We start from the raw sequence: 57,671 nt of genomic DNA on the forward strand, positions 1-57,671 counted from the left end.
TGTTTGGTGATAAAGCAAACTCAAAGGATATTTAATAGCTCTGATTGGTTCAATCCATTTTTCCTCTAAATAAAGTTGAATAATAGCAATACACTGTAAAAGTTGCCAGGGGATTTGTTCTGGTAGAGAAGCTTCTGATAATGGCTGATCTTCAGCGCAGACAAAACGCATATCAGCAGCTTCACCTCTTCTACCACTGCGTCCCAAGCGCTGTAAAAAGCTAGCTACAGATAAGGGTGATTCTAACTGAATTACTCGCTCTAAATGACCGATATCTATGCCTAATTCTAGAGTCAGAGTGGCGGCGGTAACAGCTGGATTGTTAGGTTCACGCATCGCATTTTCAGCAGCTTGCCGCAAACTAGCAGATATACTCCCATGATGCACATGATATATATCTGGTAGTCCTTGTTCTGTGGCAATTTTTCGCAAAGATGCAATTACAGATTCGGTTCGTGTGCGATTATTAGCAAATATCAGGCATTTACGAGACTTACTGAGGTTGAAAATATATTTTTCATCGTCTGTCGTCTCTGATTTATCTACTTCATCAGTAATATAGAAATGTTCTACAGCTAGTTTTATTTGACGTTTTATACCATCAATTTTTGGTGTAATAACTGGCTTATCTGTTCCCGAACGCAACCATTCTTCAGCTATTGAGTAATCCCCAAGAGTTGCCGACAAACCAATACGACGTGGTTGCTTTTGTGTCAACTTTGCTAAACGTTGTAATTGGCAAATAATTTGACAACCGCGTTCTGAACCCATAAAGGCGTGAATTTCATCAATGATGACAAACCTTAAATCACCGAATAAACGGAGTAGGTCGTTATTTTTGTTAATTAGCAAACTTTCTAGAGATTCTGGGGTAATTTGGAGAATGCCTTGAGGGTTTTTTAAAAGTTTGTTTTTTCGAGTTTGTGAAACATCACCGTGCCAGTGCCAAACGGGAATATCTGCTTCTTTGAGTAAGTCGTTGAGACGCTCAAATTGATCGTTAATTAAAGCTTTGATTGGACTAATATATAATGCGCCAATTGTAGCAGAAGGGTTGGCATGTAATAGAGTCAAAACTGGTAGAAAAGCTGCTTCTGTTTTACCAGCAGCAGTTGCAGCAGTAACTAGCAAGTGAGCATTAGTGTCAAATATAACTTGACAAGCGGCAATTTGAACTGGACGTAATTCAGTCCACTGGTGATGATAAATATATTCTTGGATGAAGGGTGCAAGTCGGCTAAAGGCATCGCTCATATTTTTTATGAATAAAAGTGTTAGTAAAACTACTCCTTGGTATTTCAGAACCCTCGAATCATGGATCAACGAGTTCCATGCTTGGAATTACCGATCGCTACCCTTAAATTTCTGCCGTAGAGATTCAACGACAAGAGTATTGCTGGCAGAAGTTCCACCTACTATGTCATATATGGAGATTGTTGCTTAATTATTTTATGTCTATTCAAGTCTACGGAATTCCCAATTGCAGCACTTGCAAAAAAGCTTTGACGTGGCTCCAACACAACAACATTAACCATGAGTTTATCAACACCAAAGATACTCCGCCGACTCGTGAGATGATTCAAAGCTGGGTAAAGTCTTTGGGTTTTGCTCCTATGCGAAATACCTCCGGTCAATCCTACCGCGCTTTAGGAGATGAAAAGAAGATTTGGGCTGATGAACAGTGGGTTGATGCATTCACTCACGATGCAATGCTGCTCAAACGTCCACTTTTCGTCAAAGATGGAACAGCTGTGCTGGTTGGTTTTAAAGATGAGGGAATAGTTCGGGAAAAATTAGATTTAGCTTCAGGAGTGCTGAGTTCTGATTCCCTATAGTTTTACATCATAACCCCCTGCCGCGAAACAGCGGGCAGGGGGTTAGGGGTGCGGTTCAGTACTTACTTAACCGAGAATCGATATAGCGCGATCGCCTTTTTAGATTTGGTGCGATCGGAAGCCAATAGGACCTTCACCAGAATATGTTGTAGTTCCAGTTAGGGTCTTCCCACCATCACTAGATGTGACGTTGAGCGCTACTACATTCTGTCCCACACGAGCACCGATTATCCAAGTTCCACCAGGATTCCACGGCGCTGTATTACCACCCCACTGGTTTTCTACTGTGTAGTTGTTGCTGCCGACAATGTTACCTTTAAAGCCGATGGGGCCTTCACTAGCATAAGTGATAGTTCCAGTCAGGGTTTTACCGCCGTCGTTCGATGTAATATCGATCGCAACAACATTTTGATTTGACCGAGAGCCAAGTACCCAAGTCCCACCAGGATTCCACGGAGCAGATGAGCCTCCCCATTGGTTTTCCACATTATAGATACGGCCATCAACAGCAGCACTCTTAAAACCGATGGGGCCTTCACCAGCATAAGTGATAGTTCCAGTCAGGGTTTTACCGCCGTCGTTGGATGTAATATCGATCGCAACAACATTTTGATTTCCCCTAGAGCCGAGTACCCAAGTCCCGCCGGGATTCCACGGAGCAGATGAGCCTCCCCACTGGTTTTCTACGTTGTAGTTGTCACTCCCAGTTAAGGTAGCCTTAAAACCGATGGGGCCTTCACCAGAATATGTTGTGGTTCCAGTAAGTGTCTTGCCGTTGTCATTGGATGAAACTTTGAGTTCGACAATGCGCTGATCTGCTCTAGCTCCAATTACCCATACTCCACCAGGATTCCACGGAGCAGAGGCACCACCCCACTGATTTTGTACATTGTATAGATTATTAGCATTAGTGGTTGTTGTAGCTGTCATTGTTTTCCTCCAAAGTTTTGATTGTTTTAGTCAAAGTGAATCTATAGCAATCCAATTCGATCGCGGAAAAAATTACGCACAATTAACACTACCTTTGCCAATTTACAAGGCTTGACGTAGAACAAACCTAGATACCAAGCCTTTGGCAAAAGTATTTCAAGCAGCAAGTATTAATCTTTTATCCTGCCGTGATTATACTAGTACACCCATAGCTAAAATGACAAGAGTACTTAAGAAAATTTTCATAAAAATGTTGTTTTGTTTTACCAACCGAGGCGTGACGTACTTAGTAGGGACGCAAAGACTTGCGCTCCTACGACAGGTGTGGTTCAAATACATAAAAACTGCTGTAAGACGGGATAAATCGCGTCTCTAAATCTGGATTTTGGGCTGATCTAAACTGTATTGGTACAGTTCGGTACATTAGTTATACTTGTATTTGCAAAAGTAATTGCAAGTGTTTTGTAAATTCCAACAAGCCAACTCACGCTGCCCAACTTCATAGCAGCATCGGCACATTTGGACAACTAGTAACTTGGATTGCAAGAGATAAGCTTGTAACCCAGGTTACACACCCAGATACTAAATCTGAATTCTGATGAGTTATCAAAAAGCAGTACTTTGGAAAATTTTGCCGATTTTTACTCCTATTGACTCAATGCAGATTAACATCCGTCAGTCAAACTGAAGTAATAGGTGCAAGTATATGAATGAGGCAAAAACCATGAATAAGCATAAGGAAACATTACGTGTCATCCTTGCTATATCCATCATTGTGGTTGGAGTGACACACTTTGTTATCCCAGAACCGTATGTCAAAATTATGCCACCACAACTTCCTTACCCTTTAGGATTAGTTTATCTCAGTGGCTTTTACGAAATTTTAGGTGGTATTGGGTTATTAGTTCCGCCTGTAAGTCAAGCTGCTGCTTGGGGACTTATTGCTCTTTTTATTGCGGTTTTCCCTGCCAATATCAACATGGCAGTTAATCACATTCAGCTAGAACATATACCAAACTCACCTTGGGTACACGTAGTTAGACTTCCTTTTCAAGCCGTTTTAATTGCTTGGGCTTGGTGGTACACAAAATCTTCGTTTGGCGAAAAACAAGCTTCGATCGTTCCTAAGTCATGGATTCCCAAGGAACTAGAATGAGAATAAGTGCGTTTTTTATATCTGAATCATGCGCCTTACAACTTTATTTGGAATAACACTCTCATTAGCAATAGGTATTGGAGGAGTTAGGCTTCCAGTGACTCAAGCTGTGCAGCTTAGAGATGGCCTAGTCTATTTCGTCCAACCGCCAACACTTGTTAACGCAACAACTACTTACAAAGAGGTGAATGTCTGGGGCGCAACTTACTACTTCACTATCAATGTGCCGGAAAATGCTGGAGAATCCCTCCAGAAGGTAACGATCGCACAAAAAGAGGGGTCAGAAAACATCCGCTACAATCTTGATGATACCCGTGCATTTGTCGGAACACGCGATCGCAAAGAAACGCAACTGAAACTAGGCCCAGTCACAAACGACCGCGACACACGGACGGTTTTTGTAAACTTTGACCCACCTGTAACTCCAGGACAGACAATTACCATCGCCCTCCGCCCTGTGAGTAATCCAAGCTTTTCTGGTGTTTACTTATTGGGTGTTACTGCATTCCCTGTGGGTGAAAAATCTCACGGTCAATTTCTTGGCTTTGGACGGTTTCAGTTTTACAGCAATAGGGGAAGTTGGTGGTTCCGATAGAGGGAATAGGGGATAGGGGATAGGGAATGGGAAACTTGTACTGAGCGCAGTCGAAGTATGGGGAATATTTTCTACAAGTACGGCGTTGGGGATGGGTGTGGAAATATTTGTGAGATGTGTGGAGAAGTTTTTGAATTAATTGAGTAGGTGTAAATTAGCTGTTTTTTTACCGTGTTTAATTTACACCCAACTTTGCCAAGAAATTTCTCTTACTTGTCGCATTCGCTCAAAGTCGCTATCAGATGAAACAAGAGTCAATGAATGACGTAAAACTGTAGCAGCTATCCAGAGGTCATTTTCACTAATGCCTATGGTATTTAGTTTGGTTGTTTTACGTTTATTTTTTTCTTTTGGGCCGAATTGTTTGATAATTTCTGATTTAAAATCACCGTAGATTTCTGTTATTTCTTTGTCGATCCCGTATAGGTTAATTCGTTTGAGAAATGCATTAATTTTTATTAAATTAGCAGCTTTTTGATGTGAGTTTTGTGCCATAAAGTGCAACTCACCAGCAACAATAACACTGGTTGCTAATTGTACCTGACCAAGCGATCTCAAGTGATTTACAACGCTAGGCACACCTTCCATCAAGAAGGAACAGTGATTAGTATCTAAGAGATACATAATTAAAATTCTAGAGGTATGCGACTGTCATGAACTAGTTGCAGGCATTCTCTAATATCTGAACCTTCCCAACTACCGACAAATTCTAATAAATCTTCAGCAGTAGAACCTGTTAAGGTATGCTCTGTTGTAAGCGTTTGAGCAGGTTGAGTATCTGAAGATAAGCTGTGTGTTTGATGTTTGACTTGCAAAAATTGTACAAAGTCTAAAATTTCCTGTAATAAGGGTTCAGATAATTTTTCTAATTCTTGGTTAATTTGTTCTTTAATAGTCATTATTACCCCTGTGTTTACATGGTTGAAAAACTGGGTATTGAATTATATATTATCTAATGTCGATTGCGGTTTTTGTGTTTGGGAAGTATACGCCCTAGTGCATTGCCTATTTAAACAGTGCCAAGTAACGAAAATCTAGAACCCGCAAGGCTTTATGGAATATATCTTGTTCACAAAGTTTTATAAATCTCGAAAACCTTTATAGATGACAATTTACAAGTCTGGACGCGAGAGAAGAAGTATATGAGGTCATCGTTTTTCGGTTTCGTTTAGAAATTCGCCATCCGTAGAATAATAAAACTTTTTCTTTTTCATTTTCTGTTGCTAGGGGAGCCGGGAGATGCCCCTGGGTATAGTCTAGCGAATAGTTGTATTCATCCTTTGATAGCCACTCTCCGTTTTTGCGCCAGCCTAAGCGATCGCCCAAAAGACACTCCGTTTCATAATCTACTTTGCCACCGCATTCTAGCCAAATGCGTTTTTGTACGCTAAAGCCAAAATGACCTTTGCTGTATTTTACCCACAATTGGTCAATTGTGCGTAAGTCTGTGCAGGGAAAATTTTCAATGGATTTATAATCAAGCTTGCCTTGCTGTTCTCTTTTGGCTACTTTCAGCATGACTCTGGTGGTTTCTTGGTTTGCTGCTTTCCATTGACCCGCTTTGAGCAAATTTTCTAGATTTTGGTAATATACCCCCACGTCTGAAGCTAATATCACTTCTGTTAAATTAGCTTGCGAGGAGGAGAGTAAATTCAACCACTCTTCCATTGTCTGGGGTCGATCTTTTGCCTCTAATGCCATGCCTTGCAGAATCGCTTCATTTACAGCATCACTAAGACTAGGGACAAGTTGCTTTGGTGGTACTAATTCCTCTTGATCGTACTTACGGTCAAATGAATTGGTGGGGCGTTCTCCAGTGATGGCATAGTACAAAGATCCAGCTAAACAGTAGACATCAACTGTTGAGTGACGAATCCCTTTGCGTGTTAACTCATAGGGCGCAAATACCCTGTTACCAAAAGACCTAGACAGGGTACTCGGTGGGGACATATCGCCGGCAATACCAAAGTCTATCAACACTGCTTTGCCAGAGTTAGGAATCCCTGAATTAAAGTTGAGCATAATATTGGGAGGAGTGACATCAAGATGTAAAACTCCTTTTTTATGTACATCTACCAAAGCTAAACCCATTTGGCGGATGTATTTTACAGCTTCAGTTTCGGGTAATTTCCCTTGGCGTTGCACGTATTCCCATAAACTCTCACCTACTATATATTGCATTTCTAAGCAGTAGCGACCATCTTCTTCAACAAAAAAGTCGAATACTTGCACAATATGGGGATGTGAGTCTGTACAACACATTGCTAGCATCTGTGCTTCTTTTTTGAAGCGTTCAAGATATTTGGGATAGTCTGGATCTCGTTGGACGCTGATGTTGGGGGTTTTGATGACGACTCGGCGGTTTAGCTTGGTATGCATTGCTTGGTAGGTAAGTGCAAAACCACCACCACCCAAGTATTTTTCTATTTTATATTTGCCGTTGTATATTAGCTGTCCGTCTTGCCAGAACATACGCCCAGATTTATTGATGGCTAATGTTGATTGTGACACGCTTTTTGTGAGTTCTCGTGGTTGGCGTTGCTGAACAAGCTCACGCAGCACTTCGACTACGCTCAGTGACCGGCGCAGAGAAGAAGATTGAGGTGTTCTGGCTACTGCTGAACTAACTATCGGAGTTGTAAAAGCAACTAATGTAACTTGAAAACTAGCTTTTGGAGTCGCAAAAGCAACTAATGCGACTTGAAAACTAACTTTTGGAGTCGCAAAAGCAGCTAATGCGACTTGAAAACTAACTTTTGGAGTCGCAAAAGCAACTAATGCGACTTGAAAACTAACTTTTGGAGTCGCAAAAGCAACTAATGTGACTTGAAAACCAACTTTTGGAGTCGCAAAAGCAACTAATGCGACTTGAAAACTAACTTTTGCGTAAGTCTAGCCTATTACCTATTTTGTGGTTTAGCGGAAGATGATGGCGTTTGTTGTGTTGGTGGATTGATAGGTGCTGATTTGTCTGAGAACCAATCTTTGAATAAATCTGTGCCGTCTTTGACTCCTGATATCAAAGCTGCAAATAATGCTAATACACCCATAATCTCTAATATCCACGCCCACAAGGGTTGTGTCCAAGGAAGTTTGGGAAGAGAAAAACCTGCTGTTTTGAAACCCAATTCTTTTAACCAGTGCTTCCACTGTTTCGGGACGGTTGTCGGGTTGTAGTTCCATTGCGTGGAGAATGGCATCATTGACGCGATCGCTAATCCGATCGTTCAATTTGTTAGGTGGAATTAAACGCTTATTGTTATCTTGGCGCTCAATAGCACTTTCTGGCAGTTTTCCTGTTAATAAAAAATATAAAGTTGCCGCAAGAGAATAAATATCAGTCCAAGGTTTACGTCGCGCCTGTTGTCTAGGAGAGTTGGAATACAGTTCAATTGGTGTAAATTTGTCAACCAAGTTACCGCGACTTGACACTGGGTTATCAACAAATCTTCGTGCTAAGTCGAAGTTTATCAAAACAACCTGATGCGTACCTGACCGCAAAATGATATTTTCTGGTTTCACATTTCGATGTAAAAATCCTTGTTCATGCACTACGATGAGTGCTTTTCCAATTTGTTGAATATAATCTACGGCCTCTTTTTCAGGAAGAAATCCTCGCGGGTGGACAATCTTGGCTAAATTATCTCCTTGAATATACTCCATGACCATGCATTTTAAATCACCTTCCTCGAAGGTATCAATCACTTGGACAATATTCGGATGTTTGCATATAGCTAGTTTACGGGATTCATCAGCAAAACCTGATTTTAAGCGATCGCGGTCTTCGTTACTTAATTGATTGAGCAAATTGGAATCCAATGTTTTAATTACAACTTCCTTGGCATCCCGATCCTCAGCAAGATAAGTAATAGCAAAGTTACCCTGTCCTAACTGTTGTTTAATTTCATACCGATCGCGGTGTAACTTTTGTCCAGATGCCCAAGTCATTAGTTGATTATCTCAGAGAGTTGTATTAATTTTTGCATATAGCAATTCTCCTGTGGATGTAATACAGCTTCTCTCAACAAATGTTCTGTAGCTTGTACCCTGACATCTAATAGTGAAGCTGTTATGCTTCAAAAAATATAATATGACGCGATCGTAGAAGTTGTGTTATAAAAACGGGCAAAGTCTTACAAAATACGAAAATCTTTACTGTGAAGCTTTTTCGGTAAATGCGTAATTTTTACATCAATGGCATCAAATGCTACTGTAACCAATCGAGCCTTAGCGTTTAATCATCAGTAATCTTTAAAAAATTGAAAAAATAATGTTAAGTATACCTATTAACTTAAATTTACCTCGTACACCCAATTTAATAACTTCCTTACCTGGGCCTCGCGCTCAAGCAATTGTACAACGCGATCGCGCCGTAACTTCCCCTTCTTATACCCGCGATTACCCATTAGTTGTATCTCGCGGTCAGGGCTGTATGGTAGAAGATGTGGATGGCAATGTATTTCTGGATATGACCGCAGGTATTGCCGTTACCGCCACTGGACACGCTCACCCGGAAGTCGTCAAGGCAATTCAAGAACAGTCGGAACGGCTGCTGCACATGTCAGGGACAGATTTTTATTATGAGCCGATGGTGGAACTAGCGGAACAATTAGCAATTCGCGCTCCCTTTCCCCACCCACAAGGTAATGCTGCATTTCCTGCAAAAGTATTTTTCACCAATTCCGGGGCGGAATCGAACGAAGGAGCCATCAAACTAGCTCGATATTACACCAAGCGATCGCTAATTGTGGCATTCTTAGGTGCATTTCACGGACGCACTTATGGGGCAATGTCTCTCACTGGTTCCAAAGCAGTGCAACGAGCTAATTTTGGGCCTTTAGTTCCTGGGGTAACTCATATCCCTTATGGCACTCACGCTAGTTTAGATTATCTGGAACAACAGCTATTTACGACAATTTTACCACCGCAAGAAGTAGCAGCGATCGTCGTCGAAGCGATTCAAGGAGAGGGTGGTTATATCGTCCCCGAAGATGGTTTTTTGCAGCGAATTCGGGAGATATGCGATCGCCACGGTATTCTGATGGTAGTGGATGAAGTACAAGCGGGGATGGGGCGGACTGGTCGCTTATTTGCGATCGAGCATTGGGGTGTTATGCCTGATATTATTACCACTGCTAAAGGTATTGCCAGTGGTTTGCCATTAGGAGCGATACTTGCCAGACCAGAGTTAATGACTTGGCCTCCCGGTTCTCACGCTACTACATTTGGCGGTAATCCCGTAGCTTGTGCTGCTGGTATTGCCACACTGCGATTGCTGGAAAGTGGTTTGATGAGCAACGCTACCCAGATGGGCGAATTATTACAAGCTAGTCTTACCGAGTTGCATCAAAGATTTCCGAGAGTATCGCCGCCACGAGGTAAAGGTTTGATGGTAGCCGTGGATTTATTGGATGAACAGGGTAATCTCGATCATAAATTGCGCGATCGCATTATTCAAGAAGCTTTTTTACGCGGTTTATTATTGCTAGGTTGCGGTAAAGCAGCAATTCGTTTCTGTCCCCCTCTAGTTATCGACAGCGACCAAATTCACATAGCCCTTCAGATTATCAGCGAGATTTTAAGTTCTTAAAAGATGAAGGGAGTGGGGAATAGGGTGCAGAAGTAGATTTCTTAACTTTTGACCCTTTCTTGACAAATGACTAATGACAAATAACTAATCTATATGAAACCCGGAATAGCCCTCAATTTATGGAAATTACTTTGGCAAGAATACAGTGCCAGGGTCAATCATGCTTGTACCTACCAGCAAATGATTACTACTGCAGGTGGGACTGTTGCCAACGACCACATCGCTTTTCGATCTTTGCGTTTATTAGTAGATACTCCACAAGGTAAACTTAACTTAGGAATTGAATACCTGGGACAACTTGCAGAAGCTTTAGGTTATGTGGCGGCTGGAGAGTATACTTTTGCTCAAACTCATTTGTACGCCCGTCATTATCGTCATCCACAGCAAGAGGAATTTAACTTACCCAAGCTGTTTATCAGCGAGTTAATTGTCGATGAATTGCCTGCTAATATTGCCCAACTCATCTCTAAAACAGTATCTTCAATCCCAAAGGAACTGACCTTACCCCTTACTCTTCTACAAAAAGACGGGAACATTGAAACCATCACCAAACAACTCCAGCAAGTCTTCACCCGCCCCTGGCTACCTCCCCAACATTCGGTTGTTGAAGAGGTGAATCAGGTTACTCAGTATGGGGCTTGGGTGTTGCTGCACGGATATGCTGTCAACCACTTTACAGGCTACATCAACGGACAGAATACCCCAAAATATCCAGACATTGATACTACCGCCAGTGCTTTAGCTAACCTGGGTGTACCAATGAAAGCAGAGATAGAGGGAAATGTTGCTTGTGGTTTGCGGCAAACTGCAACTCAAGCAGTAACGGAAATGGTGACGGTGTTAGATGATAACAGTGGTGCAGAAATTCAGATTCCTTGGACTTATGCCTATTATGAAATTGCCCAGCGCTATCTAGTAGAAGTGGAATCTAAAAAGCAGTTACTTTTCGATGCTTTTTTAGGAAGTAATGCCCAGCAATTATTTGAAATGACTCGTCTATCTAAATAGCCCAGAGTTGTTATACCAATTGAAAAAAAGAATGCGACAAATAGGCCATTTGTAGAGACGCGATTCATCGCGTCTTTACCCAAGGATGTGTTGGAATCATTAATTGAATTGGTATTAGTAAAGGATTCAATATCAAAGTTCCGAGCTAGTAGTTTCGTGTTTCGGAAAAACTACACTTGCAAGACAAAATCTGATGCCGTAAGAGTTGGCGCACCAGTTAGAGTCGCAAATAGACCACCATTGCCAAAACCTGCTGTGCTGCCATTTTGGTTGTAGAACAACTGTCCACTCACAGGATCGTACACAATTTTCGCCGTGCTAGTGCCTGCTAAATTAGTGAGTTGAAAATCATTGGCGTTACTAAAACCATTTCCCGCAACAGAGGTAATGGCACTAAAGAAAGCTATATCCAGTACAATCTTGTCACCTTCAGAACTATTAAAGTCACTAATGGTATTTACTAGAAGAGTAGAAAGTCTGTAAGACTCGTTTTTGTACACAAATATATCAGCACCTGCACCGCCAACGAGAGTATCATAGTCTTCACCACCAATGAGGGTATCATTACCAATGAGAGTATCATTACCAGCGCCGCCTCGTAGCAAATCGTTGCCACTCTTGCCGTTAATGATATCATCACCTCCCTGACCATTAATCACATCATTGGAATTGTAAAAACCCGTGATGTTATTGTTAAGGTCATTGAGGAATGTCACCGTGTTCTTATTAAACAAGTTAGTTTGAGTGGAGTTGGCATCGAAGACATCAAAACTGTCAACGACACTGGTCTGATTATCAAACAGGATATTGCCGATCGCAGCTCTGCTACCTAATACTGGTAAATTATCCAATTGTTCTAGTTGAAAGTCTTGCAGGATGACTTTGGTATTGGCGACATCTTCAAAAGTGACTTCTAAATCGTTACCATTTTGAGTTAATTGCAGATTTCTAGCAGTCAATCCCAATCCTGTAAAGTTCAGCGTGTCAACTTGAGAAATCACCCCTGCTGAAGGATTTGTGCCTTTGCCAATGCCGCCAAAGTCGGTGATGGTGTCGATACCATCGCCAGGGTGAAAGATAAATTTATCTTGACCACCGTTGCCTGTGAGGATGTCGTCACTAGCTTTTCCATCGATAATGTTGTTGTTGACTGTGCCGATGAGGATATCTGCACTCTTAGTTCCCGTGATGAATTTCTGGACAAAACCCAAGGTGGTAGTTGCCACTGCACTGGTATTGCTAAAACTTTGCCCATCATTAACGACAAACTCAATTGTAGTGTTAGCAGTAGCGGCAGCAGTATTGTTGTAGGTAAGGCTGTTAAGAACTTGTTGGTAATTGGCAATGGTATCTGTGCCGCTCAGGGTAAGAGTACCCGTGGTGGGGTTATAGGTAGAAGTGATGTTGCCAATGGCAGTGGCATTGAGACTTTCGGCTGCGCCATCAAAAAGATTAGTAATGGTAATGGTGACACCAGCTAAGGTAGTATTGTTGTCACTTAGGGTGAAATTGCGATCGAGGATGGAGACGGGAGTACCGCTAAAGGTAGTACTAAAATCAATTCCCTCTGAATTGCCGTTGAGGTCGAGTACGGGAGCGCGGTTGCCAAACACTACGTAGCTGTTTTTGTATGAGACATAACCTCCGCTGAAGTCGCCATCTAGCGAGCTGAGAATTAGGTCGTCAATGCCGTCACTGTTGATATCTCCTGCACGGCTGCTGACAGAAGAGCTAAAGAAGCTACCTCTGGGGCCATTGATGGTAAAGCCATTAGTGCCGTTGAGGGTGGAGAGGTCGAGTTGGGGACGAAAACCTTCCTTGCTACCAAACACCACGTAGCTCTCCCCAGAACTCCCTCCTCCCCCGATAATCAGGTCATCCATGCCGTCGCCGTTGATATCTCCCGCGCTGCTGACAGACCTACCTGAGTAGTCAACTATATTAGTGCCGTTGATGACAAAGCCATTAGTACCGTTAAGAGTAGAGAGGTTGAATTGAGCATCAAAACCGCCCTTGCTGCCAAACACCACGTAGCTTTGCCCTGAGAAGTCGCCGTTGGGGCTGGCACTTGGTGCCCCGATAATCAAGTCGTCGATGCCGTCGCCGTTGATGTCTCCGGCACTACTGACAGACCAGCCTAAACGGTCTTCTGGATTGATGCCGTTGATAATAAAGCCATTAGTGCCGTTGAGGGTGGAGAGGTTGAATTGAGCATCAAAATCTTTCTTGCTGCCAAACACCACGTAGCTCTGCCCTGAATTGTATAAGCCGTTGGGGTCGGCAAAGAATGCCCCGATAATCAGGTCGTCGATGCCGTCACCGTTGATATCTTCTGCACTGCTGAGAGACCAGCCTGAGAAGTCACTTTCTTCGATGCCGTTGATGGCAAAGCCATTAGCACCGTTGAGGGTGGAGAGGTTGAATTGGGCATCAAAATCGTCCTTGCTGCCAAACACCACGTAGCTCTGCCCTGAATTAGAGCCGTTAGGGTCGGCAAAGCGTGCCCCGATAATTATGTCGTCGATGCCGTCACCGTTGATGTCTCCCCCACCGCTGACAGAGTAGCCTAAACCGTCACCTTCATTGATGCCGTTGATAGTAAAGCCATTAGTGCCGTTGAGGGTGGAGAGATTGAATTGGGCATCAAAATCGTTCTTGCTGCCAAATACCACATAGCTTTGCCCTGAATAGGAACCGTTGGGCGAGGCTCTAAATGCCCCAATAATCACATCGTCGATGCCGTCACCGTTGATGTCTCCTGCATTACTGACAGAGCCTAAGAAGTCACCTTCATTGATGCCGTTGATAGTAAAGCCATTAGTGCTATTGAGGGTGGAGAGATTGAATTGGGCATCAAAACCGCCTTTGCTGCCAAACACTACGTAGCTCTGCCCTGAATTGTATAAGCCGTTGGGGGAGGCAAGGAATGCCCCGATAATCACATCGTCGATGCCGTCGCTGTTGATGTCTCCCGCATTGCTGACAGAACTTCGTGTACTGTCACCTTTATTGATTTCGTTAATAGCAAAGCCCTGAGTGCTGTTGAGATTCGAAAGGTTAAAAGTTGAATTTGCCATGAGTTCGTCCCTTTATTTCTACAATTAAAAATTTCAACAATCAACAGGGGTTGCCACAGTGGTACAAATCTGAACTTGCCGTTTGCTGTTCTAAGTTGGGAACATCTATGTGTTGGGCAAACTATGCTTGCAAGACAAAATTAGATTCGGTGAGAGTTGGCGCATCAGTTAGAGTTGCAAATAAACCACCACTGCCAAAACCAGCCGCGCTGCCATTTTGGTTGTAGAACAACTGCCCACTCACAGCGTCATAGACAATTTTTGCCGTGCTAGTCCCGGCGGAAGTTGTGATTTGAAAATCACTCTTGTTGCTAAAACCTGTTCCGAGAGTCGAAGCGATCGCACCTGCTCTCTTCTAAAATTGATTTGCATATCTATTAATATTCCTCCGCTTATCCTCTTTGATGCTTCTGTGCTGCCACATCTGACCAATAGCGGTAATTAAATAATTTGCAAGCTTGTAATTCGTAATTAGAAAATTCAATCACGAATTATCATCTGACAATTACGAATTGTGTTGATAGCAGTCTTTTTATGTCAGCTAGCAACTTATTTGACTTTCTAAATAAAAATTATGTTAATAGCCGTTAAATCACTTAAATACTCTTATGAATATCTAAGCATTGTCAAGAGTCTGGGTGTAATTCTGATAAAGTTACAGTGAATTTTAGGAAGTGCTATATGAAGTTTTTGTGTCACCGATAGCCTACCTCTACGGAAAAGCAAGCTACGCGAAGCGTCTTATAGAGAAGCGTTAGTGAGTCTTGTCTGCAAGACGCTCTTGCCTTCGAGCGTCACAGTCCGTCGTAGATATTGCACTCTTTTTACAGATTATGTTGAGGAATGTAGATTGCTTCTTGTAGGGTAATTCAACATTTGCACATTTGTTGAATAAAGTTTGGGTTAAATACAACTTAAACTACAGCGATAGTAATGAAAATAATGATTTAAGTAACCAAAAGGGTGATTTTGTAACAAAAAATCTGGTGTTTGTAACGAAAATAATAAGTTTACTAACCAAAATGATTTTTTATAATCAAAATTTATAATATTTGTTACAAAAATAATGATTTGAGTAACTAAAATGATGCTTTTGTAACGAAAATAACGAGTTTACTAATCAAAATTGCGACTTGATTAACTCAAGTCGCAATGTTTATAACTAAAACCAGGGGTGATGTTCAGAGAATTTCGCGTTTTGCTAAATATTGGTACATCTGCCAACGGGCATCTACTTCAGCTTGGGCTTGTTCTAACAAATGTTTAGCAACGTCAGGTTTACTCTTAGTGAGCATTTTGAAGCGATTTTCTTGATACATCGAATGTTCTACAGATTGCGTAGGCGATCGCATATCTAATTGCAATGGATTTTTACCCTGGTTAAGCAACTCTGGATTATGCCGATACAGTAACCAACGACCTGATTCTACCAAAGTTTTTTGATGATTCATCCCTGTAGTCATATTAATGCCGTGGGCGATGCAATGGCTGTATGCAATAATTATGGATGGGCCATCATAAGCTTCTGCTTCTAAAAATGCTTTCAGAGTATGTTCATCTCTAGCACCAAGGGCCACACTCGCTACGTAGACATTTCCGTAGGTCATGGCAATCATCCCTAAGTCTTTCTTTGGTGCTGGCTTACCACTGGCGGCATATTTAGCAACTGCGGCTCTTGGCGTAGCTTTGGAAGATTGACCGCCTGTATTAGAATACACTTCTGTATCCATCACCAAGATATTGACATTGCGACCACTAGCAATTACATGATCGATACCACCAAAATCGATATCATAAGCCCAACCATCACCGCCAACAATCCAGACACTTTTTCTCACCAAGTAATCTGCAAGGGATTTGAGATTTTTGATTTTTGATTTTAACTTGGGATCGAAAGTTACAATTTCATCTAACTTCTGCTGCAACAGTTCTATTCTTTCGCGCTGTTCCCAAATGTCAGCTTCGGATTTTTGTTCAGCTTTCAGTATGGAACAAACAAGGTTTTCATCTATTTCACTCCCCAACTGTTGCAACAATTCTGCCGCAAACTCAGCTTGTTTATCAAGGGAGAGGCGGAAGCCAAAACCGAATTCGGCGTTATCTTCAAATAAATTATTTGACCACGCCGGGCCGCGTCCTTCGGCGTTGGTTGTCCAAGGAGTTGTGGGAAGATTGCCACCATATATTGAAGAACAACCTGTAGCATTGGCGATGACGGCGCGATCGCCAAACAATTGTGTTAATAATTTTAGATAAGGTGTTTCACCACAACCTGCACAAGCACCAGAGAATTCAAATAAAGGTTCTTGCAGTTGTTGTTGGCGAATCTGGTTTAATTTTAGCGATCGCCTGTCAGGATTAGGTAAACTCAAGAAGAAATCCCAGTTCTTTCGCTCTTGCTCTTGCAATGGCAACTGCTGTGCCATGTTAATCGCTTTCAGCGATGGCTCAGATTTATTTTTAGCAGGGCAGATATTTACACAAATAGTGCATCCCGTGCAATCTTCTGGGGCAACTTGAATGGTAAATTTTTGATTGGCAAAGTCTTTATCTTTTGCACCAGTTGACTTGAAGGTTGCTGGTGCATTAACTAACTCATCGACTTGATAAGCTTTAGCACGGATGGCACTGTGGGGACAAACCATGACGCACTTACCACACTGAACGCATACATCCGGCTCCCACACAGGTATCTCTTCGGCAACGTTACGTTTTTCCCACTTGGCAGTACCTACGGGAAAAGTGCCATCAACTGGTAGTGTGCTAACAGGTAAGTCATCACCTTCCCACACCATGATTTTGCCCAGAACTTCTCGCACAAATTCGGGAGCGGAGTTAAGTGAGGAGTTAGGAGTTAGGAGTGAGGAGTTAGGAATGTGGATTGTCTGTGGGACATCTACTTTATGCAAGTTGTCTAAGGTGTTGTCTACAGCTTGCAAGTTCATGCGGACAACTTCTACACCTTTTTTACCATAGGTTTTTTCAATCGCTTGTTTGATTTTAGCGATCGCTTCTTCTTGCGGCAAGACACCCGCTAAGGCAAAGAAGCATACTTGCATGATGGTGTTAATTCTGCCACCCATACCACTTTCACGGGCAACCTGGCTAGCATTGATTACATATAACTTCAAATGCTTGTCGATAATTTGCTGCTGTACCTTCAACGGCAGATATTCCCAAACGGTATCTGCATTGTATGGACTGTTAAGCAGCAAAGTCGCTCCAGGAATAGCAGCCTTCAAAATATCTATGCGTTCCAGAAATCCCCAGTGATGACAACCAATAAAGTTAGCTTGGTCAATTAAGTATGTGGAGCGAATTGGCTCTTTACCGAAGCGTAGGTGAGAGACGGTCATTGAGCCAGATTTTTTGGAGTCAAAGACAAAGTAGCCTTGGGCGTAATTGTCGGTTTCTTCACCAATAATCTTGATGGAGTTTTTGTTAGCGCCAACTGTACCATCAGCACCTAACCCATAGAACATTGCCCTGACAACATTATCCGATTCTGTAGAGAAGTTAGGGTCAAAGCTAAGAGAAGTGTGAGTAACGTCGTCATTAATCCCAATAGTAAAGTGATTTTTTGGTTTAGCTTGAGCAAGGTTGTCAAAGATGCCCTTCACCATCGCCGGAGTAAATTCTTTAGACGAAAGACCGTAGCGACCACCAACAACTTTGGGCAGAGGGGAATCTAATCCTAATTTCTCCCCTGCTCCCCTGCTCCCCTGGTTACTGAGCGCAGTCGTTGGCGTAGCCTCTCGTAGAGAAGTATGCTCCCCTGCTCCCCACCCTTCATACAAAGCTGTAATGACATCAAGGTAGAGGGGTTCCCCAATGCTACCTGCTTCTTTGGTGCGATCGAGAACTGCGATCGCTTTTACACTAGTTGGTAATACTGCAACAAACCTTTGAACATCAAAGGGGCGGTAAAGTCGCACTTTCACCACGCCAAGTTTTTCACCACGGGCGTTCAGGTAATCTACTGTTTCATGGACGGTTTCACAACCTGAACCCATAAGAACGATAACGCGATCGGCATCCTTAGCACCGTAATATTCATAGATTTTATAATGCCTTCCCGTGCGTTCTCCAAATTCATCCATGATGCGTTGGACAATATCTGGACAGGCGTTGTAATAAGGGTTAGCGCCTTCACGTCCTTGGAAGTAGACATCGGGGTTTTGGGCAGTCCCCCGCAATACTGGACGATCTGGGGTGAGGGCGCGGCTGCGGTGGGCGAGTATTAGGTTATCGTGAATTAGCGATCGCAAATCATTATCTGACAGCAATTTGACTTTCTGCACTTCATGAGAGGTGCGGAAGCCGTCAAAGAAATGCATAAACGAGACTCGCGTCTCTAGGGTAGCAGCATGAGCGATGAGAGCAAAATCTTGACTTTCCTGCACCGAAGCCGAACACAGTAGAGCAAACCCAGTAGCACGAGCTGCCATTACATCGCTATGGTCGCCAAAAATTGATAAAGCATGAGTAGCCAAAGAACGAGCGGCAACGTGAACCACAGCGCTATTCAACTCACCAGCAATTTTGTAGAAATTGGGTATCATCAACAATAATCCCTGAGATGCCGTAAAGGTGGTACTCAGAGAACCTGTTTGCAATGCCCCATGTACAGCACCAGCCGCTCCCCCTTCGCTCTGCATCTGCACGACGCTAGGAATAGTACCCCAGAGGTTGGGACGACTTTCTGCAGACCAAGCATCTGCCCATTCACCCATTGCTGAAGAGGGGGTGATAGGATAAATTGCAATCACTTCATTTAATTTGTAAGCAACACGGGCGACAGCCTCATTCCCATCGATAGTTGCAAAGATTTTGTTCATAACTTGATTTTTGCCCCCGCCTCAATACTGCATTTTCAGAACACGTGAATATAAGAATCAGAAATAGCTAGAATTAGAAAGTGAGTGTATTATATGCATTAAGATTTAGCGGTAGGATTTACTCCGCATTTAAAGGATAATTTATTGATGGTTTTAGGCTCTTAAATTAACTTTCAACCAATACTGCATCTATTAATTATCTCATTTGCAATACTGCATCTATTAATATGCATTAATAATGTACTCAACAATCAAAGTCTCTGTTTGAAAAGACTTTGAGGCAATTTATTCTTTTTTGTGGGGTATAGGGTCGGGAATCTCTGATATATTTTACTTAAAGTTAGAGGTCACTTATTAAGTCAAAATACAATTACTGTAGGACAAACAGAATGAGCAGTAGCTTATTCTGCTTCTCTTACTTAAAATTACTCACAAAATTCAAAAGCAATTTACTATTCAAAGATGACCTCTTTTTTACTTTCTCTGGCAGCAATCTCAGTATTTGGTAGTATTAATCCTAATGGCTTTGCAGTGCAAATTTATCTACTGAGTACGCCGAAACCTGTTATCCGTGTATTAGCTTTTACCTTTGGGGAATATGTTGGACTTTTGATTTCAGGACTGTTAATTGCTTGGGGATTTAGACAAGTAATTCAAGAAGGTTTAAATTATGTTGGTGAGAGTATTTATGTATTGCAATTACTTGCAGGAATAGGACTATTGATTGTCGGATATAACACACCAAAAATTTTTATGCCTTCTACAAAAGCTGTACAACCTCATTCACTCAAGCCACTGTACACTTTTCTTTTAGGTTTTACCATTGTTGCCGTAGAAACTCCAACTGCATTGCCTCATATTGCTGCCCTCCAGCAAATGAATAATGCCCATCTTTCAATCCCAATATTTATATTAATTTGGGCATTGTACGATTTAATTTTTATCTTTCCATTATTGATAATGGTTGCTATCTATCTAGTGTTAAATGACAAAGCTATTAGTTATTTAGAAAAATTTTATTCTAGAATAAATAGTTTGATAAGCAAAATCTTACCCTTTCTTTTGAGTGGGATTGGTTTTTTTTTGATTATCAACAGTCTCATTCAGTTTTTTAGTTAGATAGTTTTTCGTCGTAGCATACTTTATTTCACTTTTTTACATTTTCACCATAAAGTTTAACCAATGGTAAACCTCCATTGGGAATACTACTAAGAAAAAGCTGCTTTATTTCATTTGATTTATATGATAAAAAACAACTCAATACTGCAATGATACTTGATATCAATACTAAACTTAGGTGAACACCCATTGAAATCAAAACCAATGTTAATAATGCAAATATAATAATGCAAATATTACCAAAAGTTTGTACCTTTTCTAGAAAAACCAAAGAATTACGACAACTTGGACAATATTTTGTATGTCTATGCCATCGGTCATATAATTGTTCATCACTCAATTGTTTAACACTGTCTTCTATACACCCTTGCCATGAAGGACTACCTCCAGCAAATTCGTCTAGCCATTTTCTGAAAGTTATAATACCCAGATCAGAGGCAGAAGGCATAAAGTATGCCCTTTGCCATTTTTTATCTAATGATGACTGATTCACTTCCTGGGAATGCATAGCTGATAAATCTTGGTCACTTAGCTGATATGTGGATAAGTGCTGTAACCCAGTTTGTAAATCTTTTGGGAGAATCTCAAACCAAAAATTTCTTTTAACTGAACTTTCATCAGAACTCGACTTGCCAATATACCTACAATAACCTGGTTGCGTAGGAACAAAATACAACTGAAAAATATTAGTTTTGCCGTTTGAGTAACGATATATAGTAGTATTAGAACAGGGTGGAGTAAACTTTCGTATCGCCTCCATATCTTTGTTGAAGAGATTGTAGCCTTGATGTTTGAGAGTAAAACCTTCTTGAGCAGATATTTCTCCAACAGATTCAAAATATTCCATAGGCACAGCTGTTTTAGGTGAAAAAAGACCTATTCCTTCATGAAGAAATTCTGCATGAGAAGGATCAAAAGTACTTTCAACAGACACGATGTAACCAACTGGAACTTCTGTCATCTGCCAGGAGGTGGAAGATATATCTAATTCTGATTCAGGGATGGTAGCTGGCTGCTTTGAGTTACAATCCTCAAAAGCTGTTGAACTATCATCTGGCCATACCCAAAGCAATTCTTGGATAACTTGTGTAGGATATGTTGTAACTCGTGACCTTAAACTATCACAAGCAGTTACTTCTGCTTGGCTACCAGCCAACATGGGAATTTTAGTACATTTTCCTTCACCATTAAAACACCAACCGTGATGTCTACACATTAAGTTTCCATCTTCAGTAATGGTCCCCATAGATAGTCGCACCAACTTATGAGGACAAACATCATCCATTACTATCCACTTGAGATTTTTGTCTCTCCAAATCACCAGTTTTTTCCCCAAAAGAGTGACTGGGGTGGGATTCAAAACATCTAAGTAGCTTAAAGGAATAATAGGATACCACTGTTTAGTCCAGGAAAACTGAGTTGTCATAATAAGAGTTAGCAACCTAATTTATAAAACTATAACAGTAACTTAATTTGGCAATATAACGACTCAAAAATTGGTACTGAATAGCTGGATAAAAGTAGAGTCAATGGCGATCGCATCACATCGACAGCAAAGAAAGCACAATCTGTAAACATCAGAATTTTGTCACTGTCCGGTGCTGATTTAGACAGAATTAACTATTTATTATCGAATAAATCTTTATTATTAAGGATAGTATCTTTACCGCTAGTATATAGAAGCACAGTTAATTGATGTCAATCGAACATACGTTATAAGTTAACATTTTTATATTGTGTAATGAATGTGTGAATTATCACTAAACCTCAAAAAGTATCAAAATTTATTTTGTAATATAATCTTATGTGTTTTTTATTAACTACAATTTATGCCTTATCGGAGAAATTTTTTAAGAAGAGCAGGATATACAACCCTTTCTGCCTTATTAACTATGGGTTTTTTGCAAAAAGATAACCAAAAAGAAAATCAAGGTACGAATACTATTGCAGGAAATTATATAAGTAAAAATTTAAATACTCCTCTTCGGCAATTAGCTGCTGCCAAAGGAAAGCGCTATGGCGCAGCAATTTCTAATGAATTTTTGCAAATAGAGAAAGATTACGCTAACCTTATGGCTCGTGAATGTTCCATTGTGACACCGAACGGTGAATTAAAATGGAATGCTACTGAACCACAGCCAGGAAAATTTACTTTTGAATCAGCAGATGCGATCGCTGATTTCTGCCAAAAGCATAATATAGATATGCATGGGCATACCCTTTTCTGGCACATGGGAAGACCAGACTGGGCAACATACCCTCCTACACTTAAGATGATCGAACGCCATGTTAACGGAGTTATGGGACATTATCGCAATAGTCCCGTTTTAAAGTCTTGGGATATTGCCAATGAAATTATCGCTGATAGTGAAAATGAAACTGATAATGCAACAATCGGTTTGCGTAAAGGGGTAAAACCAGAATTAATTCGAGACTTATTTTTAATTGCCGCTTCAGTTGATAACAGCAAGAAATTTTACCTAAACGATTTTGGCATCGAAGGCACCACATGGAAATCAGAACGTTTCTTAAGAATGGTCGAGTATCTGAAGAATAGTGGCGTTAAAATTGATGGGGCAGGTCTCCAATCACATCTATGGTTTTCTACTGCATATCCTTTTGACGAGAAAGGACTTAATTCGGTGTTAAAACGGCTTAACGATCTTGAAGTGAAACCAATAATTACAGAATTAGATATTATCATTGATACCCCACTACCCGATAGTATCAAAAGCTTAGACCAAATGGTAGCCGATAGTTACAAGCGATATCTTGACCTGTGCTTTGCAGCTAAAGTCGATACTGTGATTACATGGGGACTTAGTGACCGTCATACCTGGATACGTTATCCTGAGTGGATGCCAAGAAAAACCTTTAGAAACAATCCAAGTCTCTGGAAATTTCTGCGTCCGCTTCCCTTCGATGAGAACCTGCAATCTAAACCAGCTCGCAATGCTATAGCCCAGGCATTTCAGGAATCAACTTAATACTCCACTCAGGCATAAATATAGTATTTCCTCAGCAACTGAGGTACACCCAAATCTTGTTTACCAAGCTTAGTAGCTTTGAAAATGTACCTCACTATGCCGGGAACTAATATAGTATTTTTAAGTATTATTCTAAGCAAAATAAATGCAAATACTTTTAGTTATTCACGATTATGAAAGTTGAATAAGACTTCCTGAGTAATCAATCATTAAATCTTAGTACAATATTTCATAAATTCGTGACGAATTGAGCGACTTACTGGTAAGAGTCTGAAAGACTCGATCAAGCTACGAACTTTTGAAATTTCGTACTTATAAATACTAGAAGGTTATTTTTTTTTCGTTTACTTGAGATACTCCAAATTTCTCGTAAAAATAATGTGCCAACAAACCAAGGCTCAAGTAAGTAACGTCTCCAAAGTCTTTTCGGTTCAGATAACAAGCGATACAACCATTCCAACCCCATCTTTCCCATCCAGCGAGGAGGAGTAGGTATTGCTCCTGCTATATAGTCCATACAGGCTCCACTGGTTAAAATAGTGTTGGTATGAAGATGTTCAAGATTTTCGTAAATCCAATACTCTTGGCGTGGCATACCCATTCCCACCATTAATACATGGGGTTTGTAAGCATTAATTGCAGCCACAGTGGCGAGATTTTCTTGACTATCTTTATCTATATCAATATAGCCATGAGCGCAAGCAATCTGTAAACCAGGAAATTTCTGGCATAAAATATTTGCTGCTTTTTCAGCAACTCCTGGCTTTGAACCTAAATAAAATACACGCCAGCCTTTAGTAGCAGCTTCTGCCATCAGAGGCCATACCCAGTCAGCATAGGTTACTCTTTGTTCGCGTTTAATTGGAAAACCCAACAGCTTTCCAATAAACACTAAAGGCATACTATCAATATGTGTATATTCTGCCTTAGAATAAAAAGCTTGCATTTTTAGATCGTTATGGAAGAGATAAAGACTATGTAAGTTGTGATTAGCAATAATCCATTTTTCATCCCGATCAATAGATTCTTCAATCAATGAATTTAAGTCAAGGATAGACAGTGCATCCACTTGAGCACCAATAATTTTATAAGAAAATCGCTTTTTCATATCTTTTTTTTTCTTTTGATAAATATGAGATGTTATCTCAAGGGAAAGGTGAGTATTGTAAAATTAATCAGCAATATTTCAGTACTTTTGTATTGAAATATTGAAATACTTAAATTTTTTAGTTAAAACTATTATTTAAATACAACTAAAAAGCACTTATTCTCATAAGGATGTCTGCGACATTTTGTGCTCTTGCATTCCAGGAATACTTTTCGGTAATTAAAGTATATGCTGTATCTACAAGTGATTGATATTTATCAATATTTGAAACAGCATCCAGTATTGTGTTAGCGACTTCTTCGCTAGAGTATCCTGTTACCAAAAGATGTTCTAAGTTGCGAAATTCTTCTAAACCTCGCAAGCCTTCTGGTGTTGATACAACTAATTTTCTACTAGCAAAATAATCTAGTGCTTTATTGCGAGCGCCACCTGCTACTGCTTGTTTTGAAAATGGCAACAAAGCAATATCTGCATATTTCAGATGGGCAAGAAAATCTTCCCTTTTAGGTAAAAACCCTAAAAAAGAAATGTTAGAGGGTATTGGTTCTGAAATATCATTACTATCCCTACCAATGACAACAAAATGTACTTTTTCTTGATGACTTTCAAGGCATTTAGCGACCTCAGTAGCCATTGATACAGACATATCATTAGTTGGAAATTGAAATGTTTTGGGAGCAATAATAACCACTATTTTAGCTGGTCTGAATGCTTGATAGGGGTCTTTATCTGGAAAAAATTCAGTATTGAGTAAGTCTTCAGTCACTCCATTCCCGATAGAATAAATTTGCTGTGGAGTTTTTCCATACCATTGGGAAATTAGTTTAGGAATTGATTCACCTGCTGCAATAATTGGACTACCAGAGAATATTAAAATTCCCTGAGCAATATATGTCTTAATACATTGTGCAAACTCTTTGAAAGGATTGGCGACTGAAAACAAGCGCATCCAGTATTCATAAGGCGAAAATGTATGAAAATCTAAGACAAGAGAGGAACTACTGTGTTTTTTAAGCTTTAGTGAAATTAAAGCAGCCAATCCAGGTAGTGTTTCTTGAGCATACACAATGTCTGGACAAAACTCGTCGATGCACTTTTCTATGGATTGAATATATGACTTTAAGCCTCTTGAAGCAATAGAAAGAGAAGGTGCATAATCCACAGATGAACAATCTAAACCTAGCTGAAAAACATCAAAATGTTTAGTAAGATATTTTCCTAGATAAAAAGGTCTAGTAAATGCACCAAATGGTTGACTAGAATCAAGAGTTGAGACAATTAGTAAGCGTTTACCCATAATAATGATTGCTGATTACTATTTTATAATTTGAAATTACATTTGTCAAATTATTAAGATACGTTATAACTTATCCAAATATCATCTACCAATGACTCTCGTGCAAGTATTAAACTTCTGAGCCAGTTTGATTAATATCTTCAGAAAAGGTAGGAGAGGTAGCCAAGTCTTTGTAACCAATAATTGCTCTGATATAAGGTAAAAACCAGTAAAATATCCAGAATGGCCCAGAGTGTCTGCTACAAAATATAGTCCATGATTTTAATGGAAATCCTTTAATTTGTAGTATTTTTTTCAAGCGTTCTAATAGATTTAAGTTGGTATCTGCCCAACTATTGCGGATAGAATTTTTAGTACAAGTACCAATATACCCAGGAGCTACCCATATTTTACAACCCAATTTACGCGCTCTCAGGGCATAATCTAAATCTCCTAAACTATGAACAAAAGCTGTATCAATATTGCCAACTTTGGCGGCAACACTTTTAGGAATTAACACGCAGTTACCATACATAGCATCGCATTCTTGTATATCGGAGCTTGGTTCTAAAAATTCAAATTTATTAGAATACCACTTTTTAGATTTTACTGCTCCTCCATAAGTTGCTTTTCCTGTAATTGAGTCTTTAGTTGAACCAACTACAATTGAGTCTGGATAACCAAGTTCTGTCAAATTTTGATGAACCTGTAATAGTTTACTCACAGCATTGGCTTCCAGAAATGTGTCATCATTCAACCACAGATAATAATCATATTGATATTTGATTGCCTCACTAAAAGCTAGATGCATTCCTCCCACCCAAAATAAATTGCCATCACCTTGAAGAATTTGTACTTCTGGATATTCTGCTTTAACAGCCTCTGTAGTCCCATCAGAACTTCCATCATCAGTTAAATAAACATCACAATATTTTTTTTGCTGATATAAAGCATTTAGACAGGTAAGAGTTGTATTCCGTCTGTTATAACATGTCATAATTACAGCTATATTCGCTTTATTCATCTCATTATCCTCCTAATAATATATACAATAATAGTTCATCTAAATAATAGATTTAGATATGTTTTTGTTTGATTTTATTTATAATCTCCATTATCAAACTTTCACTTTTCATATATCGTGATGTCAGTTTAAAACTTAACCATGTTTTCTATCCATCCACTGAAATTAATATCTAAGTTAAAGCTTTTTAGTTTTTGTTCCATTCTTCTGACTTCTAACAAATATCTATGCCAAACTGATACACGAGGCATATTAAGTCTGACAACCTCTACAGATAACCATTGATATTTATTTGAATTGACATTAAAATTTTTCAATCTTTTTATTTGTCTATACCAATCGTTATAAAAAAATAAGTTGAAATAATGAATGGAAACAATATCATCCCAATGTTTAATTTTTAGTTCTTTTGATAAACGGTTATGTAAAGGTAATGGATAACTATAATTAGGGGGAAGATGTTCAACGTTTTCTTCCAAGGCACATAAAGTTACAGACAAAACAGACTGCTCAACAAAATAAATACCTTGAGGAGGAGTAATATCCAAGCGCATTACTTTTTCAAAGTTCTCTTTCCAAGTTGTAAATATACCTGCACTCCTTCTTACAGCAACCAAACCAGAATTCCAGTATGCTCTGATTCTTTTATTACCAATAGGTGTGTCAACAAATATCTCACGCTTTACTCCCAGTACTTCATATAGTTTTTGCCAATACCATTCTTGAGGATCTTGCAGACCTGTAGAACCAATTCCTTGACCATACTCAGGACGCATCCGTACATTACAATCTACGGGCAATAAAAATTCTTTTGGTTCAGAAAAAAAGCATTTGTCACTGTCTAAAAAAACCAATATTTCTGCATCGATATTTTGTTCTGCATAGGCACAAACTAGGGGCTTATTAGCTAAATAATATTCATGAAATTCTCGATTTATGGGAATTTGTTGATGAATCACCTGCAATGCTTCAAAGGCCTGTTGGGTTTGTTTTAAAATTGGTTCACCTACTCTAGGATGAAAACTATATATAGGTGTATTTTTCAATTCGCCGCAGAACTTACGAATACTTTCTGCAAGCATCAAAGATTGACCTTCTAAACGACCAGGTTCTGTACAAATTATAAAAGCTATAGGTATTGACATATTATGAAGTATTGATTTACTAAGTTAATTACTCAATGAAGATTTCTTTGCTATCATCAATATTTCCTGAAACAAGGCTGAATAACGACGTGCTTGAAGTTCCAGGGTAAATTCTTGCTCGGCTTTCTCACGAGCATAAAATGACAGTTTTTGCAACCTTTGTTCATTTTCAAGAACCCAGGTAATTCCTTTGCCAAAATCCTCAACTTCATAAGGTTTAGCCAAATAGCCGTTCTGCTGATGATCGACAATATCTTTTAAGCCAGTAGAATTAAACGCCACAACTGGAGTACCACAAGCGAATGATTCTGAAGCTGTCTGTCCAAAAGATTCTTGAAGAGATGGTACAAGCATTACATCAGCAGCTGAGTAAACAGTTGCTAAAGATATAGCATCATGTAAGTGTCCCAAATAGTGGGTTTTGAAGCCTAAATCAGGTGGATTTTCGGGTTGAGATGCTCCAAAAATCACAACTTCCAAGTCATTCTTCCAGCCAGATTTACTCAATTCTTGTAAAGCTGGTTGCAACAAATGAAATCCTTTATTTCTATCGCTTGTTGCTTCTATCGCTCCAAAGAGTATCAGTTTTTTATCTTGAGGTAGATTGAGTGCTTCTCGTGCAAAATGTTGATTAATCGGTCGATATTTTTGAGTATCTAATCCGTGGGAAATTACCTCAATTCGCAAATTCTGGAATAAAGAGCTAGAACGAGCACACTCTGCTAACCAAGAACTTGGTGAAACCAGAGTTAAATTTAAATTTTTCCAGGCTTTTACTTTGCGCTGCCATACCCAACGAGATAGATCCCACTCATTACCACTGCTGAGTTGAGGACAAGTCCCACAGGATACTTTGTAGCGATCGCATTCTCCAGTAACGTGACATCCTCCAGTAAACCCCCACATATCATGGAGAGTCCAAACTAGAGGACGCTTCAGTTTAGCAAAGGTTTCTATTTGCATAAAACCTCCGCTAATCCAATGCAGATTGATTATATCTGGATTAATCTGAGCAACTTTCGGAATAACTCTATCTGGCAACCATTGAGTAAAAAATGGAGTATTTTTCTTTTGGCGATAAAGTTTTAATGGTAAACTTTCAACTGTCAACTTTGCCTTGGCAATACCTTGAAACAGCCTAATTTTAGGTGCAATTACTGTTTTATCATTACTATATTTTTCATGAACTAACATTTGTGACTGTAGTCCTATATCCTGTAAACCTGTATGTAAACGATATGCAGCCCTCGCTGCACCGCCATTAATATCATGGGTACTAATATGTAAAATTTTCATTTTTATTAACTTAACGATCAATAAAACTATTTATGACTGCCATAAAAACTAATTGATTAAAATATTTTTACGATTTCGTTGATATTCAACAGTCAAAGATAATGACGTGGTGACATACATTAACCAATTCCAGCTAGGAGTTAATAATCTTGCTTCTGAAAAATTAACTATGACTATAATAATTAGCATCTGCATTGGCCAATAATCTTCCGGCTTTTTAGCGACAGAAATAATTCGAGTCAATGCCATTACGAAAAACCGGACAAACCCTGCTGCAAAAGTCAAAAACCCTAAAAATCCTAATTCTAACAATAATTCTAAAAAACCATTATGGGCGTTACTTGCCCAATCGTAAGTAGCTCTTAATTTGGATGCAGCATTACTAGTCCAAAATCCCGAAAATCCATAACCTAACCAAGGTCTTTCCAAAATCTTAGAAATTACTAGCTCCCAGAGGTCAGAGCGTCCATTGAAGGTAAGGTCTTTACCAGAAGTACCAACTACAGTTTCGGCATTATTGAGAAGTAATATTGAAGAAATCATCAGTAACATCAAAGTTGAAGTGATCGTAATAACTTGTAATTTATAATTAGTTTTCTTCAGGGATCTATAGAAAGGTAAAAGTAATATCATTGTCAATAAAATCGTTAAAGACGTTGTTGAACGTGAAAGGATAATTAGACATATAGATATCCCACATAGTGCCCACATCAACCAGCGATATCGATGGCCACTAAGAGCCAGGTGCAAAAAAACTCCTGCACTCCAAGCCATCATGTAACCTAATTCATTTTTATGACCATAAATTCCACTCCACATACCTAGTAATTCAGGTGATTCGTGAATATAACCTGGTACGAATGCAGAAAATAACATAGATAATGATGCAGCTATGCCAAGTGCCCAAGCTATCAGCTTAATTTGTTCCTTAAGGGAATAACGCATTGCTAAATAGATTGCAAGAAAATATATGCGGATTAGACCTCTTAGATAAGTAAGACTAGAACTTAGGTCTTCTGACCATAAAAGAGAAAATATAACTATTGCTAGTAGAAAAAACTGTAATGGACTTCTAGTAATTACATAAAGAAAACCTTTCCAGTATAAAATTAAGAAATAAAATAGGATTAAATATGAAACTATATTGAACAAAGTATCTAGCTTATCACCTCCAAGCGTAGACATAGAAACTTCTTGCGCAGGGTGTATTGTTAATGCCCCTACAGCAATGAGTAATAGCAAGATAGTTAATATTTTTTCTGTTAATTTTACTTTCATTTGGGATATTTAACTAATCTATTTTTTTATCGCTGAGTAATTCAATCTTTTCTTAACTTCTTCTTTAAAAATGTCCAATGTAGTTGCTTTATAGACTGTTTTCTGTGTAAAGTTATCTGCTTCTACATGCCTGACAATAAATGGTGGATGCTTTAAGGGAAATTCTATTGCTTGCATCGGCATATTGATGAAGGAAAATTCTTGATTTGAAGTAAAATGAGTTGCGTCTACACCAACACCAACATTAGAGATTAAATTGACATTGGGAATAATACTTAAGCTTCCCTGCATCCAACAAGCAAATGTCCATTGGTAATCCCAGGTTATACCTGTAGGATTGTCATAAACAGATTGAAATATTCGTTGCCAAGAATTTACCGCTTTTTGGTCTACAAGAATGTCGTGTAAAAGGTTTTCTGCTTGCACCTCTTTCCAGAGTTTAATAGTCAAATCATAATGTTGCCAAGCACGTCTCCAACTTGCCCAACCCCAGCAGTGGTTGTAACGAGAAAAATAGTAACTGTAATTTGTACGTTTTTGTCCAAGTTGAAGATTTTGAGCAGAGATTGTGGCGATTCTGGTATCATTTCTATATTTTTCCAGCAGTTCTTGACTAAACCTGAAAAAAGTTGGGTGAGGAATACAATCATCTTCTAAAATAATTGTCTCTTCAACATTATTAAATACCCAATCTAAACCACTTGATACCCGTTTTGCGCAACCTAAGTTGATATCAGAATAATTCTTAATTACTTCACAATCCCAATCAACTCTCTCAATAATTGCCCTAGTCGCTTCGCATTTTTCTGCCTCACCTTCGCGGTCAGTGCGGGGTCCATCTGCAATTACAAAAAGTTTTGTTGGCTTGGCTTGGCGAATAGCCTCAAAAACTTTTTCTGTTGTTTGGGGGCGTTTAAAAATAATGAAAGTTACTGGTGTTTGCATCATATAAAAGTTAAATAATAACGATTAGTTTTTGTAAAAATGAATAAGCGATCGCATCTGAATTTTAAATAACTTTTGTGTTCTTGAATCAAATGCGTTACATATAAAAGCAGCAGCAGCTTGAGATATTATTGTTGCGATCGCAGCTCCAAGTCCTGCATATTTAGGAATAAGTAATAAATTGAGAATAATGTTTAGTATAGCTCCAAATAAAGTCTTACCTAAAGAAACGTGGTTCAAACCTTCAGCAATAAACCAAGGTGATGTTGCAAGACCCATAAATACAAACAAAGAAGTCCAAATATGAACTGCTAATATTGGTCCTGCTTCTGCATATCCACTTCCAAACATCACCATAATTATCTTGTCAGATAAAAAGGACATAGGAAGAGCAATTGCTAAAGATATACATGTCATAAGACTGAGTAATTGTCCTATTCGCTGATAGTAAAGACTTTCTGATTTTTCCTTGGCGGCATAGATTGCTGGAGCAACAGAAGAAACAATAGCCCCCGGAATAAAATACCAAATTTCAGAAACACGTACAGCCGCAGAATAAATACCAACTTCACTATCTCCGATCATTTGACCTAACATCACCTGATCTATTCTCATAAAAATCATGATGGCGAACCCCGAAAAAATTAGAGGTAAACTCTCTTTCAGAAGAGTTTTGGCAGCCGCAATGCTCCAACGCCATAACCACAATGAAGACCCTTTGACTTGGTAAACAATTAGTAAGCCAATTGCACTCATTGCAAATTCTGCTAATGTTACCAACGCAAAAGCTAGCAACGGTGCTTTTGTTAAAATCAGTGCGATTTTGATGAGAGTATTTAGCAGAAACGCCGTGTTTTTAGCGATTACAGTATATTTTGACTGCACCTGTGATTGAAACCATAGTTCAATAGTATCAGATGCCCTAAAAACTCCTGCTATTCCTAAAATTGCAACTAACCATATCTTTAGTGTTTCATGCTCACCTAAGAAAAACATCGTGCTAACTGCTAATAAAACAGAAGCAATTCCACCCAAAAATTTTAGCCAAAAAGTAGTTCCTAAAATTTCCTCTTTGTTTGATGATTGACGAACAAGATGGCGAACTACTACGTCATCTAGTCCGAGAGTAAAAATGGGGCTGAATAAGGCAACAAAAGCTAAAGCATAGTTAAATAGACCATACTGTTTTACTCCTAAATAACGTGCTACCCATACTCCTACAATCAAGCTTGCACCCATACGTAGAATGCGATCGGCAAATAACCAACCTGTATTAGCAATAATTGCACGCAGCCCAGAACGAGATTTAAATTTCGATAAGTTTTTAATTTTTAATTTGCTTAACATTCTTTTTATGAATTAATCACATGCAATTATTTATATTTATCAATCTCTCTCATGCAACTTCTTCATTTTTTCAAATACAAAATAAAGTGTATTTATTCAGTAACTCACATTCTTGAGCGCTTACAAGGTTTTTAATTTACCACTAATCAAAATTTTCAAAAAATAGCTAAACAAGAAAATAATACCCTTGATTTTCCAATAAAAACTATGCTCAAATAAAAATATTATTTTCAAATAACTAACAAAATCCTGATATTTTGGGCATGATATTGTTTGTAGCTCATTAAGAGATGTAAATGCTAAGAATAATGGGGAGCTAAAATTATTTTTTTGCAGAATGTAATTAAACAGGGAATTGCGTTTCCAGAATCTTTTGTATTCATAGTTTTTGTCTACATCTAAAAAGTTCTTATTATGATACTGGTTATTTTCATGTATTCTATACATCACTAAAGGTTTAGACATATAAAACTTTTTAGCCCCCACCAAAGAAGCTCCCCATACTAAACAGTCATCAGCCCTTACACGCCAATCTTCTAAATTTGGAATAGGTAAAAATTTTCGGACTATTTCTCTACGTATTGATAATGTTGAAGTTATGGAACCAATCCATTCACCATTATATAAAGTTCTAATTACTGAATAACCCAAATCTAAATCAACTGCATCGTCTTGAAATGTCCCTTCTACTGCTCCAAATTTTTTATAAGCACAAAATACAAAATCACATTCACTGCGTCTATTGTAAAAGTTTAGGGCATTTTCTAAATACTGAGGGTCATAAATATCATCAGCATCTAAAAAAAATATAATGTCACCAGTAGCAGCTAAAAAACCTTCATTAAAAGATGATAATTGTCCTTGATTTTGTTCTTTCAAGATAGATTTAACATTAGCTACTTGAGTAAAGTTCTTGATAATTTCCGCCGAATTATCTGTGGATGCATCATCAACAATGATAATTTCATCAAATGTAACAGTCTGATTTAAAGCGCTATCAATTGCTTCAGAGAGAAATGGAGCATAATTGTAATTATTAATTAAGCAAGAAGTTTTGATTTTAGTTTTATCCATTATTCCTACAGTCACAAAATTAGGTTTAGATGGTTGTAGTGATGGTAGCTTTTACATTTTATAAGAGAACTTAACGCTCTTTGCGAAATTTAGTTAAACTGCTAGAAGATACTAAATCTTGTTCGATTTGTCGTTTTTTATTGTCATAAAAATAATTATTAGGTTCGTTTTTAGTATTCACACCATTGATGACTATCCCTAATACCTTCTGACCTGACTGAGTTAAAAACTCTTTAGCTGCATTTGCACTGTTCAAGTCAACCACTCCAGGACGAACGACTAATAAGATACCGTCAGTCAAAGTGCTTAAAACAGCGGCATCTGCTATTCCTGATAGTGGAGGAGTATCAAATATCACAAAGTCGTAATCTCTCCCAAAGTTACTAATTAATGCCGCCATACGTTGAGAATCTAGCATTGCCACTGGATTTGGAGGCAAAACTCCAGAAGTAAGAACTTCTAAATTAGGCATTACTTCCTTAACAACTGTATCTAAAGAAGCTTGATTGATTATGATATTACTTAGTCCCATTGTATTTGTTAGCCCCCAGATATGATGCTGTATGGGATGACGCATATCTGCATCCACCAACAACACCCTACGCCCCGCCTGAGCCATAGTCACAGCTAAATTTGCAGATACGTCAGACTTTCCTTCTTTGGCAACGGAACTTGTAATTACAATGCTTTTTAGCGGTTTATCAGAACAGAGAAACTTCAAGTTCACTTGTAGTATTTGATATGCATTACCAACAGGGAAATAAGGAATATCTCTGCCAATAACTTTGGGAATAGCTCTATCCAGTCCTGGTATAGAAGAATGATCTCTACCATTTCTACTTTGTGTAGGAATCACTCCCAAAACACTGTATCTTAAGACTTCTTTAGCTTCTTTGACGGTCTTCACTGAGCGGTCTATCAAGTCTAAAGTAAAGGCGACAATGATACCTAAGAAAAAACCAACTCCTGCTCCACCAATAATAAACAGCATTTTCCGAGGCCCTTCTGCTTTATCAGGGATTAAAGCATAGGAAATAACACGAGCATTAGGAATCTTTTGATTTTGTGCAATATCAATCTCTTGGCGTTTCTTTAAGAGTGTTTCGTAAGTCGTTTGAGCTGCTTGCAGTTTCCGTTCTAGCTCTCGTTGACTTTGTTCTAGCCTTGGCAAATTATTTGCTCGTTTGATATAGGCATTTTGCTGTTGTTTGAGTGTGGCAATTTGTCTCTCCAGACCAACCCGTTCTGCCTGAGCACGAGTAATATCTGCAATTAGGCTTTGCCGCAGTTGTCCAACCTGTAAACTTCCCTGTGTTATCTGCGCTCCACCAGCTACTTGTCCTGTCCGCTCTTTTAACAAATTCTTAAGAGCTAAGACTTTTTCTTCTAAGTTAGTAATTGTAGGGTGTTCAGGTGAAAAACGGGTACGCTCTATTGCTAGTTTGCTTTCTGTTTCTTGGAGTTCAGCAAGCACTTTCTGAACTCCAGGTGCTTGACTCAATTCAGATTCAATTACCCCTTGCCGTGAATCTACCTGAGCTTCACTGCTTAACTGTTCTAGACGGCCCTTCACATCATCTAGTTGAGCTAAAGCTTGAGAAATTTGGTTTCCTAACTTAGAAATGGTATCGACTGCTGCGGCTGCTTCTTGTTCTAGAACAACAACTTTATTCGTTTCTTTAAATAGCCGCAGTTTTGATTCGGCTCTTCTGACAACTTCCTCAGCTTTAGGCACTTCCGTTACAAGAACTTGTTTGGCTGTCCGCGCTTCATTCTGATTAGCCTTGATATTTAGATCGATATAACTGTCAATAACTTCATTAACGATTTTGGCAGCTAGTTCTGGATCGCCACCTTTGTAAGAAAGTTGTACAACATCAGTGCCTTTAATTCCTTCTATTTTTAGTTGTTTTGCCAAATCGGGAATCGAGAGCAGTTTACCTTGACTATCTTTAAGGTTGAGGGAATTAATCGTTTTCTCAATTACTGGATTCGATCCAATAACTCTCACCTGAGTTTCCAGGGGATTGTCGTTCACATTCAAAGCTTCTAGGCGTCCTATGTCATCCGGTAAGCCCGTAAGTGAGGAAGAGCGATTTGTTTTAATCATCAAACTTCCTTCTGCCTTGTATGAAGGTTTTAATGAAAAGGCATATAAGCATCCAAGGCTAACAGATATGGCGAAAATTCCAACTAGAGGTAGCCAACGCCGTTGAAGAACTTCTAAGTATTTCTGAATATTTACTTCTTCAAAATTTGGTAAAGATTCCATCGTCATAATATATGTAAACTTTTATAAAAAGACTATTTACTTACAGCAGATTGTTCTCAGAATTTGGACTACAGTGCTAATTAAGTTTACCTTGTGATATTAATATTTGCGTTGATTTGTAGCTAATAATTTCCTGCTGAGGTTCTTCAATATCTGAAGTTAACTAATAGTTTTGCAAGCCGCGATTTTAACTTAGGTTGATATTCTAATGAGAGCAAAAACGGGATAAATTACAATTTTATCCCTGATTTAGTCGCTTTCCATTTTTGGGGCTTAATTTTGGTTAATTTCATTTTGTGTTACTACTAATGCAAGTATTGATTAGTAAGCTAACAATCACTATCATATTCTGTGAGAACACTGAATTATATAACTTTACAAAAAATTTATACAATATACTAATATATTCACTCTCGGTTTGATGATTTTGAAAAGACAAGAGGAGTTAATTCGTTCAGGGTAAGGAATAGAACAATTGTGCCATTCTATAAGCAATGGAAGCACTTCAGAGATAGTCTTTGGACAGTGAAAACAGATACCTATAAAGACTGGATGAATCTTTACATAAGCTACTTCAAAACTTTAATTATCAATTAATTCTTGCTTTAAATAATAGTCAATTTTGGGAATAATACGGGACTGGCATCATAAAATTGTATGATTTGAGTATTGAACCCATAAGGACTCGCAATCAGTTTAATTTGCCTTTATGTAGAAATACATTAAATTTTGTAATATATATGTAGTACAAAAGTGGATATAGACGGCTAGTAAGTAAATTGGCTCTAGCTTAAATTAAACATGGCCTACTATAAGGGGCATCAAATAACAGCATAGTTATATTGAGAAATTAGTCTACATCAGACTAGTACAAAACAGCGGAAATCCAGCTACTATCTCAATGAAGCAGACAAATAGCTCAAGCAACTTGTTCAAGGTAGGCAAACTTCCGTCACATTCTACTAGATTTCACTATATTTTTAATGAAATTTTCTTATATTTATTATTACCTGTGTTAATCTGAAGTACTCAAGCTAGCCTGCTATTTCTTGGTTTTTGTATCTAGAGAATTGTAATTATTAAACTGACATTAAATGTTGAGAGATTGAATTATGAAATCCTCTTCTATTATTTTAGCCATTGTGATTAGCGCAATCACTCTTAGTCAGAGTGCCTATGCTAACCAAGAGAATGTTCCCATAACAATAGGCGATCGCGATCGGGCCGGAGTTTTATTGACAGAACCAGCTACGATTAATACTACATGGAGTAATTTTATCGGACAGACTAATAATTCAAAACAAACTGCTGAATCAATTTCGCTAATGCAGGAGCGAGGATGCCAAAAAATTAACCCGCTTGAGTTCATCAATAACCCCAGCGCTTTTTTTAAGCAATGTCAGGAGCCAACCAAGACTCAAAGTACTGAACCAATTGAGTATCTCAAGGTCCCGAAACTGGATTCTGGTATTAGTGTGACAGTTACTAAGTTTTGATATGGGAACTTTTTTAACAAAAAATAGCTAATTCTTGGTAGTGTGATTTATTTAGATAATTTACGCTCAAATATGGATGAAATATTTATGCTGGCTGCTTTAGCTCAAAGCAGAAAAGCTGTGCCGGAATGTTTGCCGAATCCACCATTAGGCTGTGCGATCGTAGATGGCCAAGAGATAGTAGCTCAAGGATACACGCAAGCACTAGAAAAACACCATGCTGAAGCTGATGCACTTAAACAGATTCAAGGCAAAGCTTTCAATTTCTTGAAAATGTATGTAACTCTTGAACCTTGTTCTTTTCATGGACGTACACCTACCTGCATGTGCTTTAGCGATCGCTGATAAGCGAGAAGGCGTTGCATAATTAAGGGATGCACAATGTCGGGTGTTTCTTTGAGTAAAGACTTTAATAACTCCAGCGCCGCCTCTGGTTGCAGCACATCCAAAGATAACTTTGCAATGCGTCCCAAGTTCTGGCGTGTAGTCATCAACACTTTAAACCGAGAAGGTAGCGACTGGAAGTAAGGCTTAACTTGCTCGTAGTCGCTGACATCATCCAACACTAACAGCACATCACCCTCACGCCAACGCCGCCAACAGTATTGCACTTGGGCGAGTATATCAAAATCTTCTGGCGGCTTTAAATCAAGCTGCGTTCTGGCAAACTGCACAACTTGAATGCCCACATCCTCAGTTTTTGGTAGCAACCAGCAAAGCCCACCGTTATATGTTTCGCGGCGCTGGATGGCATATTGTAGGGCGAGTTCTGTTTTACCAACTCCACCCATACCAGCGATCGCAGCAATGGCAACTTGTTTATTATCCTGCAAAAGTTGGTGAAGATTTTGCAACTCTTCCTCACGCCCGACAAACTCCACCACCCCACTCAAGGGCAAATTTTGCGGTATTTCAGTAGAAAGTATCGATTCCCCTGGGGGCGACTGTAGTCAGAAGTTTAAGGTGTTACCGGAAATGGTATTTGTTCCACCTTTAATATTTATCTCCTGCCAATTTTCACTAATAGTGTTCGTAAGTTGAGGTTGTGCCTCATTAGCTACAGCTTCCACAGCTTGAGCAATTTCAGGATCTTTCTTTGCCGCTTTTTCTACTTGCTGCCCAATGAGATAAGCTTGACCATAATCTAAAGATTATGTTTTAGCCTGTTCGATAACCTTTGCCGTGCTAGGTTCCTTGCGTTTGAGCAGAACTAACAACTTTTCGCCTTCTTTCCAAGCCTTTTAGCCGATGATTTCACCAGTTTTTTCAAAGGCTTTGGTGATTACCAAAGTTGCGATCGCACCTGCTGTCAGTGATACTGGCTCCATAAGTTTGCCAAAGTATAAGAGATTTTACTTATGGCTCTTAGTTTAAAAGCCTCTTAGCAGTTGTACATAATTTCTGACTCCTGACTTCTGACTTCTGACTTCTGAATTCTGTTTTGATAAAACAAATAAAGGGACGACTCCAACAGGTGAAATCGTCCCTTTAAACTTATAAAAGTGAAATATTCTCTATCTGCTTACTCTGGCAGGTTCAACCCACTCATCCCAAGAGCTACCGTAGCCATCATAAGTAATTTTATAAAGATCGTTACTAACTTCTAAAACCTGCCCTGCATACCATTTCCCCTTCCACAAAATTCTCACTGCATCTCCAACTTGAAATGATGCCCGAAAGCGTGTAGTGCCAACCCATTCATCCCAGGAACTATCATAACTATCGTAGGTAATATAGCATTTCTCATCATTAACTTTAAGTACCGTTGCTGGATACCATCTTTCCTTCCAAAGAACCTCAGCCTTTTGTCCTACAGAACAAGGTGAAGCAGCAAAAGCGCTAGGAATTAATGCTCCTACCCAAGTGGCCATGAATATAGCGCCAAACAATACTTTGTTTTTCATGATTATTTCTATCCTCAAACAGTAAAACCAAATTTTGATGATGATTTCTGGAAGATCTACTTCAAAATTTGCAACTAACTGTTACTATTCTCGTGGGATTTATTTAGCGATCGCCTCAGCAAAAATTAGGAATTTCTGCCGCCGAATATGAAGATAGCACCGCAGGATTCCGCATTTAAAAATAACAGTAGTTACTGATTTTACAAATTTGACATCAAAAGCCCTCACCCTAAATCCTTCTCCCAAGCTTGGGAGAGGACTTTGAAATTTGCTCCCCTTCTCCCAATTTTGGGAGAAGGGGTTGGGGAATGAGGGCTTTTGATTCATGCAAGAGTTCTATTTTTTAATTCCCCTTTCTAAATCTAATTTCATAAAGTCCGAGCAAACCTGCTGCTAATAACAAAGGTAAGAAATAATAAACTCCCCGATAAGCTAACATTGAACCTAAAACTGCCGCCGACGAAACTTTTGAGGAGAGAATCAGCAAAATTATAGTTTCAAATACTCCCAAACCACCGGGGACATTACTAACTACACCTGCAAACATCGCTAGTAAATAAATTCCCAAAAAATCTAGATATGACAAAGATATATTGCTAGGAAGTAAAGCATAAAGAACTGCTGCTGCAAGAATCCAGTCAAAACTAGAAATTGCTATTTGAGCCAGAGATATTGTAAAAGAAGGAAATCGAAATTCATGTCCTCGAATTATTAATGGTTGTTTAATAAAAATACTTCCTAGTAAATAAGCCGCAACTACTAGCAGAAAAATTACGCCAATTGGACGCACAGTAGCAAAAGGTAAATGTAATTGAGTGGGAATCTTCAGTGGGTTGATGACGAACAATAAACCTGCAACAGCAAACATCCCCAACCAAAAGGTAAAATTGGCGAAAGCAATTACTTGAGCGATCGCAACTGCTGACACTCCCCAACTAGCATAAAATCGATAACGGATAGCACTACCAGTCAGCAAAGCAAAACCGATAGTATTACTAAATGCAGAGCTAATAAAGTTCGTGAAAGCTATCTTATTCCAACTTAAAGAGCGATTAATATAGTTAAAACCTAAGATATCGTACCCAATCATCACTACATAGCCCAAAGCTGTCAGCCAAATTGCCCAACTTACGCGACTTTTGGAAATAGCAGCTAGAGAGTTGAGGATATCACGATAATTATACTCACGTAATTCGTTAGCGATCGCCAACAGGGAAAGTACCAGCAGCAACAAGCCAAACAAAGAACTGAAATTCAGTTGCAGCTTTTTAAGCATAGTGAAGAAACTTATCCTAACCTTGACTTTTAATTTACAACCAGTCGTAAAGTTTCCATTCTGCTGACACAGCATTGACATATCATTTGCATAAAATTTTGAAGGTAAGCAACGACTAACTATCTCATGCCCAATACCTTTAAAAGATGAACTACAAACAATCTAAAATTCTCTTGTTATTTTCAGTATTAACCCTTGTTGGCTGTAATTTCTCCCAAAGTGTCATCGCAAAACCACCGCAACAGCAGGATTTACAAACAACGCCTTCCGTTGTTCCAATCCAGCGCAATACTAGCAACTCAGAAACTCTCCTAACCTACAAAATTGAAACTTACGATAGTCAAGCAATGGGTGCAAGTCGCACTTATGGTGTTTCTTTACCTCCTGGCTATGAGCAAAACCCCAAACAAAGGTATCCTGTAATCTTTCTCCTCCACGGTGGACATGGTAATCCCAGTGATTGGTTTATTCAGAATAAGGGACAAGCTCTCAAGACAGTAGAACAACTTTATACTACAGGTAAGTTGCCACCCAGCATCATCATTACACCAGATGGCAACGACAAACGCGGCTCTAGTCCCTACCGAGATCCCGAATATATCGATGGCCCTAACGGTAAAGTCTCTACAGCCGTAGGTGATGAGTTAGTAAAAGTTGTGCAAAGCCGTTATCGTACAATAAATAATCCAGATTTTTGGGCGATAGGTGGTTTATCTTCTGGTGGTTGGGGAGCAATCAATGTGGGATTGCACAACGTGGATCGTTTCTCGATTTTATTTAGTCATAGTGGTTATTTTAATGATAAAAGTGGCCCAGCAAATAGCCCAATATCTTACATTAAAACCATTCCCATACAAGCTCAAAAAAGGTTGAAAATTTACCTGGATTCGGGTACATCAGATATTGATGAAATCAAGGAAGCCGAGCGATTTAGCAAAGTACTAAATCAACTGAAAATTTATAATTCATTTCGTGAGTTTCCTGGCAGTCACACTTGGCAATACTGGCGGAAACATTTAGCAAACTCCTTAACATTTGTCGGCGAACAATTTCGAGCTTCAGAAAGAGCAAATATGGCTGATAATTTAAAGATTAATAACAAGAAAAGTAATTAAAATAATTAAAAATATCTACGATCGATAATACTACTTTTCAAAACCGTTGATATTTAAACATTAATGTGAAAAACTCTACTACAATTTCTCAGCAGATTAATTATAGTAAGTTCTAACGGAGGTGGTTTTTTTAGCTGTAAAAGAGTATGAAAATTTCTAAGTTTTTAATTGGCTTAGTAGGAGCGATCGCACTCTTCACTGGCATAGGTTATTATTATGTATTCATCTTAGGTGCGCCACAACTAGACCCACCTAAAAAAACGGCAAATACTGGGCTAAAGTTTCAATTAGCAACCTTCAACTCCCAAGCAATGGGTGCAGTTCGTAACTACGGCGTGATTTTGCCCTCTAGCTATAGCAAAAATCCTCAAAAGCGCTACCCTGTGATATTCTTACTACACGGTGGTCATGATGATGCTCGTGCTTATGTTAATAAATATGCACTCTTAGATGTATTGCATGAACTTTATCAAAGTGGAAAATTACCGCCATCGATTGTGATTACACCTGATGGTAATGATAATCGCGGTTCTAGTCCTTTATATGACCCCGATTACTTTGATGGGCCGAATGGCAAAATGGGGACTTTAATTGGTTCAGAATTAGTACAAGTTGTCAAGTCGCGCTACCGCACTTTGGAAGAACCTCAATTTTGGGCGCTGGGAGGTCTATCTTCTGGAGGATGGGGTGCATTTAATATCGGATTACGCTATCTCAACAACTTTCAGATTTTGTTTAGCCATAGCGGTTACTTTACTGATGACAGCGGTTCACAAAATAGTCCTCAACAAATTGTGCAACAGTTACCAGTTAAAGACAGAAAGCGATTGCGTGTTTACCTAGATGCTGGTTTGAACGATCCTAATTTGCTAGCCTCTACCAAAGCCTTCAACGAAACCTTAAAGAAATTAGGCATTGCTCACGTATTTTATGCATTTCCTGGAGGTCATGGTTTGTCTGGTGCTAATGTAGGCTGGAACTACTTTCACAAACATCTTAAAGATTCACTCTCCTATGTAGGGGAACAGTTTAAAAAGTTAGGAGTTAGGAGTTAAGAGTTAAAAATTGAAAACTTCTAACTCCTAACTCCTCACTCCTAACTACTAACGAAAAATGACAAATAATTTAAAAACTCAGATTGGACTTTGGAGTGCAGTTTTCCTAACAGGTTTAGTCGGAGTAGTAAATTTATTATCAGCAGTGACACCTAACCTGTATGGGCGGACTCACTGGTTAAAGGAATTTTTACCATTTGAAATTCGCGCCAGCGGTCATATATTCGCAGCATTGACTGGGTTTGTTTTATTAACACTTGCTACTAATTTATTACGCCGGAAAAGAATAGCCTGGTTACTTACCATTGGTTTACTAATAATTTCCATTTTCAGCCATTTGCTGAAGGGACTGGACTATGAAGAGAGTCTACTCTCTGGAGTTTTACTGCTGCAATTAATCTTGATGCGCCATTATTTCACGGCGCAATCAGACCGTCCTTCCATTGCACGGGGAGTCAGAGTACTGATAGGCGCTTTATTATTTACCCTGGCATACGGAACTATTGGATTTTACTTGTTAGACGGCAAATTTTCAGAGAATTTTAATTGGCGGGAAGCGATAGTTCAGACTTTGGCGATGTTCTTCACCGAGGATAATTGGGGACTGCAACCAAAAAGTCGATTTGGAGAATTTTTTGCTAATTCTATCTATATTATTGCCGCAGGTACTATTACTTATGCAATGGTAATGCTGTTGCAACCTGTATTTTGGCGCAATCTAGCAACTACAAACGAGCGACGAAGAGTTAAAGAAATTGTCGAGCAATATGGATGTTCTTCTTTAGCAGCGCTCACACTCTTAAATGATAAAAGTTATTATTTCAGCCCTTCAGGTAATAGTGTAATTGCTTATGTTCCCAAAGGACGGGGTGCGATCGCATTAGGAGATCCCATCGGCCCGATTGAAGACCGCAAAGAGACAATTATTGCTTTCCAACAGTTTTGTCAGCGTAATGACTGGTATCCTGGCTTTTACCAAACTATGCCCGATGATGTTGAGCTTTACAAATCATTGGGGTTTAAAGTACTTAAGATTGGAGAGGAAGCGATCGTTGACTTAAAAAGTTTTACGTTACAAGGTAAAGCCGGTAAAAACTTTAGACCATCAATCAGTCGTTTAACTAAGCTAGGATACCAAATCGACTTTTACCAACCACCCATCGCCAATGATTTATTGCATCGGCTCAAATCTGTGAGTGATGAATGGTTGAAAATGGTACAAGGTTCAGAAAAACAATTTTCTTTGGGTTGGTTTGAGGAAGCTTACCTGCGAGAATGCGAGATTGCTGTGGTGCATAATCCTGAAGGTCAGATTAGCGCCTTTGCCAACATTATCCAAGAGTACCAACTTAACGAAGCAACTATTGACCTGATGCGACATCGCTCATCTCTTGAAAATGGCACAATGGACTTTCTATTTATTTCCCTGCTCCAGCATTTTAAAGAGAATGGCTACGACAGCTTTAATTTCGGTCTTTCTGCCCTAGCGGGAGTTGGAGACAACCCGGAAGCGCGCCGCTTGGAGAAAGTATTGCGCTATCTTTACGAGCATTTGAATCGTTTCTACAACTTCAAAGGATTGCACGCCTACAAAGACAAGTTCCGCCCCCGTTGGGAACCGCGTTATTTGGTTTACCCCAGTTTAGCTGCTTTACCAGATGTAGTTGTAGCATTGATTCGCGCAGATTCAGGCGATCGCCTCTTCGATTATTTCAAACCCGGAGCCTAAATGTGGACTCAAAAAATTCGCAATGTTTTTGACTAGTATTGCTTTATACCATAACACCTCATTGCACAACGATATCTACTAGGGGCTACGCCGACACAACTTGGTGTTTATATGATACAATTGTACTATAAAAGTATGAATGTTTGATAAGTATGCAACGCGAAGTACAGTTTTGCCTAAGTTCATAGCGAATAGACTCAAACAAACTTTGCGCTCCTCTGCGTTTAAACTAAACCCTCAATTATCCACGAATTTACCAACCTGCGTACAAAGCTTGGTAATCAAATCATTGTGTGTTTTTACTTGAAATTAGCACGGTTATAACAGCTTATTTGGGAATATTAATAGACTTCAATAACCGTTGCTATAAAAGATTATTGACCTTTATATGGAAGGTGGCAATATGAGCGAGAATAAAATTTCTCTAGTAGAATTAATCAAAATTTTTGGACAATACCGCAATAATATTATCATCAATGTTAAGCACTTACAAGAACATTATCAAAGAACAGGTGTTAAGCGTATTAGAGGTGTTAGAAACGAAAATGGAGAACTGTTACAACCTTGGTTAACAACAGAATATATAGATAATGCTGAGTATGTCGGTATGGGCGAGTTTCAGTTTAGCCGCAACGCTGCTACTATCAATATGCTTGTCAAACGTAGAGTTAAACTTGCCAAGCTTGAAGACCAAACTCCTACTATTGAAGTAGCAGGCTTGTTAGTAAATGACCTCAACACCTTTAATAATTACACGATTGTAAGTGACGGCAAAATCAACGTAAAGTCATTACAAGTCAAAATTAGCAGTAAAAAAGCCTTTGACTTACTCAAACAAAAAGGCATACTAGACGCAGAAGAATTTGACTTTCGGGCAGAATATACGATTCAGTTAGATAACTTGCCACTTGTAGCTGCTAATAGTCGTTACAGCAGTATTGATGGACTATTCAATCAACTAGCAGAAATTAAAGTACTGACTAGTATTATTGGCGCTCACTTAAAAAAGGAATCAGATGTATTTATCGAGGCGCAGTTAGATGAGCTTAAAAAGCACTACCTTTCTAAGAATACTTACATCAGCTTTCCTACAACCAATGAATATACTGACATCAGCGAAGCTTTAGCTAATGGTACTATTGAATCAAAACTGAGTTATAAAATCGATATCGGCAGTCAAGATATTCTGAACTTGAGTAAATTACCTTCTGCTAACAAGTTTCTCAATAGAATGTATCGTCTTTATGACAAAGAAACTGGAGAAAGTATCATTAAGCCGAATTTCGAGATGGCATTTAATCAGAATCTCGCTGTTAGACATAGGTTACTATCATCACGTACCAAGATTACAAAAGTTGATGAGTTAATGAAACCAATTTTTGATGATTTTCTTGGGCTTGAGCAAAATGGTATTGTTGGAGGAATACTTAAGAAAGTTGGTGCTGATAGTTTGGCGCAGTTATTGCAGGATAAACAAACTGGTAAGCAGATTGACAAAGAAGAAATGGTTGCAGCTTTAACAGTGGCAAATAAAAAGTTAGAACAATATGCAGAAAATATCTATCAAGATAAAATATCTCCCTTAGTCTTTTACATTGGTTCTACTGGACTATTGCCAGAGCAAATGAAAGCCAAAGCCATGAACGCTGATGAAGCTGCTGCGAAATACCTAAACTTGCAATTTTCTAAAGATGAGCAAGAAGGTACTTTTTTTGCAGTTGGTGATAGTATTATCACCATTTATACCAAGACTGAATATTACAGCAAAAAGATAGCTAACCTAAATCATTTGTGATCCAAAAAATCCCCGACTTCTTTTAGAAGTCGGGGATCTATGGCTTATAATTATCACAAATAAAATAGGATTACTATATAAATAAGCTATTTTTGCTTAAAAAGCTGCTGACTCTTCTCCAAGCAATGACTGTATAACTAAATCAGCAATGCTAGCCAGTCCCATCCCAAATTCTGGAATTATGAATATAAGCATCATTGCAAAAAGTCCAAATTGGGTATATTGCAGTGGCTTTAGCTTAGGAAAAATTTCACTGAAAACATGAAACCCATCAAGTGGTGGAATTGGCAAGAGATTAAACAAAAATAATGTCAAATTAATCCGAGCTGCTAAGTAAAAAAAATCTTCGCTCAAAAGTCCTGAAAGACTGAGATTAGAAAGAAATTTCAGCACCATAATAAATAGAACGCCTAAAGCTAGATTTGATAATGGCCCAGCTGCTGATACCAAAATATTGCCTAGCTTCCCAGAGCGAAACTTAGATGGGTTAACGGGCATTTGTCCCCAAGCTATACCCATAAGACAGAGAAAAATGATTGATTCTTTGCCCATGTGAACTACAGGATTCAGCGTCAGATGACCAGTCTGTTGTGGAGTATTATCTCCCTGACTCATCGCAGCCCAGCCGTGAGCAAGTTCATGCAAAGTGATGGAGAATATAACAATTACAACGATTCTGAAAAAATGAATCGGGTTTGTGATTAGTGTTTCGATAAACATACGTTACTAAATTTTGGTAATGCCCTATCTGTGCAATGACAAAACAATGGTATAAATTTTACTAAAGTTACTATTTAAACTACTACTGTAATTTTTGGTATATTTTATAAATTAAAATTTACTACTTTTATTAATCTCAGTTGATTTTATAGCTTCAAAAAATTAGTCAATAACACTTTAAGGATTTTAAAGCCTGGTAATAACTACGTATTTATTTTATTTTTTAGTATCTAAAAACTTAATTTATTAGCTATCAACTTGGATTGAATGTATAATAAAGCACTTGAAAGGTGTAAAATCACAAATCACAGATAGATGAGCTTGATTTGTGTCTAACTGCATCTATAGTTTTATGTTTCTTGACTCAAAACAGAGTTGCTATTGTCTTGTTATTTGGGTATATCACTTTGCAAAGTTAATTTTATTACCTGATGTAGCAATAGATTTACTAATAATCTTTAAGAAAATTACGCAGAAATCAGCTTCAATGAGACAATCTGACCTAATCTTCTCAACCTAAAGGAAGACATGAACGATCGCACAAAGGCTCTCCAGGCTCTCGCCGCTGAACGTTGGCGGGTATCCTTGATTCTGACTGGAGCCATGATGTTTATTTACTTTGGCTTTATCCTATTAATCGCGTTCAATAAGCCCCTGCTGGGGTCATTAGTATTTCCTGGCCTCAGTCTGGGAATTTTACTAGGAGCGCTGGTAATTGTCTCAGCATGGGTATTAATTTTTATCTACGTGCGTTGGGCAAATAGTAGTTACGACGACCAAATTGCAAGGCTGACACGCAAATAAAGAGTGCTGAGTACTACTTAAACCACTCAGTACTCAGAACTGAGTAAGGTAAATTAGCTATTAGCAATTTCTAGTCCCAAATCCAAAATCCTAAACCAAAAAAGCATGAATAGTGTGTGGTTCGATTTGCCACTAGCGGCAGATATTACTAGTCTTGGTAAGTTTAACCCGTTGGCGATCGCTTTCTTTTTTCTGTTTGTTGTAAGTTCTCTAGGCATTACCTATTGGGCAGCAAAGCTCACCAAAAACACGGCACAGTTCTATACAGCTGGCGGTAAGATTAGCGGTTTCCAAAATGGGCTAGCCTTGGCTGGAGACTTTATGAGTGCAGCTAGCTTTTTAGGTATCGCTGGGCTAGTGGCACTCAACGGCTTTGACGGCTTAATTTATTCTATCGGCTTCCTGGTGGGCTGGCCGATTGTTATGTTTCTAATTGCCGAACCACTACGTAACTTAGGTAAATACACTTTTGCTGATGTAGTGGCTTTTCGCTTGCAGCAAAAACCTGTACGTATCGCCTCTGCAATTGGAACGCTGGTAGTAATTAGCTTTTACTTAATTGCCCAGATGGTAGGTGCTGGTGAGCTAATCAAATTATTGTTTGGCTTTGATTATGAATTAGCTGTGGTCATTGTCGGTTGTGTGATGATGGCTTATGTGATTTTTGGCGGGATGATTGCCACCACTTGGGTACAAATTATCAAAGCAGTTTTATTACTCGGCGGAACTGTTTTACTAGCTATCTTAGTACTGGCACGATTTGGCTTTAACCCGATCGCTCTTTTCGCTGCTGCATCTGAAAAGTATACAGGTGTATTAGCTCCGGGCAAACTGGTTTCCGATCCCTTTGATGCGATTTCTTTAGGGATGTCGTTAATGTTCGGCACTGCTGGACTACCACACATTCTGATGCGTTTCTACACAGTACCTGACGCCAAAGCAGCGCGGCTCTCTGTTACTTACGCCACAGCTATTATTGGCGTTTTTTATCTCCTTACCTTCATTCTGGGTTTTGGAGCAATGGTGCTAGTAGGTCAAGATGCCATCAAGCAAATTGGTACTGGTGGTAATATGGCTGCGCCGATGTTGGCAGAATTTCTCGGCGGTGATGCTTTCTTAGGTTTTATTGCGGCTGTTTCTTTTGCAACGATTTTGGCGGTTGTTGCTGGGTTGACACTCTCAGGTGCAGCTGCATTGTCTCATGATTTGTGGGTGAACGTAGTGCGCTCTGGTCATGCCGACGAGTCAGAACAGCTAAAGGTGGCTCGCGGTGCAACAATGCTTTTGGGGTTAGTGGCGATATTCTTGGGTATCTTGTTTAAAGGGCAAAATGTAGCCTATATGGTAGGTTTAGCATTTGCGATCGCTGCGAGTGCAAACTTCCCAGCGTTACTCTTATCAATGCTGTGGCGACGCTTCACTACCAATGGTGCGGTTGCAAGTATGGTAGTAGGAACTGTCTCCTCTTTAGTGCTGATTTATTTATCACCTACTATTCAAGTAACGATTCTCAAGCACGCTTCTGCACCCTTTCCCCTAAAAAATCCTGGATTAATCAGTATCCCACTGGCGTTTATTGTGGCGATTGTCGTTTCACTATTGAGTACTGAACAGTTGGCACAAGAAAAATTTGCGGAAGTTGAGGATCGCATTCACATTGGTTCTGGAATGTGATTTTGTCATTTGTCATTTGTCATTTGTCATTGGGTAAAAAGGCAGAAGTGCAGGGAAAGGTTACAGAGGAGAAGAATTTCCCCCCTGCTCCCCTGCTCCCTGCCCCTCTGCTACTGTCCAAGCTCTTTGATGTTATCCATCACTTGTTGGTATAAGTCGTTGTTACCTTGACTTTGAAAAATACTTGCTGCTTGTTGTAAGTCCTTGAGCGCTCCCTGTTTGTCTCCATTGCTGGCGCGGGCATTTCCTCGGTTATTGTAGGCAGGGGCAAAGTTACGATTGAGGCGAATGGCTTGATTGTAATCTGCGATCGCACCCTTGAAATCTCCATTGGCAGCACGGGCATTTCCTCGGTTATTATAGGCGATCGCATATTTGGGGTTAAGGAGAATCGCTTGATCGAGATCGTCTATTGCCCCTTTTTTGTCTCCATTGGTGGCGCGGGCATTTCCTCGGTTATTGTAAGCTTCGGCATAGTTGGGATTGAGGCGAATTGCTTCACTGTAATCTTTAACTGCTTCTCTGTTGTTTCCTAGTGAGGCGCGGGCATTTCCTAAGTTATTGTGGGCTTCGGCGTCGTTAGGGTTGATGCGGAGTGCTTGATTGTAATCTGCGATCGCTTTTTCCTTGTCTCCCAAATCAAAGTAGGCTAATCCCCGCGCGTTGTAGGCAGCGCCATACTGAGAATTTTGACTAATTGCCTTACCATAAGAAGCGATCGCAGCTTGCAAGTCGCCGTTTAAATGCTGATTCTTTCCCTGAAGATAAAATTCTCCACCTCTGGATGTTGTAGCTGAACGACGGCTAGGTTGACTAACTCCTATTTCTGTTACTAATACATTGTCATTCTTACTACAAGAAATACTGCTAATTGCAGTTAATGTAGTAAAAATAGCTATGGTAAATAAAGTATTTACCCTTGTTCGCTTTTGCCCAAATAAACGCCGTCTCATAAGTTAATATAAACTGCCATCATACCGTAACGGAATTAGTACCAAAATCTAGATTTTAATTCTTTAACTCAATAACTATTCTAACTTTTGATAGGGTTTTAAAGTTAATTGACAAATTTCCCTAATATTTTATAGATTTATCAGATAAGAAAGGAGGAAAGAATTATTAAATTTCAATATTTATTCTTCACAATAACTCTATAAATTCTGAAATTTGTAGCAAGATGAACAATTTACTCATCCTCAGTTTCACTCTCTTGAGTTTTGGAAGTTAGCCGCCAAGAGGTGGTTTTGTCAATATCTACAGATAGTTGTTCCAGATTTTCCCCTAAATCCTTTTGAAGTTTCTGAGTTAACGTAATCGGAAAATCTAAATTAATACCTTGAGTTTGTGCTAGTCTGGCTAATTCTGTAAATGCAGCTTTGATTGTAGTCCGTTCATAACTAGTCAGCTTATAATCATAAGTTTCTGATATATTCTGAGCTTGCATGGCTTTTTTTATACGTTCTTGCAAATGCTCAAATTCTGAATTCAATAACTTCCATTGCTGTTCAACTTGCGAGTATCTAGTACTTAGCGATATTAAGTCTTCCATTGCAGGTTCGGGGCTAGCTTGGGCTTGTAAGTCTAACAAGTTTAAGTGAATTTGAGCAAGATAAATGCAGTCTAGGTAAGCATACTCTATCTGTTCTTCAGTCAGAGGGCGTTTTGCCCAATCGCTTTTTTGTTCTTGTTTATCGATATTGTTAAAGCTACAAAGTGCTGTAGCTATAGTTTTGAGTTGGTAATTGGGTAATGGCAAAAGATAGTAGGGAATTTTTTTGGCCATTTCCAAAGTGCAAGTAATATTTTTGGCTTTCTTGCTACCGAGAAATTTTAGATCGTAACTGGCGTTGTGAAAAACTTTTTCAATGGCAGAATTTATCATAATTTTCTCAATAAATTCAGCTATAATATTAGGCTGGTCTAATACATCTAAAAGATAGACGCGATCGCCACTCATATCTTGAGGATTATCTAATACCTGAATCAGCGATAATCGGGGATTACGACTTTTATAATCAGCGACTTCTGTATCTATCCACAGTGTTTTAGCGTTTGTATATTCAGCAACAATGGCACGAATTTCGCTAGCCGAAGTAAGGTAGGGCATTGGCTAATATTTCCTGATATTTAAGGCATTGTAAGTAAGCCATAGTTTTATAAAGTAACATTTTGTTGGTAAGTTTGCTTATACAGGATTGCAAAAAGGCTGAAGTTTGAAATTCGTCATAGACATCGCCAAATTGACTCAAATCTGATAACATCGAGTCACTACTGTGGAGTGGCATAGTCTACCATCAAAACAGCTACTCAGCATCTACCTTAAAGTCATAGAAAGCCACAGACTGGGTGTAAAAGCATCCTGGTTAGCAGCCGTCAGAAAAATTGAATTGGCATTTCTCAAAACTAGGCGCAAAATCTTAGCTTCAAGAAATCGTCCAAATTTCAATTTTCAGTAACCTAAGCTATTGCTTAAGCACTTTTGCTACTTCACTTTTAATTGTTTTTTTTAAAGTTGCTCCTCATCATCACACACACTTCAATTAACCGCTTCAAGTACTCAATTCGGAGATAGATAATGAAAAAGCTAATTCTATTAGTAGTTAGTAGCATTTTGGTAGTTGGTACTTTTGGCTGCCAAGAGGCTCCTAAAACTGGTTCAGAAACTCCTAGCACAACTAATGAAGCTGCTCAAGCACCAGCAAAACCAGCTTCAGAGACAAATCAAACTGCCAAAGTTCCAGAAACACAAGCTACTCCTTTAGCAGCTAATACAGGTACGAAAGTTAAAACCGATGCTGAAAAAACGGCAGCAACAAAAGCTAAGAGCGATTTAAAAACTGAAGTTAGCGCAAAGTTGAATAAAGGCTTACCAGGCAACAAGTTGCAAGTTGAAAACAAAGAGGGTGAAATTATCCTCAAAGGTACAGCCGCTTCTGTTGAAGAACTCAAGAAAGCTGAAACCTTAGCTAAAGAAGTTCAAGGTGTGAAGACAGTGAAGGTAGAAGCAAAAGTTGATATTGTAAAAAAGCCATAAAAGAATAACTGAAGCTTTCAGTTAGCATCGGCATGAAAGCTAATCAGAGACTTACATCTGTGTAAGTCTCTGTTTCTGCTTACTTATAGCTATTTTCAGGTAAATAGACGATGTGATGGGGCATTGGTGTCAACTTAACGTGAAACCACTTGTCCGCCGGGAATTGAAATTCCCGTCTCATAGCAAAAGTCATCTGAAGATAACTAAATATCGCCAAAAATCTCCAGTCTACTTCAGTAGACTTAAGCCTAAAAGCCAAAGAAATTTATTTCCGGGCGGGCATGGAAGCCAACAGTTAAGCTATTTCCAGCTTAAGTTGACACCAATGGTGGTGGGGGCACTCCTATCTACTATAGGTTAATAGTTAAAGTCTATAAAAAAGACTGAGAAGTGGTTTCAGTTTACTTGAGTAGACTGAAATTTAGCTATGGCTTATTTATAATTAATTCTATTTTTCATCTTTCAACTTCCATTATTTGAACCTCGATAAATTCGCTCCATCTGCTCTGGAGAAAGTCGTCTCATTGGAAACCACTCAAATGGAGAAACAGACTGTTTCTCATAAGGTTGAACATCATCCTGCTGGTTTTGGGGGGAACGCAGAGCTACATTGGTATTTGTAACCTCACCTCTGAAGGACTCATCTATTTCTGATGGTGGCAGCTGAGTTTGAGGCAAAACATAAGCGTGTTTCTGGGGATCGTATGCGAAAACTTCTCCTGTTTCAATGTGATAAATCCAAGCATAAATGCTGAGTTCTCCTTGATAAAGCTTAGAGTGAACCACTGGATATGTCCGCAAATTCTCAATTTGAGTCAGAACATTTTCGGCAATCATAATCTCTAGCAGTTCTTCTCCGTCATAGTGACTGTAATGGTCTATAACTAGCCTTCGAGTTGCCTCTGCATATTTAAGCCAATCATGTACGAGCGGCATTTCATCGCTGAGATTGTGTAACTTCATTAATCCTTTCATTGCACCGCAATGAGAGTGACCACAAATAATAATTTGGCGAATGTCTAAAGCTTGAACAGCATATTCAATTGTCGCACCTTCACCGCCATTACTTGCTCCATAGGGTGGAATGATGTTACCTGCATTGCGAATGACAAATAATTCACCAACTTGGGCTTGTGTAATTAGATTTGGATCGAGACGCGAATCAGAACAGGTAATAAATAATACTCTGGGCTTTTGACCCTGTGAAAGTTGCTCAAATAATTGTTGATGTGTCGAAAAATAGCTAGATTTAAATTCGCGCAGACCTTTAATTAATCTCTTCATTACTAAGTTCTAGAATTTTTTGGGGTTAATAACTATATCACAGACAACAGATTGGGGTAGTAAAGATGACTTTCTTTCTACGTTTTTTCAATTGTAAAGATTACTTTATTATAAATTAATTTGGTGCCTTTAATATCCTCTACCATTTGGTGGAATTACTTTTTTCTCTTGTTCCTCTCAGTTCCTTAGCAGGTAACATTACTGTGTGAGAATGCCTTGAGCGTATTTTAAACTAGTTATATCCTGAGATAAAAATGCGATCGCTTTGTTGTCATGATAAACCGAGGACGACACAGATAGAGAGCAAATGATTCAAACTATACCAACCGCTTTATCTTCGTACTTAAACTCTCTTCAGATCGTGTTCGGTTGAATACTTAATAATTAGGACTGACGCAAAAACACGCAGACTTAGAAATTTTTGAATTAAAAGTAATTAGTCGGACATGATATTATCTGCTCTGGGAAAATTTGATGGTCAGTTTGCGACATCAAAATTTTTACCGTACACTGAGCGATCGCTTGCGGTAAGCCTTCTGGGTGAAGCTCGCAGGCTCACCGCAACGCGTTTACTATACAGAATTTCCAATTCTCCCCCTTACCCTCTTGCGAATTCTTAATTAGTTGATACACTTGTTCTTCATTAGCCCAGGGAACCAGCGCCTATGGTGCACATCAAGCGCGTGGAACTTACGAACTTCAAATCCTTCGGTGGCACTACTTCTGTCCCTTTGCTACCGGGGTGTACTGTCATATCTGGGCCAAATGGTTCGGGTAAGTCTAATATTTTAGATGCACTGCTCTTTTGCCTGGGACTCTCCAGTTCTAAGGGAATGCGAGCCGAACGCTTGCCGGATTTGGTAAATAACACTCAAACCGCAAAAGGACGTGCTTCGATTGAGGCTAGCGTCACGGTGACATTTGATTTGTCGGATGAAATTTCACACAAAGACACCAAGGCACACAGGGAGGAGGCAGGGGAGGCAGAGGAAGCAGAGGAGGCAGAGGAGGCAGAGGAGGAAAATCTAAAATCCAAAATCCAAAATCCAAAATCGACAGAGTGGAGTGTTACTAGAAGGCTACGAGTCACTCACCAAGGGACTTACACATCGAATTACTATATCAATGGTGTACCTTGCACGTTGACAGAGTTGCATGGGGAACTAAGTAATCTACGGGTTTATCCTGAAGGCTACAATGTGGTACTGCAAGGGGATGTCACCAGCATTATCTCGATGAATGCGCGGGAACGACGGGAAATTATTGATGAATTAGCAGGGGTAGCGGCGTTCGATCGCAAAATTGTCCAAGCCAAATCAACTTTAGATGAGGTAAAGGAAAAAGAAGATAGCTGTCGGATTATTGAAACGGAATTAACTGCACAGCGCGATCGCCTTTCTCAAGATCGGGCAAAAGCTGAGAAATATCAAAAACTCCGCACGGAATTTCTGGCGAAACAATCTTGGGAAGCTGTTTTATCATGGCGTTCTTTGCAAACACAACAAGAAAAATTAGTTCATGAAATTCAAACAGGCGATCGCAATTTTACTGAACTCACTACCCAACTCACAAACCTAAATTCTGAAATCGTCCAAAAAACTGCTGAACTTGAACAACTCAATGCCCACGTAAAAGCGTTGGGAGAAGAGGAACTTTTGGCAGTACAATCTACCCTCGCCACCCAAGAAGCAGAACGTAAACAACTCCAGCGTCAGTTAACGGAATTACAAACAGCCTCCCAAGAAACTGCCAAACGTCTGACTCAAACTCAGCAAGAGATTCAAAAACACCGTCATTCCCTAGAAGAAATTGCCGAAACACACATTGTAGAGACGCGATTCATCGCGTCTTCCCAGCAACAAAGAAATGAAGCACAGCAATCTCTAGAAACCTCCCGCGAAGCCGCCGCAGAAATTGCCTCAGCCTCGGAAGCTTGGGTACAGCAACAAACGGCATTCAACCGTCAAATAGAAGCTTTACTGCACACTCTAGAACCGCAACGCACCGAACAAGCACAACTCAGAGAACGCAATAATCAGTTACAGCAGTTAATCCAAGAGCAAACCCAGTTAATTGAACGCGACGAACCGCTACTAGCAGAAAAACAAACTGAGTGTAATCGAGTTGAAACAGAATTTAACACCTCTAGCGAACCCATCCAAAATTTAGCCCAAAATCTCTCAGCTACAGAACAAGAACTGCAAATTCAACAGGAAACCCAAAAACGGTTACTTTCTGAACAACGGGAAAAACAACGCCAATTGGATAAAATCGAGGCGCAAGCCCAAGCACAGCAAGAAGTCCAAGGAACCCAAGCTAGTAAAGTCATTTTACAATCGGGAATGCCTGGACTTTGTGGCTTAGTTGTGCAGTTAGGAAAGGTGGAACCCCGCCATCAGCTAGCTTTAGAAATGGCTGCTGGGGGACGCTTGGGACATATTGTGGTGGAAGATGACAGCATCGCCGCAGCGGGTATTGAACTGCTCAAACAAAAACGTGCAGGCAGAGCAACTTTTTTACCACTGAATAAAATTCACGCTCCTAAATTTACTCAAGATGCAACGCTGCGTTTTGCTAGCGGCTTCGTTAACTATGCTGTTAACTTAGTCGATTGCGATCGCCGTTACAAAGATGTCTTCAGCTATGTTTTCGGGAACACGGTGGTATTCGCCAACCTGGAAGCGGCGCGGAAAAACTTAGGATTGTATCGCATCGTCACCTTAGACGGGGAACTCTTAGAAACCAGTGGTGCAATGACTGGTGGTAGTAATACCCAGCGTTCAGCGTTACGCTTTGGTAATGCGGAAGCAGGAGAATCTGATGAAGCGATCGCTTTAAAAACTCGCTTGGTGGATATTGAGCGGGTTTTAGAGCGTTGTACGGAAGCGATCGCTACTTTGTCAGCCAGAACCAAAAAACTCACCCAGGAACTCACCGAAGCGCGTCAAGCACGGCGAGAACAGCAGTTGCAACTGGAACAGTTGCAAAAAGATATTAAGAATTTGACAGCGCAATTAGAGGGAACGCGATCGCAACTCGCCCAAAACAGCGAAAAATTAGCCACTGCTCAATCTCGATTAGAAATTTTAGAGCGGGAATTACCTGGGCAAGAAAATGAATTGCAACAATTGCGACACGCCTTAGCAGAGTTAGAGGCATCTCAAACCCCCAGTGAATGGCAACAAATCCAGGCAACCATTAAAATTCAAGAGCAACAATTGCAACAACGCGAAACAGCGTTACGGGAAGCTGAACAAAGATTAAAAAATTTAGAAAATCAGCAACAACGTTTGCAAGAAAAAATCCAAGAGGCAGAAACGCGAATCACCGAATACGAAACCCAACAAATCTCTTGTAGAGACGCGATTCATCGCGTCTCCACACAAATCACAACGCTAGACGAGCAAATCACCCAAACCCGTTTATCGTTGAGTCAAATGGAGCAGAATTTGGGAGAAGAGAAACAAAAACGCGATGCTACAGAACTAGAAGTGCGATCGCACCTTTTACGTCAACAACAATTGGAATGGGAAATCCAAAAACTCCAAGAAACCCAAGAGAAGCGGCGGGAAGAACTAATTGCACTGCAAACTCAATTGCGGGATGTGGGAGCAGAATTACCAAATCCCTTGCCAGAAGTTCCAGACAAGGTAGACTTAGAAGAATTGCAGAAAGAATTGCGATCGCTTACCAAACGCTTACAGGCAATGGAACCCGTCAATATGCTGGCGTTGGAAGAATACGAACGCACGCAAAACCGTCTCCAAGAACTGACGCAAAAATTAGAGACACTAGAAGGGGAACGCACCGAACTACTTTTACGGATTGAAAACTTTACTACATTGCGGCAACTTGCCTTTAAAGAAGCTTTCGATGCCGTTAACG

Annotated in this window: 48 protein-coding genes (2 of these 48 cut by a window edge); 19 read left to right on the plus strand and 29 right to left on the minus strand. The window is 39.4% G+C overall.

Going from position 1 to position 57,671, the window contains the following annotated elements; translation table 11 throughout:
• On the minus strand, window positions 1-1,254 hold the 5' portion of the coding sequence (locus tag V7K53_RS02525; RefSeq protein ID WP_335196082.1) for a DEAD/DEAH box helicase. The gene continues 921 nt to the left of window position 1, outside the view; the window shows 1,254 of its 2,175 coding nt (coding positions 1-1,254); it begins with the start codon at window positions 1,252-1,254; the stop codon falls past the left edge of the window.
• A gap of 7 nt (window positions 1,255-1,261) precedes the next feature.
• On the opposite strand from V7K53_RS02525, the gene V7K53_RS02530 reads away from it, so the two are divergent.
• Together V7K53_RS02530 and V7K53_RS02535 are read left to right on the plus strand one after the other, a co-directional pair.
• Complete coding sequence (locus V7K53_RS02530) at window positions 1,262-1,444, plus strand: hypothetical protein (protein ID WP_335196083.1); 183 nt, start codon at window positions 1,262-1,264, stop codon at window positions 1,442-1,444.
• A 7-nt stretch (window positions 1,445-1,451) separates the two neighbouring features.
• Window positions 1,452-1,835 carry a Spx/MgsR family RNA polymerase-binding regulatory protein gene (locus tag V7K53_RS02535; protein ID WP_335196084.1) on the plus strand — a complete coding sequence of 128 codons (384 nt, stop codon included), beginning with the start codon at window positions 1,452-1,454 and terminating at the stop codon, window positions 1,833-1,835.
• Between the two features lie 99 nt (window positions 1,836-1,934).
• Here the strand turns inward: V7K53_RS02535 and V7K53_RS02540 are convergent, their stop codons facing one another.
• A complete protein-coding gene (locus V7K53_RS02540) occupies window positions 1,935-2,765 on the minus strand; it encodes a lectin OAA family protein (protein ID WP_335196085.1) in 831 nt (276 codons plus the stop codon).
• Window positions 2,766-3,489: 724 nt separating this feature from the next.
• On the opposite strand from V7K53_RS02540, the gene V7K53_RS02545 reads away from it, so the two are divergent.
• Complete coding sequence (locus tag V7K53_RS02545; RefSeq protein WP_335196086.1) at window positions 3,490-3,921, plus strand: DoxX family protein; 432 nt, start codon at window positions 3,490-3,492, stop codon at window positions 3,919-3,921.
• Between the two features lie 28 nt (window positions 3,922-3,949).
• On the plus strand, window positions 3,950-4,516 hold the full coding sequence (locus tag V7K53_RS02550; protein WP_335196087.1) for a DUF2808 domain-containing protein: 567 nt from the start codon (window positions 3,950-3,952) through the stop codon (window positions 4,514-4,516).
• A gap of 180 nt (window positions 4,517-4,696) precedes the next feature.
• Here V7K53_RS02550 and V7K53_RS02555 read toward each other — a convergent pair whose 3' ends face one another.
• The 4 genes from V7K53_RS02555 to V7K53_RS02570 form a co-directional block, all read right to left on the minus strand.
• On the minus strand, window positions 4,697-5,140 hold the full coding sequence (locus tag V7K53_RS02555; RefSeq protein ID WP_335196088.1) for a type II toxin-antitoxin system VapC family toxin: 444 nt from the start codon (window positions 5,138-5,140) through the stop codon (window positions 4,697-4,699).
• Between the two features lie 2 nt (window positions 5,141-5,142).
• Window positions 5,143-5,415, minus strand: a complete 273-nt coding sequence (locus tag V7K53_RS02560; RefSeq protein ID WP_335196089.1) for a DUF2281 domain-containing protein — start codon at window positions 5,413-5,415, stop codon at window positions 5,143-5,145.
• Between the two features lie 199 nt (window positions 5,416-5,614).
• Window positions 5,615-7,078: a serine/threonine-protein kinase gene (locus tag V7K53_RS02565; RefSeq protein ID WP_335196090.1), complete on the minus strand. Its 1,464-nt coding sequence runs from the start codon at window positions 7,076-7,078 to the stop codon at window positions 5,615-5,617.
• A 354-nt stretch (window positions 7,079-7,432) separates the two neighbouring features.
• Window positions 7,433-8,464, minus strand: coding sequence for a serine/threonine protein kinase (locus V7K53_RS02570; protein WP_335196091.1), 1,032 nt, complete (start codon window positions 8,462-8,464; stop codon window positions 7,433-7,435).
• A gap of 322 nt (window positions 8,465-8,786) precedes the next feature.
• On the opposite strand from V7K53_RS02570, the gene V7K53_RS02575 reads away from it, so the two are divergent.
• Together V7K53_RS02575 and V7K53_RS02580 are read left to right on the plus strand one after the other, a co-directional pair.
• Window positions 8,787-10,106, plus strand: a complete 1,320-nt coding sequence (locus tag V7K53_RS02575) for an acetyl ornithine aminotransferase family protein (RefSeq protein WP_335196092.1) — start codon at window positions 8,787-8,789, stop codon at window positions 10,104-10,106.
• 93 nt (window positions 10,107-10,199) lie between these two features.
• On the plus strand, window positions 10,200-11,114 hold the full coding sequence (locus tag V7K53_RS02580; protein WP_335196093.1) for a DUF1338 domain-containing protein: 915 nt from the start codon (window positions 10,200-10,202) through the stop codon (window positions 11,112-11,114).
• 170 nt (window positions 11,115-11,284) lie between these two features.
• Here V7K53_RS02580 and V7K53_RS02585 read toward each other — a convergent pair whose 3' ends face one another.
• From V7K53_RS02585 to nifJ, 4 genes are all read right to left on the minus strand, one after another.
• Window positions 11,285-14,191 carry a beta strand repeat-containing protein gene (locus tag V7K53_RS02585; RefSeq protein ID WP_335196094.1) on the minus strand — a complete coding sequence of 969 codons (2,907 nt, stop codon included), beginning with the start codon at window positions 14,189-14,191 and terminating at the stop codon, window positions 11,285-11,287.
• Window positions 14,192-14,312: 121 nt separating this feature from the next.
• Entirely contained in the window at window positions 14,313-14,435 is a 123-nt protein-coding gene (locus tag V7K53_RS02590) for a hypothetical protein (RefSeq protein WP_335196095.1), read from the minus strand.
• Entirely contained in the window at window positions 14,432-14,563 is a 132-nt protein-coding gene (locus tag V7K53_RS02595) for a hypothetical protein (protein ID WP_335196096.1), read from the minus strand. Before V7K53_RS02595 ends, V7K53_RS02590 begins: the two co-directional genes overlap by 4 nt.
• Window positions 14,564-15,372: 809 nt before the next feature.
• On the minus strand, window positions 15,373-19,029 hold the full coding sequence (nifJ, locus tag V7K53_RS02600; protein ID WP_335196097.1) for a pyruvate:ferredoxin (flavodoxin) oxidoreductase: 3,657 nt from the start codon (window positions 19,027-19,029) through the stop codon (window positions 15,373-15,375).
• Window positions 19,030-19,491: 462 nt separating this feature from the next.
• Between nifJ and V7K53_RS02605 the strand changes: the two genes are divergently transcribed.
• A complete protein-coding gene (locus V7K53_RS02605; protein WP_335196098.1) occupies window positions 19,492-20,148 on the plus strand; it encodes a GAP family protein in 657 nt (218 codons plus the stop codon).
• Window positions 20,149-20,176: 28 nt separating this feature from the next.
• Here the strand turns inward: V7K53_RS02605 and V7K53_RS02610 are convergent, their stop codons facing one another.
• Both V7K53_RS02610 and V7K53_RS02615 read right to left on the minus strand, forming a co-directional pair.
• Entirely contained in the window at window positions 20,177-21,574 is a 1,398-nt protein-coding gene (locus V7K53_RS02610) for an aromatic ring-hydroxylating dioxygenase subunit alpha (protein WP_335196099.1), read from the minus strand.
• Between the two features lie 29 nt (window positions 21,575-21,603).
• A complete protein-coding gene (locus V7K53_RS02615; RefSeq protein WP_335196100.1) occupies window positions 21,604-21,726 on the minus strand; it encodes a hypothetical protein in 123 nt (40 codons plus the stop codon).
• 314 nt (window positions 21,727-22,040) lie between these two features.
• Here V7K53_RS02615 and V7K53_RS02620 point away from each other — a divergent pair, with 314 nt between their 5' ends.
• A complete protein-coding gene (locus V7K53_RS02620) occupies window positions 22,041-23,135 on the plus strand; it encodes an endo-1,4-beta-xylanase (protein WP_335196101.1) in 1,095 nt (364 codons plus the stop codon).
• A gap of 283 nt (window positions 23,136-23,418) precedes the next feature.
• On the opposite strand, the gene V7K53_RS02625 is transcribed toward V7K53_RS02620, so the two are convergent.
• The 10 genes from V7K53_RS02625 to V7K53_RS02670 all read right to left on the minus strand — a co-directional run bounded on the left by V7K53_RS02625 (window position 23,419) and on the right by V7K53_RS02670 (window position 35,906).
• Window positions 23,419-24,243 carry a WecB/TagA/CpsF family glycosyltransferase gene (locus V7K53_RS02625; RefSeq protein ID WP_335196102.1) on the minus strand — a complete coding sequence of 275 codons (825 nt, stop codon included), beginning with the start codon at window positions 24,241-24,243 and terminating at the stop codon, window positions 23,419-23,421.
• A 145-nt stretch (window positions 24,244-24,388) separates the two neighbouring features.
• Window positions 24,389-25,540 carry a glycosyltransferase family 4 protein gene (locus V7K53_RS02630; protein WP_335196103.1) on the minus strand — a complete coding sequence of 384 codons (1,152 nt, stop codon included), beginning with the start codon at window positions 25,538-25,540 and terminating at the stop codon, window positions 24,389-24,391.
• Window positions 25,541-25,649: 109 nt separating this feature from the next.
• Complete coding sequence (locus tag V7K53_RS02635) at window positions 25,650-26,543, minus strand: glycosyltransferase family 2 protein (protein ID WP_335196104.1); 894 nt, start codon at window positions 26,541-26,543, stop codon at window positions 25,650-25,652.
• 128 nt (window positions 26,544-26,671) lie between these two features.
• A complete protein-coding gene (locus V7K53_RS02640; RefSeq protein WP_335196105.1) occupies window positions 26,672-27,688 on the minus strand; it encodes a hypothetical protein in 1,017 nt (338 codons plus the stop codon).
• A gap of 24 nt (window positions 27,689-27,712) precedes the next feature.
• On the minus strand, window positions 27,713-28,984 hold the full coding sequence (locus V7K53_RS02645) for a glycosyltransferase family 4 protein (RefSeq protein WP_335196106.1): 1,272 nt from the start codon (window positions 28,982-28,984) through the stop codon (window positions 27,713-27,715).
• A 48-nt stretch (window positions 28,985-29,032) separates the two neighbouring features.
• A complete protein-coding gene (locus V7K53_RS02650; protein WP_335196107.1) occupies window positions 29,033-30,262 on the minus strand; it encodes an O-antigen ligase family protein in 1,230 nt (409 codons plus the stop codon).
• An 18-nt stretch (window positions 30,263-30,280) separates the two neighbouring features.
• Window positions 30,281-31,207 (minus strand): glycosyltransferase family 2 protein, encoded by a 927-nt coding sequence (locus V7K53_RS02655; RefSeq protein WP_335196143.1) that lies wholly within the window; start codon window positions 31,205-31,207, stop codon window positions 30,281-30,283.
• A gap of 24 nt (window positions 31,208-31,231) precedes the next feature.
• On the minus strand, window positions 31,232-32,554 hold the full coding sequence (locus tag V7K53_RS02660; protein WP_335196108.1) for a flippase: 1,323 nt from the start codon (window positions 32,552-32,554) through the stop codon (window positions 31,232-31,234).
• A 120-nt stretch (window positions 32,555-32,674) separates the two neighbouring features.
• Window positions 32,675-33,628 carry a glycosyltransferase family 2 protein gene (locus V7K53_RS02665; RefSeq protein ID WP_335196109.1) on the minus strand — a complete coding sequence of 318 codons (954 nt, stop codon included), beginning with the start codon at window positions 33,626-33,628 and terminating at the stop codon, window positions 32,675-32,677.
• Between the two features lie 70 nt (window positions 33,629-33,698).
• On the minus strand, window positions 33,699-35,906 hold the full coding sequence (locus tag V7K53_RS02670) for a GumC family protein (RefSeq protein WP_335196110.1): 2,208 nt from the start codon (window positions 35,904-35,906) through the stop codon (window positions 33,699-33,701).
• Between the two features lie 1,106 nt (window positions 35,907-37,012).
• Between V7K53_RS02670 and V7K53_RS02675 the strand changes: the two genes are divergently transcribed.
• Window positions 37,013-37,396 (plus strand): hypothetical protein, encoded by a 384-nt coding sequence (locus tag V7K53_RS02675; RefSeq protein WP_335196111.1) that lies wholly within the window; start codon window positions 37,013-37,015, stop codon window positions 37,394-37,396.
• 72 nt (window positions 37,397-37,468) lie between these two features.
• The gene (locus V7K53_RS02680) at window positions 37,469-37,741 is read left to right on the plus strand and encodes a deaminase (protein WP_335196112.1); all 273 of its coding nucleotides are present in this window, start codon (window positions 37,469-37,471) and stop codon (window positions 37,739-37,741) included.
• Here V7K53_RS02680 and V7K53_RS02685 read toward each other — a convergent pair.
• Window positions 37,699-38,295, minus strand: a complete 597-nt coding sequence (locus tag V7K53_RS02685; protein WP_335196113.1) for an NB-ARC domain-containing protein — start codon at window positions 38,293-38,295, stop codon at window positions 37,699-37,701. The genes V7K53_RS02680 and V7K53_RS02685 overlap by 43 nt on opposite strands.
• A gap of 349 nt (window positions 38,296-38,644) precedes the next feature.
• Between V7K53_RS02685 and V7K53_RS02690 the strand changes: the two genes are divergently transcribed.
• Window positions 38,645-38,770, plus strand: coding sequence for a hypothetical protein (locus V7K53_RS02690; RefSeq protein ID WP_335196114.1), 126 nt, complete (start codon window positions 38,645-38,647; stop codon window positions 38,768-38,770).
• Between the two features lie 140 nt (window positions 38,771-38,910).
• Here the strand turns inward: V7K53_RS02690 and V7K53_RS02695 are convergent, their stop codons facing one another.
• The gene (locus tag V7K53_RS02695; protein WP_335196115.1) at window positions 38,911-39,300 is read right to left on the minus strand and encodes an agenet domain-containing protein; all 390 of its coding nucleotides are present in this window, start codon (window positions 39,298-39,300) and stop codon (window positions 38,911-38,913) included.
• 343 nt (window positions 39,301-39,643) lie between these two features.
• The gene (locus V7K53_RS02700) at window positions 39,644-40,576 is read right to left on the minus strand and encodes a lysylphosphatidylglycerol synthase domain-containing protein (protein ID WP_335196116.1); all 933 of its coding nucleotides are present in this window, start codon (window positions 40,574-40,576) and stop codon (window positions 39,644-39,646) included.
• A 146-nt stretch (window positions 40,577-40,722) separates the two neighbouring features.
• On the opposite strand from V7K53_RS02700, the gene V7K53_RS02705 reads away from it, so the two are divergent.
• The 4 genes from V7K53_RS02705 (at window position 40,723) to V7K53_RS02720 (ending at window position 46,270) form a co-directional block, all read left to right on the plus strand.
• On the plus strand, window positions 40,723-41,691 hold the full coding sequence (locus tag V7K53_RS02705) for an alpha/beta hydrolase (RefSeq protein WP_335196117.1): 969 nt from the start codon (window positions 40,723-40,725) through the stop codon (window positions 41,689-41,691).
• Window positions 41,692-41,837: 146 nt separating this feature from the next.
• A complete protein-coding gene (locus V7K53_RS02710; protein ID WP_335196118.1) occupies window positions 41,838-42,746 on the plus strand; it encodes an alpha/beta hydrolase in 909 nt (302 codons plus the stop codon).
• 58 nt (window positions 42,747-42,804) lie between these two features.
• On the plus strand, window positions 42,805-44,475 hold the full coding sequence (locus V7K53_RS02715; protein ID WP_335196119.1) for a phosphatidylglycerol lysyltransferase domain-containing protein: 1,671 nt from the start codon (window positions 42,805-42,807) through the stop codon (window positions 44,473-44,475).
• Between the two features lie 403 nt (window positions 44,476-44,878).
• Window positions 44,879-46,270 (plus strand): hypothetical protein, encoded by a 1,392-nt coding sequence (locus V7K53_RS02720; protein ID WP_335196120.1) that lies wholly within the window; start codon window positions 44,879-44,881, stop codon window positions 46,268-46,270.
• A 96-nt stretch (window positions 46,271-46,366) separates the two neighbouring features.
• Here the strand turns inward: V7K53_RS02720 and V7K53_RS02725 are convergent, their stop codons facing one another.
• Window positions 46,367-46,990 (minus strand): site-2 protease family protein, encoded by a 624-nt coding sequence (locus V7K53_RS02725; protein ID WP_335196121.1) that lies wholly within the window; start codon window positions 46,988-46,990, stop codon window positions 46,367-46,369.
• A 528-nt stretch (window positions 46,991-47,518) separates the two neighbouring features.
• On the opposite strand from V7K53_RS02725, the gene V7K53_RS02730 reads away from it, so the two are divergent.
• The gene (locus V7K53_RS02730; RefSeq protein ID WP_322673478.1) at window positions 47,519-47,794 is read left to right on the plus strand and encodes a DUF485 domain-containing protein; all 276 of its coding nucleotides are present in this window, start codon (window positions 47,519-47,521) and stop codon (window positions 47,792-47,794) included.
• A 105-nt stretch (window positions 47,795-47,899) separates the two neighbouring features.
• Entirely contained in the window at window positions 47,900-49,468 is a 1,569-nt protein-coding gene (locus V7K53_RS02735) for a sodium:solute symporter family transporter (RefSeq protein ID WP_335196122.1), read from the plus strand.
• Between the two features lie 110 nt (window positions 49,469-49,578).
• Here the strand turns inward: V7K53_RS02735 and V7K53_RS02740 are convergent, their stop codons facing one another.
• Entirely contained in the window at window positions 49,579-50,421 is an 843-nt protein-coding gene (locus V7K53_RS02740) for a tetratricopeptide repeat protein (RefSeq protein ID WP_335196124.1), read from the minus strand.
• A 233-nt stretch (window positions 50,422-50,654) separates the two neighbouring features.
• Complete coding sequence (locus V7K53_RS02745; protein WP_335196125.1) at window positions 50,655-51,575, minus strand: ribonuclease D; 921 nt, start codon at window positions 51,573-51,575, stop codon at window positions 50,655-50,657.
• Between the two features lie 468 nt (window positions 51,576-52,043).
• On the opposite strand from V7K53_RS02745, the gene V7K53_RS02750 reads away from it, so the two are divergent.
• The gene (locus V7K53_RS02750) at window positions 52,044-52,502 is read left to right on the plus strand and encodes a BON domain-containing protein (protein ID WP_335196126.1); all 459 of its coding nucleotides are present in this window, start codon (window positions 52,044-52,046) and stop codon (window positions 52,500-52,502) included.
• A gap of 462 nt (window positions 52,503-52,964) precedes the next feature.
• On the opposite strand, the gene V7K53_RS02755 is transcribed toward V7K53_RS02750, so the two are convergent.
• Window positions 52,965-53,786, minus strand: a complete 822-nt coding sequence (locus V7K53_RS02755; RefSeq protein ID WP_335196128.1) for a carbonic anhydrase — start codon at window positions 53,784-53,786, stop codon at window positions 52,965-52,967.
• A 665-nt stretch (window positions 53,787-54,451) separates the two neighbouring features.
• On the opposite strand from V7K53_RS02755, the gene smc reads away from it, so the two are divergent.
• Window positions 54,452-57,671, plus strand: the 5' portion of a protein-coding gene (gene smc / locus V7K53_RS02760) for a chromosome segregation protein SMC (protein ID WP_335196129.1). The gene runs 431 nt beyond the window's last position; 3,220 of the gene's 3,651 nt are visible here — the first part of the coding sequence; the start codon lies at window positions 54,452-54,454; its stop codon lies off the right edge, out of view.

Source organism: Nostoc sp. (genome assembly GCF_036917355.1).
In the GTDB taxonomy this organism is placed as follows: Bacteria; Cyanobacteriota; Cyanobacteriia; order Cyanobacteriales; family Nostocaceae; genus Nostoc.

Coding starts and splice junctions, on each gene's coding strand:
- V7K53_RS02555 (WP_335196088.1), bottom strand. CDS start 5,140: ATGTATCTCTTAGATACTAATCACTGTTCCTTCTTGATGGAAGGTGTG.
- V7K53_RS02750 (WP_335196126.1), top strand. CDS start 52,044: ATGAAAAAGCTAATTCTATTAGTAGTTAGTAGCATTTTGGTAGTTGGT.
- V7K53_RS02730 (WP_322673478.1), top strand. CDS start 47,519: ATGAACGATCGCACAAAGGCTCTCCAGGCTCTCGCCGCTGAACGTTGG.
- V7K53_RS02605 (WP_335196098.1), top strand. CDS start 19,492: ATGACCTCTTTTTTACTTTCTCTGGCAGCAATCTCAGTATTTGGTAGT.
- V7K53_RS02580 (WP_335196093.1), top strand. CDS start 10,200: ATGAAACCCGGAATAGCCCTCAATTTATGGAAATTACTTTGGCAAGAA.
- V7K53_RS02755 (WP_335196128.1), bottom strand. CDS start 53,786: ATGAAGAGATTAATTAAAGGTCTGCGCGAATTTAAATCTAGCTATTTT.
- V7K53_RS02615 (WP_335196100.1), bottom strand. CDS start 21,726: ATGTTTACAGATTGTGCTTTCTTTGCTGTCGATGTGATGCGATCGCCA.
- V7K53_RS02745 (WP_335196125.1), bottom strand. CDS start 51,575: ATGCCCTACCTTACTTCGGCTAGCGAAATTCGTGCCATTGTTGCTGAA.
- V7K53_RS02675 (WP_335196111.1), top strand. CDS start 37,013: ATGAAATCCTCTTCTATTATTTTAGCCATTGTGATTAGCGCAATCACT.
- V7K53_RS02650 (WP_335196107.1), bottom strand. CDS start 30,262: ATGAAAGTAAAATTAACAGAAAAAATATTAACTATCTTGCTATTACTC.
- V7K53_RS02735 (WP_335196122.1), top strand. CDS start 47,900: ATGAATAGTGTGTGGTTCGATTTGCCACTAGCGGCAGATATTACTAGT.
- V7K53_RS02540 (WP_335196085.1), bottom strand. CDS start 2,765: ATGACAGCTACAACAACCACTAATGCTAATAATCTATACAATGTACAA.
- V7K53_RS02725 (WP_335196121.1), bottom strand. CDS start 46,990: ATGTTTATCGAAACACTAATCACAAACCCGATTCATTTTTTCAGAATC.
- V7K53_RS02625 (WP_335196102.1), bottom strand. CDS start 24,243: ATGAAAAAGCGATTTTCTTATAAAATTATTGGTGCTCAAGTGGATGCA.
- V7K53_RS02535 (WP_335196084.1), top strand. CDS start 1,452: ATGTCTATTCAAGTCTACGGAATTCCCAATTGCAGCACTTGCAAAAAA.
- V7K53_RS02720 (WP_335196120.1), top strand. CDS start 44,879: ATGAGCGAGAATAAAATTTCTCTAGTAGAATTAATCAAAATTTTTGGA.
- V7K53_RS02595 (WP_335196096.1), bottom strand. CDS start 14,563: ATGCAAATCAATTTTAGAAGAGAGCAGGTGCGATCGCTTCGACTCTCG.
- V7K53_RS02610 (WP_335196099.1), bottom strand. CDS start 21,574: ATGACAACTCAGTTTTCCTGGACTAAACAGTGGTATCCTATTATTCCT.
- V7K53_RS02630 (WP_335196103.1), bottom strand. CDS start 25,540: ATGGGTAAACGCTTACTAATTGTCTCAACTCTTGATTCTAGTCAACCA.
- V7K53_RS02715 (WP_335196119.1), top strand. CDS start 42,805: ATGACAAATAATTTAAAAACTCAGATTGGACTTTGGAGTGCAGTTTTC.
- V7K53_RS02640 (WP_335196105.1), bottom strand. CDS start 27,688: ATGTCAATACCTATAGCTTTTATAATTTGTACAGAACCTGGTCGTTTA.
- V7K53_RS02585 (WP_335196094.1), bottom strand. CDS start 14,191: ATGGCAAATTCAACTTTTAACCTTTCGAATCTCAACAGCACTCAGGGC.
- V7K53_RS02680 (WP_335196112.1), top strand. CDS start 37,469: ATGGATGAAATATTTATGCTGGCTGCTTTAGCTCAAAGCAGAAAAGCT.
- V7K53_RS02670 (WP_335196110.1), bottom strand. CDS start 35,906: ATGACGATGGAATCTTTACCAAATTTTGAAGAAGTAAATATTCAGAAA.
- V7K53_RS02635 (WP_335196104.1), bottom strand. CDS start 26,543: ATGAATAAAGCGAATATAGCTGTAATTATGACATGTTATAACAGACGG.
- V7K53_RS02705 (WP_335196117.1), top strand. CDS start 40,723: ATGAACTACAAACAATCTAAAATTCTCTTGTTATTTTCAGTATTAACC.
- V7K53_RS02570 (WP_335196091.1), bottom strand. CDS start 8,464: ATGACTTGGGCATCTGGACAAAAGTTACACCGCGATCGGTATGAAATT.
- V7K53_RS02530 (WP_335196083.1), top strand. CDS start 1,262: ATGAATAAAAGTGTTAGTAAAACTACTCCTTGGTATTTCAGAACCCTC.
- V7K53_RS02700 (WP_335196116.1), bottom strand. CDS start 40,576: ATGCTTAAAAAGCTGCAACTGAATTTCAGTTCTTTGTTTGGCTTGTTG.
- V7K53_RS02545 (WP_335196086.1), top strand. CDS start 3,490: ATGAATAAGCATAAGGAAACATTACGTGTCATCCTTGCTATATCCATC.
- V7K53_RS02550 (WP_335196087.1), top strand. CDS start 3,950: ATGCGCCTTACAACTTTATTTGGAATAACACTCTCATTAGCAATAGGT.
- V7K53_RS02560 (WP_335196089.1), bottom strand. CDS start 5,415: ATGACTATTAAAGAACAAATTAACCAAGAATTAGAAAAATTATCTGAA.
- V7K53_RS02620 (WP_335196101.1), top strand. CDS start 22,041: ATGGGTTTTTTGCAAAAAGATAACCAAAAAGAAAATCAAGGTACGAAT.
- V7K53_RS02655 (WP_335196143.1), bottom strand. CDS start 31,207: ATGCAAACACCAGTAACTTTCATTATTTTTAAACGCCCCCAAACAACA.
- V7K53_RS02740 (WP_335196124.1), bottom strand. CDS start 50,421: ATGAGACGGCGTTTATTTGGGCAAAAGCGAACAAGGGTAAATACTTTA.
- V7K53_RS02710 (WP_335196118.1), top strand. CDS start 41,838: ATGAAAATTTCTAAGTTTTTAATTGGCTTAGTAGGAGCGATCGCACTC.
- nifJ (WP_335196097.1), bottom strand. CDS start 19,029: ATGAACAAAATCTTTGCAACTATCGATGGGAATGAGGCTGTCGCCCGT.
- V7K53_RS02645 (WP_335196106.1), bottom strand. CDS start 28,984: ATGAAAATTTTACATATTAGTACCCATGATATTAATGGCGGTGCAGCG.
- V7K53_RS02665 (WP_335196109.1), bottom strand. CDS start 33,628: ATGGATAAAACTAAAATCAAAACTTCTTGCTTAATTAATAATTACAAT.
- V7K53_RS02690 (WP_335196114.1), top strand. CDS start 38,645: ATGATTTCACCAGTTTTTTCAAAGGCTTTGGTGATTACCAAAGTTGCG.
- V7K53_RS02695 (WP_335196115.1), bottom strand. CDS start 39,300: ATGAAAAACAAAGTATTGTTTGGCGCTATATTCATGGCCACTTGGGTA.
- V7K53_RS02660 (WP_335196108.1), bottom strand. CDS start 32,554: ATGTTAAGCAAATTAAAAATTAAAAACTTATCGAAATTTAAATCTCGT.
- V7K53_RS02575 (WP_335196092.1), top strand. CDS start 8,787: ATGTTAAGTATACCTATTAACTTAAATTTACCTCGTACACCCAATTTA.